General features: G+C 72.4%; 57 protein-coding genes and 2 tRNA genes (1 of these 59 only partly in view). 45 read left to right on the forward strand and 14 right to left on the reverse strand.

Translation table 11 applies throughout. From position 1 onward, the window contains the following. Positions 1–375, forward strand: a 375-nt coding sequence (locus ABD285_RS10025; RefSeq protein ID WP_344202354.1) for a DsbA family oxidoreductase, incomplete at its 5' end; no start/stop codon positions are given. 87 nt (positions 376–462) lie between these two features. Here ABD285_RS10025 and ABD285_RS10030 read toward each other — a convergent pair. Further along, positions 463–939, reverse strand: coding sequence for an aminoacyl-tRNA deacylase (locus tag ABD285_RS10030; protein ID WP_284252452.1), 477 nt, complete (start codon positions 937–939; stop codon positions 463–465). After that, positions 936–1,970, reverse strand: a complete 1,035-nt coding sequence (locus ABD285_RS10035) for a hypothetical protein (protein WP_284252450.1) — start codon at positions 1,968–1,970, stop codon at positions 936–938. Before ABD285_RS10035 ends, ABD285_RS10030 begins: the two co-directional genes overlap by 4 nt. 91 nt (positions 1,971–2,061) lie before the next feature. On the opposite strand from ABD285_RS10035, the gene dusB reads away from it, so the two are divergent. The 13 genes from dusB to ABD285_RS10100 all read left to right on the forward strand — a co-directional run bounded on the left by dusB (position 2,062) and on the right by ABD285_RS10100 (position 18,013). Beyond that, positions 2,062–3,231 carry a tRNA dihydrouridine synthase DusB gene (gene dusB, locus ABD285_RS10040; RefSeq protein ID WP_344202357.1) on the forward strand — a complete coding sequence of 390 codons (1,170 nt, stop codon included), beginning with the start codon at positions 2,062–2,064 and terminating at the stop codon, positions 3,229–3,231. A 4-nt stretch (positions 3,232–3,235) separates the two neighbouring features. Beyond that, complete coding sequence (locus ABD285_RS10045; RefSeq protein WP_284252448.1) at positions 3,236–4,486, forward strand: deoxyguanosinetriphosphate triphosphohydrolase; 1,251 nt, start codon at positions 3,236–3,238, stop codon at positions 4,484–4,486. Between the two features lie 94 nt (positions 4,487–4,580). Further along, positions 4,581–5,000, forward strand: a complete 420-nt coding sequence (locus ABD285_RS10050) for a YciI family protein (RefSeq protein WP_344202359.1) — start codon at positions 4,581–4,583, stop codon at positions 4,998–5,000. Then, positions 5,000–6,295, forward strand: coding sequence for an RNA polymerase sigma factor (locus ABD285_RS10055; protein ID WP_284252446.1), 1,296 nt, complete (start codon positions 5,000–5,002; stop codon positions 6,293–6,295). The genes ABD285_RS10050 and ABD285_RS10055 overlap by 1 nt, the downstream gene beginning before the upstream one ends. 3 nt (positions 6,296–6,298) lie before the next feature. Then, positions 6,299–8,182 carry a DNA primase gene (gene dnaG, locus ABD285_RS10060; protein WP_344202361.1) on the forward strand — a complete coding sequence of 628 codons (1,884 nt, stop codon included), beginning with the start codon at positions 6,299–6,301 and terminating at the stop codon, positions 8,180–8,182. 59 nt (positions 8,183–8,241) lie between these two features. After that, complete coding sequence (locus tag ABD285_RS10065) at positions 8,242–9,840, forward strand: ABC transporter substrate-binding protein (RefSeq protein WP_344202363.1); 1,599 nt, start codon at positions 8,242–8,244, stop codon at positions 9,838–9,840. Between the two features lie 9 nt (positions 9,841–9,849). Next, positions 9,850–10,674, forward strand: a complete 825-nt coding sequence (locus ABD285_RS10070) for an ATP-binding cassette domain-containing protein (RefSeq protein ID WP_344202365.1) — start codon at positions 9,850–9,852, stop codon at positions 10,672–10,674. A gap of 115 nt (positions 10,675–10,789) precedes the next feature. Next, on the forward strand, positions 10,790–12,418 hold the full coding sequence (locus ABD285_RS10075; protein ID WP_284255571.1) for an ABC transporter substrate-binding protein: 1,629 nt from the start codon (positions 10,790–10,792) through the stop codon (positions 12,416–12,418). A 60-nt stretch (positions 12,419–12,478) separates the two neighbouring features. Continuing rightward, complete coding sequence (locus tag ABD285_RS10080) at positions 12,479–13,567, forward strand: ABC transporter permease (RefSeq protein WP_344202367.1); 1,089 nt, start codon at positions 12,479–12,481, stop codon at positions 13,565–13,567. Beyond that, entirely contained in the window at positions 13,567–14,586 is a 1,020-nt protein-coding gene (locus ABD285_RS10085) for an ABC transporter permease (RefSeq protein WP_344202369.1), read from the forward strand. Before ABD285_RS10080 ends, ABD285_RS10085 begins: the two co-directional genes overlap by 1 nt. Continuing rightward, a complete protein-coding gene (locus ABD285_RS10090; protein WP_344202371.1) occupies positions 14,586–16,262 on the forward strand; it encodes an ABC transporter ATP-binding protein in 1,677 nt (558 codons plus the stop codon). The genes ABD285_RS10085 and ABD285_RS10090 overlap by 1 nt, the downstream gene beginning before the upstream one ends. Positions 16,263–16,344: 82 nt before the next feature. Continuing rightward, positions 16,345–16,420, forward strand: a tRNA-Asn gene (locus ABD285_RS10095). 60 nt (positions 16,421–16,480) lie between these two features. After that, on the forward strand, positions 16,481–18,013 hold the full coding sequence (locus tag ABD285_RS10100) for a stealth family protein (protein WP_284252444.1): 1,533 nt from the start codon (positions 16,481–16,483) through the stop codon (positions 18,011–18,013). Here ABD285_RS10100 and ABD285_RS10105 read toward each other — a convergent pair. The 4 genes from ABD285_RS10105 to ABD285_RS10120 all read right to left on the reverse strand — a co-directional run bounded on the left by ABD285_RS10105 (position 18,010) and on the right by ABD285_RS10120 (position 21,873). After that, positions 18,010–18,963, reverse strand: coding sequence for a phosphodiesterase (locus ABD285_RS10105; RefSeq protein ID WP_284252441.1), 954 nt, complete (start codon positions 18,961–18,963; stop codon positions 18,010–18,012). The genes ABD285_RS10100 and ABD285_RS10105 overlap by 4 nt on opposite strands. A gap of 92 nt (positions 18,964–19,055) precedes the next feature. After that, positions 19,056–19,484 carry a hypothetical protein gene (locus ABD285_RS10110; RefSeq protein ID WP_284252439.1) on the reverse strand — a complete coding sequence of 143 codons (429 nt, stop codon included), beginning with the start codon at positions 19,482–19,484 and terminating at the stop codon, positions 19,056–19,058. 89 nt (positions 19,485–19,573) lie between these two features. Beyond that, complete coding sequence (locus tag ABD285_RS10115) at positions 19,574–21,592, reverse strand: alpha/beta hydrolase (protein ID WP_344202374.1); 2,019 nt, start codon at positions 21,590–21,592, stop codon at positions 19,574–19,576. Further along, positions 21,589–21,873, reverse strand: coding sequence for a hypothetical protein (locus ABD285_RS10120; protein WP_284252434.1), 285 nt, complete (start codon positions 21,871–21,873; stop codon positions 21,589–21,591). The genes ABD285_RS10115 and ABD285_RS10120 overlap by 4 nt, the downstream gene beginning before the upstream one ends. A 128-nt stretch (positions 21,874–22,001) precedes the next feature. Here ABD285_RS10120 and ABD285_RS10125 point away from each other — a divergent pair, with 128 nt between their 5' ends. The 7 genes from ABD285_RS10125 (at position 22,002) to ABD285_RS10155 (ending at position 26,848) form a co-directional block, all read left to right on the forward strand. Beyond that, positions 22,002–23,294: a sensor histidine kinase gene (locus ABD285_RS10125; protein ID WP_344202376.1), complete on the forward strand. Its 1,293-nt coding sequence runs from the start codon at positions 22,002–22,004 to the stop codon at positions 23,292–23,294. Then, positions 23,294–23,956 (forward strand): response regulator, encoded by a 663-nt coding sequence (locus tag ABD285_RS10130; RefSeq protein ID WP_284252428.1) that lies wholly within the window; start codon positions 23,294–23,296, stop codon positions 23,954–23,956. Before ABD285_RS10125 ends, ABD285_RS10130 begins: the two co-directional genes overlap by 1 nt. A gap of 127 nt (positions 23,957–24,083) precedes the next feature. Continuing rightward, positions 24,084–24,431, forward strand: coding sequence for an SHOCT domain-containing protein (locus ABD285_RS10135; RefSeq protein ID WP_284252426.1), 348 nt, complete (start codon positions 24,084–24,086; stop codon positions 24,429–24,431). Between the two features lie 63 nt (positions 24,432–24,494). Next, positions 24,495–25,382 (forward strand): sensor histidine kinase, encoded by an 888-nt coding sequence (locus ABD285_RS10140; protein WP_284252424.1) that lies wholly within the window; start codon positions 24,495–24,497, stop codon positions 25,380–25,382. Positions 25,383–25,393: 11 nt separating this feature from the next. Beyond that, positions 25,394–25,801 carry a response regulator gene (locus tag ABD285_RS10145; RefSeq protein ID WP_284252422.1) on the forward strand — a complete coding sequence of 136 codons (408 nt, stop codon included), beginning with the start codon at positions 25,394–25,396 and terminating at the stop codon, positions 25,799–25,801. After that, complete coding sequence (locus ABD285_RS10150) at positions 25,788–26,531, forward strand: AzlC family ABC transporter permease (RefSeq protein WP_284252421.1); 744 nt, start codon at positions 25,788–25,790, stop codon at positions 26,529–26,531. Before ABD285_RS10145 ends, ABD285_RS10150 begins: the two co-directional genes overlap by 14 nt. Continuing rightward, a complete protein-coding gene (locus ABD285_RS10155) occupies positions 26,528–26,848 on the forward strand; it encodes an AzlD domain-containing protein (RefSeq protein ID WP_284252418.1) in 321 nt (106 codons plus the stop codon). The genes ABD285_RS10150 and ABD285_RS10155 overlap by 4 nt, the downstream gene beginning before the upstream one ends. A gap of 28 nt (positions 26,849–26,876) precedes the next feature. Here the strand turns inward: ABD285_RS10155 and def are convergent, their stop codons facing one another. Then, positions 26,877–27,443: a peptide deformylase gene (def, locus tag ABD285_RS10160; RefSeq protein ID WP_344202381.1), complete on the reverse strand. Its 567-nt coding sequence runs from the start codon at positions 27,441–27,443 to the stop codon at positions 26,877–26,879. A 40-nt stretch (positions 27,444–27,483) separates the two neighbouring features. Between def and ABD285_RS10165 the strand changes: the two genes are divergently transcribed. From ABD285_RS10165 to ABD285_RS10185, 5 genes are all read left to right on the forward strand, one after another. Continuing rightward, positions 27,484–28,437: a DMT family protein gene (locus tag ABD285_RS10165; protein WP_344202383.1), complete on the forward strand. Its 954-nt coding sequence runs from the start codon at positions 27,484–27,486 to the stop codon at positions 28,435–28,437. Between the two features lie 47 nt (positions 28,438–28,484). After that, positions 28,485–29,690, forward strand: a complete 1,206-nt coding sequence (locus ABD285_RS10170) for a glycosyltransferase (RefSeq protein WP_344202385.1) — start codon at positions 28,485–28,487, stop codon at positions 29,688–29,690. 13 nt (positions 29,691–29,703) lie between these two features. After that, positions 29,704–29,777: transfer RNA gene (locus tag ABD285_RS10175), tRNA-Ile, on the forward strand. Positions 29,778–29,881: 104 nt separating this feature from the next. Next, a complete protein-coding gene (gene dapA, locus ABD285_RS10180) occupies positions 29,882–30,862 on the forward strand; it encodes a 4-hydroxy-tetrahydrodipicolinate synthase (RefSeq protein ID WP_284252411.1) in 981 nt (326 codons plus the stop codon). After that, a complete protein-coding gene (locus ABD285_RS10185) occupies positions 30,859–32,541 on the forward strand; it encodes a ribonuclease J (RefSeq protein ID WP_344202387.1) in 1,683 nt (560 codons plus the stop codon). Before dapA ends, ABD285_RS10185 begins: the two co-directional genes overlap by 4 nt. Here ABD285_RS10185 and ABD285_RS10190 read toward each other — a convergent pair. Both ABD285_RS10190 and ABD285_RS10195 read right to left on the reverse strand, forming a co-directional pair. Then, positions 32,516–33,637 carry a glycosyltransferase gene (locus tag ABD285_RS10190; RefSeq protein WP_344202389.1) on the reverse strand — a complete coding sequence of 374 codons (1,122 nt, stop codon included), beginning with the start codon at positions 33,635–33,637 and terminating at the stop codon, positions 32,516–32,518. The genes ABD285_RS10185 and ABD285_RS10190 overlap by 26 nt on opposite strands. Beyond that, positions 33,634–34,221 (reverse strand): TetR/AcrR family transcriptional regulator, encoded by a 588-nt coding sequence (locus ABD285_RS10195; protein WP_344202391.1) that lies wholly within the window; start codon positions 34,219–34,221, stop codon positions 33,634–33,636. The genes ABD285_RS10190 and ABD285_RS10195 overlap by 4 nt, the downstream gene beginning before the upstream one ends. A gap of 125 nt (positions 34,222–34,346) precedes the next feature. On the opposite strand from ABD285_RS10195, the gene ABD285_RS10200 reads away from it, so the two are divergent. The 10 genes from ABD285_RS10200 to dapF all read left to right on the forward strand — a co-directional run bounded on the left by ABD285_RS10200 (position 34,347) and on the right by dapF (position 44,301). After that, positions 34,347–37,043: an FtsK/SpoIIIE family DNA translocase gene (locus ABD285_RS10200; protein WP_344202393.1), complete on the forward strand. Its 2,697-nt coding sequence runs from the start codon at positions 34,347–34,349 to the stop codon at positions 37,041–37,043. A gap of 72 nt (positions 37,044–37,115) precedes the next feature. Then, positions 37,116–37,712: a CDP-diacylglycerol--glycerol-3-phosphate 3-phosphatidyltransferase gene (gene pgsA / locus ABD285_RS10205; RefSeq protein ID WP_284255570.1), complete on the forward strand. Its 597-nt coding sequence runs from the start codon at positions 37,116–37,118 to the stop codon at positions 37,710–37,712. A 10-nt stretch (positions 37,713–37,722) separates the two neighbouring features. Beyond that, entirely contained in the window at positions 37,723–38,217 is a 495-nt protein-coding gene (locus ABD285_RS10210) for a CinA family protein (protein ID WP_344202395.1), read from the forward strand. Between the two features lie 126 nt (positions 38,218–38,343). Next, positions 38,344–38,652 (forward strand): helix-turn-helix domain-containing protein, encoded by a 309-nt coding sequence (locus ABD285_RS10215; RefSeq protein WP_284252406.1) that lies wholly within the window; start codon positions 38,344–38,346, stop codon positions 38,650–38,652. A 70-nt stretch (positions 38,653–38,722) separates the two neighbouring features. Beyond that, the gene (locus ABD285_RS10220; RefSeq protein WP_284252404.1) at positions 38,723–38,947 is read left to right on the forward strand and encodes a DUF3046 domain-containing protein; all 225 of its coding nucleotides are present in this window, start codon (positions 38,723–38,725) and stop codon (positions 38,945–38,947) included. 246 nt (positions 38,948–39,193) lie between these two features. Beyond that, entirely contained in the window at positions 39,194–40,270 is a 1,077-nt protein-coding gene (gene recA / locus ABD285_RS10225; protein WP_284252402.1) for a recombinase RecA, read from the forward strand. Positions 40,271–40,272: 2 nt separating this feature from the next. Next, positions 40,273–40,917: a regulatory protein RecX gene (locus tag ABD285_RS10230; RefSeq protein ID WP_344202397.1), complete on the forward strand. Its 645-nt coding sequence runs from the start codon at positions 40,273–40,275 to the stop codon at positions 40,915–40,917. Between the two features lie 40 nt (positions 40,918–40,957). Next, positions 40,958–42,475, forward strand: a complete 1,518-nt coding sequence (gene miaB, locus ABD285_RS10235; protein ID WP_284252398.1) for a tRNA (N6-isopentenyl adenosine(37)-C2)-methylthiotransferase MiaB — start codon at positions 40,958–40,960, stop codon at positions 42,473–42,475. Positions 42,476–42,494: 19 nt separating this feature from the next. Beyond that, positions 42,495–43,433 (forward strand): tRNA (adenosine(37)-N6)-dimethylallyltransferase MiaA, encoded by a 939-nt coding sequence (miaA, locus tag ABD285_RS10240; protein ID WP_284252396.1) that lies wholly within the window; start codon positions 42,495–42,497, stop codon positions 43,431–43,433. A gap of 4 nt (positions 43,434–43,437) precedes the next feature. Beyond that, positions 43,438–44,301, forward strand: a complete 864-nt coding sequence (dapF, locus tag ABD285_RS10245; RefSeq protein ID WP_284252394.1) for a diaminopimelate epimerase — start codon at positions 43,438–43,440, stop codon at positions 44,299–44,301. A 41-nt stretch (positions 44,302–44,342) separates the two neighbouring features. Here the strand turns inward: dapF and ABD285_RS10250 are convergent, their stop codons facing one another. Together ABD285_RS10250 and ABD285_RS10255 are read right to left on the reverse strand one after the other, a co-directional pair. Further along, positions 44,343–45,248: a phosphotransferase gene (locus ABD285_RS10250; protein ID WP_284252392.1), complete on the reverse strand. Its 906-nt coding sequence runs from the start codon at positions 45,246–45,248 to the stop codon at positions 44,343–44,345. 7 nt (positions 45,249–45,255) lie between these two features. Then, entirely contained in the window at positions 45,256–45,903 is a 648-nt protein-coding gene (locus tag ABD285_RS10255; protein ID WP_344202400.1) for a class I SAM-dependent methyltransferase, read from the reverse strand. A gap of 37 nt (positions 45,904–45,940) precedes the next feature. Here ABD285_RS10255 and hflX point away from each other — a divergent pair, with 37 nt between their 5' ends. After that, positions 45,941–47,455: a GTPase HflX gene (gene hflX / locus ABD285_RS10260; RefSeq protein WP_344202402.1), complete on the forward strand. Its 1,515-nt coding sequence runs from the start codon at positions 45,941–45,943 to the stop codon at positions 47,453–47,455. Positions 47,456–47,471: 16 nt separating this feature from the next. Here the strand turns inward: hflX and ABD285_RS10265 are convergent, their stop codons facing one another. Then, entirely contained in the window at positions 47,472–48,521 is a 1,050-nt protein-coding gene (locus tag ABD285_RS10265; protein ID WP_344202404.1) for a hypothetical protein, read from the reverse strand. A gap of 235 nt (positions 48,522–48,756) precedes the next feature. Between ABD285_RS10265 and ABD285_RS10270 the strand changes: the two genes are divergently transcribed. After that, complete coding sequence (locus tag ABD285_RS10270; protein WP_284252385.1) at positions 48,757–49,497, forward strand: alpha/beta fold hydrolase; 741 nt, start codon at positions 48,757–48,759, stop codon at positions 49,495–49,497. Here ABD285_RS10270 and lexA read toward each other — a convergent pair. Continuing rightward, positions 49,494–50,162 carry a transcriptional repressor LexA gene (lexA, locus tag ABD285_RS10275; RefSeq protein ID WP_344202406.1) on the reverse strand — a complete coding sequence of 223 codons (669 nt, stop codon included), beginning with the start codon at positions 50,160–50,162 and terminating at the stop codon, positions 49,494–49,496. The two genes, ABD285_RS10270 and lexA, sit on opposite strands and share 4 nt — an antisense overlap. Positions 50,163–50,355: 193 nt before the next feature. Here lexA and ABD285_RS10280 point away from each other — a divergent pair, with 193 nt between their 5' ends. From ABD285_RS10280 to ABD285_RS10305, 6 genes are read left to right on the forward strand one after another with little or no spacing between them, the layout of a single operon-like run. Then, positions 50,356–50,721, forward strand: a complete 366-nt coding sequence (locus ABD285_RS10280) for a LysM peptidoglycan-binding domain-containing protein (RefSeq protein ID WP_284252383.1) — start codon at positions 50,356–50,358, stop codon at positions 50,719–50,721. A gap of 47 nt (positions 50,722–50,768) precedes the next feature. Then, positions 50,769–51,857, forward strand: a complete 1,089-nt coding sequence (locus ABD285_RS10285; protein WP_284252381.1) for a histidinol-phosphate transaminase — start codon at positions 50,769–50,771, stop codon at positions 51,855–51,857. A 10-nt stretch (positions 51,858–51,867) separates the two neighbouring features. After that, on the forward strand, positions 51,868–52,491 hold the full coding sequence (gene hisB, locus ABD285_RS10290) for an imidazoleglycerol-phosphate dehydratase HisB (protein WP_284252379.1): 624 nt from the start codon (positions 51,868–51,870) through the stop codon (positions 52,489–52,491). Next, a complete protein-coding gene (gene hisH, locus ABD285_RS10295; RefSeq protein ID WP_284252377.1) occupies positions 52,488–53,126 on the forward strand; it encodes an imidazole glycerol phosphate synthase subunit HisH in 639 nt (212 codons plus the stop codon). The genes hisB and hisH overlap by 4 nt, the downstream gene beginning before the upstream one ends. 10 nt (positions 53,127–53,136) lie before the next feature. After that, positions 53,137–53,883 (forward strand): bifunctional 1-(5-phosphoribosyl)-5-((5-phosphoribosylamino)methylideneamino)imidazole-4-carboxamide isomerase/phosphoribosylanthranilate isomerase PriA, encoded by a 747-nt coding sequence (gene priA / locus ABD285_RS10300; RefSeq protein ID WP_284252375.1) that lies wholly within the window; start codon positions 53,137–53,139, stop codon positions 53,881–53,883. 16 nt (positions 53,884–53,899) lie between these two features. After that, complete coding sequence (locus ABD285_RS10305) at positions 53,900–54,715, forward strand: SseB family protein (protein ID WP_284252373.1); 816 nt, start codon at positions 53,900–53,902, stop codon at positions 54,713–54,715. 6 nt (positions 54,716–54,721) lie between these two features. Here ABD285_RS10305 and ABD285_RS10310 read toward each other — a convergent pair whose 3' ends face one another. Continuing rightward, complete coding sequence (locus tag ABD285_RS10310) at positions 54,722–55,069, reverse strand: DUF1844 domain-containing protein (RefSeq protein ID WP_284252372.1); 348 nt, start codon at positions 55,067–55,069, stop codon at positions 54,722–54,724. A 273-nt stretch (positions 55,070–55,342) separates the two neighbouring features. Here ABD285_RS10310 and infC point away from each other — a divergent pair, with 273 nt between their 5' ends. After that, a protein-coding gene (infC, locus tag ABD285_RS10315; protein ID WP_425565006.1) for a translation initiation factor IF-3 crosses the window boundary here: on the forward strand, positions 55,343–55,675 show its 5' portion. The gene runs 258 nt beyond the window's last position; 333 of the gene's 591 nt are visible here — the first part of the coding sequence; it begins with the start codon at positions 55,343–55,345; the stop codon falls past the right edge of the window.

Here is a 55,675-nt window from a genome sequence, read left to right on the forward strand (position 1 = left end):
CTGAAGCACACCAACACCGTGAAGGCGCACCAGCTCATCCACTGGGCGAAGGCGCAGGGCCGGCAGCTCGACATGAAGGAGCGGCTGCTGGCCGCCTACTTCGAGGAGGGCCGCCACGTCGGGCGCGACGAGGATCTCGCCGATCTCGCAGCGGAGATCGGGCTCGACCGCGACGAGGCGCTCGCCGCGCTGCGCGACGACCGCCATCTCGACGACGTGCGTGCCGATCAGGCGCTGGCGCAGCAGCTCGGCATCAACGGCGTGCCGTTCTTCGTGTTCGACGGCCAGTACGGCGTCTCCGGCGCGCAGGACCCGGCGACGTTCGCCGACGTCCTGCGCCAGGTGGCCGAGAAGCGCGAGGAGGTCGCCTCATGACCCGGATCAAGCTGGAGCGCATCGTGCCGCTCGAGACGCCCGACGCCGAGGTCTGCGTCGACGGCGTGTGCGAGATCCCGGCTCCCGCTACCGCGGAGGGATCTCCTCGCTGATATCGGCGACCGTGGCTCCGAGGCCCCGGATCAGCGCGTCGGCGTCCACGAACGCGGAGTACCCGTGCTCGCCCGCGCCCATCGACACCCGCCGCCCCGCGACCCGCTCGTCGACGAACACCGGCCACGCCGTGCTCGACCCGAGGGGCGTGATCGTGCCGCGCTCGTAGCCGGTGGCCTCGAGGGCGACCGCCGCCTCGGGCAGCCGCAGCTTGTTCACGCCGACGAGCGCGCGCAGCTTCGCCCACGAGATCTGCCGGTCGCCGGGGATCTCGGCGAACAGGAACGTGCCGTCGTGCCGCTTCACGACGAGCGACTTCACGATGTCGGCCGGGGTGATCCCGAGCAGCTCCGCGGCCTCCTCGAGCGAGCCCGCCGCGGGCCGCTCGATGATCTCGATCGGGATGCCGCGCGCTGCCGCGTCCGCCGCGACCCGTTCGCGACCCGTCATCGCGACGTGCGCCCGCGCCGGGCGCGACCGGCGGAGACGATCGCCAGCAGCACGCCGAGGAGCACGAGCGCGCCGCCGAGAGCCGGAACGACGATGGGCACCGCAGTGCCGGTCCGGGCGAGCTCCGGCGCGATCGTGGTGGTGGCCACGGCGCCCGTGAGCGATGCCGAGATCGGCGCGCTCGCCGCCTGGATCACACGGGAGACGTCGGCATCCACGGGATCCATCACGAGCGGTGCGGCGGCCGGTCCGCTCGCGGTGGCGATGATCGCCGGAGCAGCTCCCGTGGGAGTGACCGCGACGGGCGCCGCCGAGCCGTCGGCGCCCGTCGTGACGGTCGTGGTGGTCGCGCCACCCGCGAACGTGCCGTTCGTCACCGTGAGGGAGACCGTCCGGCTCGGCACGCCGTTCACCCCGGCGAGCACCCGTACGGTCCAGTTCGACGCAGCGCCGATCCGCGCGGCGGCGGGCGCCGTGAGGGTGATCGACCACGGCCCGTGAAGCATGGCCGCCTCCGCCAGCAGACTCGTCACGTCGTCCTGCGCGCCGCTCGGCAGCTTGGCGAGGTGGAAGGCCGTGTCGTAGGCGATGTGGCGGAAGTCGTTCGCCGGGTCGAGCTGGCCGGGGTTCTGCGGCGCTGCCGTCCAGGTGTGCACGATGTGCGCGAGGGCTGCCGCCTGGACGGAGGTCGGCGTGCTGCCGTGCACGAAGAGCAGATAGGACATCTCGGAGAGGGTCTCCGGATCGATCGCTGTGCCCCACTTCGTGACGAGGGCCCCGCCCGGTTGCATCGGCTCGGCCTCATCCGGGGCCGTGAATCCGAACTCGGTCATCCAGCTGGGCACGCCGTCGACCAGGTAGTCGCCGATCCAGTCGGCGGTCGCCGGGTTGCCCGCGAAGGGCTGCGGCGGCAATGTCGTCACACCGGCGCTCGTGGCGACGGCCGCCGAGGCCATCGACGCGGGGACGATCACCCCGAGCACGGCCGCGGTCGCAACGACGAGCGGGGCGAGGATGCGTCGGGGAATCACGGAGGGAGCCTATCGGCGGCCCTTCATCCGAGCCAGAGTGCTGCGACGGCGGGGCCGGTCCCCGTGAGGCCCGTCTGCGACACTGGAGGGGATGTCTCTCCTCGCCACCGCCGCCCCCCTGCGCATCGGGCCGCTGACGCTCGACGTGCCCGTCGTGCTCGCGCCCATGGCGGGCATCACGAACACGGCGTTCCGCCGGCTGTGCCGCGAATACGGCGCGGGCCTGTACGTGAGCGAGATGATCACCTCGCGCGCGCTGGTCGAGCGGACCCCCGAATCGATGCGCCTCATCCGGCACCACGAGTCGGAGACGCCGCGCAGCATCCAGCTCTACGGGGTCGACCCGGCCACGATCCGGCGGGCGATCACGATGCTCGTCGCCGAGGACCGCGCCGACCACATCGACCTCAACTTCGGCTGCCCGGTGCCCAAGGTCACCCGCAAGGGCGGGGGAGCGGCGCTGCCGTGGAAGCTCGACCTGTTCCGCGAGATCGTCGAGGCCGCGGTGGATGCCGCGGGCCCGCTGCCGCTGACCGTCAAGATGCGCAAGGGCATCGACGCCGATCACCTGACCTACCTCGAGGCGGGACGTATCGCCGAGGGCGCCGGCGTGGCGTCGATCGCGCTGCACGCGCGCACGGCGAGCGAGTTCTACTCCGGGCACGCCGACTGGTCCGCGATCGCGAAGCTCAAGGAGACCGTCACGAGCGTGCCGGTGCTCGGCAACGGCGACATCTGGAGCGCGGAGGACGCGCTGCGCATGGTGGACGAGACGGGTGCCGACGGCGTCGTCGTCGGGCGTGGGTGCCTCGGCAAGCCGTGGCTGTTCGGCGACCTCGCCGCGGCGTTCACCGACGGGGTGGCGCGCAGTTCAGATGGCACTGTGGCCGAGCCGACCCTCGGCGAGGTCGCGGCCGCGTTCCGCCGGCACGCGGAGCTGCTGGTCGAGTTCTTCGAGTCCGAGGAGCGCGCCTGCCGCGACATCCGCAAGCACGTCGCCTGGTACTTCAAGGGCTACACCGTCGGCGGCGAGCTGCGCGCGGCCCTCGCGATGAGCTCGAGCCTCGGCGAGATCGACGAGCTGCTCGCGACCCTCGATGGCGACCAGCCGTACCCGGGGGAGCCGGCGGAGGGCCAGCGGGGGCGCGCCGGGACCCCGAAGACGCCCTCGCTGCCCGACCGCTGGCTCGAGTCCCGCGAGCTCGGCGCCGCGCACCGGGCCGACGTCGCCGCCGCCGAGCTGCACCACAGCGGCGGCTGACCCGTTGGCCGACCTGACCGCCGGCTACGGGGAGCCCGACGCCGAGCGCCGCCTGCCCGAGCAGCACCACAACGCCCGCGGCGACTTCGTGCGCGACCGCGGGCGGGTCATCCACTCGAGCGCGCTGCGCCGCCTGTCGCAGAAGACCCAGGTGCTGAGCCCGACCGCGGGTCTCGACTTCGCCCGCAACCGGCTCACCCACTCGCTGGAGGTCGCGCAGATCGGCCGGGAGCTCGCGCTCGACCTGGGGCTGGATCCGGATGTCGTCGACACCGCGTGCCTGGCCCACGACCTCGGCCACCCGCCCTTCGGTCACAACGGCGAGCGCGCCCTCAACTCGTGGGCCGCGCCGATCGGCGGCTTCGAGGGCAACGCGCAGACGCTCCGGCTGCTGACGCGGCTCGAGCCGAAGGTGTTCGATGCCGAGGGCCGGGGCTACGGCCTCAACCTCACCCGCGCGAGCCTCGACGCGAGCTGCAAGTACCCGTGGCCGCAGGAGCAGGGGCAGCCGGATCCGTCGGGCCGCAGCAAGTTCGGGTTCTACGCCGACGACGCGGGGACGTTCGGGTGGCTGCGCGACGGCGCGCCCGAGGGCCGCCGCTGCATCGAGGCGCAGGTCATGGATCTCTCCGACGACATCGCCTACTCGGTGCACGACTTCGAGGACGCGATCGTCAACGGCTTCATCGACGTGCGCGCCCTGAGCGCGCGGGTCGACCACGAGGAGCTCGTCGCGAGCATGGTCGCGTGGATCGGCGACGAGGTTCCGCAGGACGGCCTCATCGCCGCGTTCGACCGGCTCGATTCGCTCGGCTCATGGCTCGAGACCTGGGACGGCGGCAGGCGCGACCTCGCCCGGCTCAAGAACCTGACGAGTCAGCTCATCGGGCGGTTCGCGGGCCGGGCGACCGAGGCGACCCGGGCCGCGCACCCGGGCGGATCCCTGGCCCGGTTCGGCGCCGACGTGGTCGTGCCGCCGGAGACGCGCGCCGAGATCGCGGTGCTGAAGGGCATCGTCGCGGCCAACGTGATGTCGACCAATGCGCGCCGCCCGATCTACTCGCGCCAGCGCGGCATCCTCACCGAGCTCGCCGACACGCTCTGGGCGACCGGCGAACAGCATCTCGACGCCGCGCTGCAGGGCGACTGGACCGACGCCGCCGACGACACCGCGCGCCGCCGCGTCGTCGTCGACCAGGTGGCGTCGCTGACGGATGTCTCGGCGATCGCCTGGCACGAGCGTCTCGTCGGCTAGAACAAGTTCTGCGGCGGTGTCGATCCGCAGGGTCGTCGTTCGACGCAACGGTGAGGGCGCATCACGGCGCCCCGCGAAGCAAGGAGCAGACCAGATGCCGAAGTTCATGTTCATCATGCGGGCCGACGACTCGGCTCACGAGGCGTTCGCCGACGTCGACTTCTCCGAGGTCCTGGATCTCATGGGCCGGTACAACGACTCGTTGATCGATGCGGGCGTGCTCGTCGCGGCCGAGGGGCTCGCGCCGGCGACCGAGGGCGCCGTCGTCGACTTCGCCTCGACGCCGCCGATCGTCACCGACGGCCCCTACGGCGAGACGCACGAGCTGTTCGACGGCTACTGGATCGTCGACGTGGCCGACCAGGCGACCGCGATCGAGTGGGCCAAGCGCGCGCCGTGCGGTCCTGGCGTCAAGCTCGAGGTGCGGCGCGTGCCGTCGATCGACGAGTTCCCGCAGGACAACGAGTACGTCCGGCGTGAGCGGGCCTGGCGCGAGCACACCGGCAATCTCTGATGGACGCCCGGGCGAGCGTCGCGGCGAGCGGTGCCGTCGCCGCGGTCTGGCGGATCGAGTCCGCCCGCATCGTCGCGACGCTCGCCCGCGTCACGGGCGACTTCGCCCTCGCCGAGGATCTCGCGCAGGATGCGCTCGCCGAGGCGCTGCAGACGTGGCCGCGCGACGGCGTGCCCGACAACCCCGGCGCGTGGCTGACCGCGGTGGCCAAGCGCCGGGCGATCGACGGCTGGCGCCGTCGGGCGCGCCTCGAGGAGCGCCACGCGACGCTCGCCCGCGACCTGACCGAGCGCGCCGACCAGTGGGAGCAGGCGCCGTGGCAGCCGATCCCGGATGACGTGCTGCGCCTGATCTTCACGGCCTGCCATCCGGTGCTCGCCCCCGAGGCGCAGGTGGCCCTCACCCTCCGCGTCGTCGGGGGCCTCGGCAGCGACGAGATCGCGGCCGCGTTCCTCGTGAGCGTGCCGACGATCCAGGCCCGGATCACCCGCGCCAAGAAGACCCTGTCGGCCGCGCAGGTGCCGTTCGAGGTGCCGGACCCGTCCGAGTGGGCCGAGCGGCTCGGCGGCGTGCTCGCGGTGCTCTACTCGGTCTTCACCGAGGGGTACGCCGCGACCTCCGGCGAGGGGTGGGTGCGCGACGACCTCGCGCGCGAGGCGATCCGGCTGACCCGCGTGCTCGTGCAGCTCGTGCCGCGGGAGCCGGAGGCGCTCGGTCTGCTGGCCCTCATGGAGCTGCAGTCCTCACGCTTCGGGGCACGCACGGATGCGGCCGGTGAGCCGATCCTGCTGCCGGATCAGGACCGCCGGCGCTGGGACCGTTCGGCCATCGCGCGCGGTCGCGGCGCGCTCCGCACCCTGGACGCGACGGGCCGCGGCCGCGGCGCCTACGGCCTCCAGGCCGCGATCGCCGCGGTGCACGCGGCGGCCGCCCGCTACGAGGAGACCGACTGGGAGCGCATCGTGCTGCTGTACGAGGCCCTCGGGCGGATCGCGCCGGGCCCCGTGGTCGCGCTGAATCACGCCGTCGCCGTCTCGATGGCATCCGGTCCGGCGGCTGCCCTGCCGATGCTCGAGGACCTCGCGGCCGGCGGCATGCTGCGCGACTCGCACCTGCTGCCCGCGGTGCGCGGCGAGGTGCTGGCGCGGCTCGGCCGCACCGACGAGGCGCGAGCGGAGCTGTTGCGCGCCGCCGACCTCGCCGGCAACGCCACCCGCCGCCGCAGCCTGCTCGCGAAGGCGCTCGCGCTGGGGCAGCGGCCCGGCGGGGCGTCCGGCGCCGACCCTAAACTCTGAGCCATGCCCGGCCGGATCTCGCGAAGCGACATCGACGAGGTCAAGGCCCGGGTGAACATCGCCGACGTGGTGGGCGACTACGTCACGCTCAAGAGCGCCGGCGTGGGCGCGCTCAAGGGTCTGTGCCCGTTCCACGAGGAGCGCAGCCCGAGCTTCCAGGTGCGACCCGGGCACGGCCGATACCACTGCTTCGGCTGCGGCGAGGACGGCGACGCGTTCGAGTTCCTCGTCAAGATGGATCACGTCACGTTCCAGGAGGCGGTCGAGCGCCTCGCGGCGCGGGTCGGTCTCGAGCTGCACTACGAAGACGGGGGCGCCGCCGCGGAGCACGGCAATCGCGCCCGCCTGCTCGCGGCCAACGCGGCGGCCGAGGAGTTCTTCCGCGCCCAGCTCGCGACGCCCGAGGCGAAGCTCGCCCGCGATTTCCTCGGGGGGCGCGGGTTCGACAAGGCGGCCGCCGATCGCTTCGGCGTGGGCTTCGCACCGAAGTCGTACAACGCGCTCGGCGATCATCTGAAGGCGAAGGGCTTCACGCTCGAGGAGCTGAAGGAGGCGGGCCTGCTCTCGACCAACGACCGGGGCAACGCCTACGACCGGTTCCGCGGTCGCGCGATCTGGCCGATCCGCGATGTCACGGGCCAGACCGTGGGCTTCGGCGCGCGCAAGCTCCTGCCCGACGACGAGGACAAGGGCCCGAAGTACCTCAACACCCCCGAGACGCCGATCTACCGCAAGAGCTCGGTCCTCTACGGCCTCGACCTCGCTCGCCGTGCGATCGCGACCGGCAAGCAGGTCGTGATCGTCGAGGGCTACACGGATGTCATGGCCTGCCACCTCGCGGGCGTGACGACCGCGATCGCCACCTGCGGCACCGCGCTCACGGTCGACCACATCAAGGTCATCCGCCGGGTGCTCGGCGACTCCGCCGACGCCGACACCGGTGACCGGGGCGAGGTCGTCTTCACGTTCGACCCCGACGAGGCCGGCCAGCGCGCCGCGAGCCGGGCGTTCGCCGAGGAGCAGCGCTTCGCCGCCCAGACGTTCGTCGCCGTCGCGCCCGACGGTCTCGACCCGTGCGACCTCCGGCTGCACCGCGGCGACGACGCCGTGCGCTCGCTCATCCGCACGAGGCGGCCGATGTTCGAGTTCATGATCCGGCGCCGCCTCGCCGGCCACGACCTCGAGACCGTGGAGGGACGCACGGCGGCGCTGCGGGCGTCCGCGCCGATCGTCGCCGGCATCCGGGATCGCTCCCTCTCCGGCGGCTACGTGCGCAGCCTCGCCATGTGGCTGGGCCTGGATCCCGCGGAGGTGAGCCGCGCGGTGACGGCCGCCTCGCGGGCGACCCCGCGCGTCGAGGAGCGCCGGCCGCAGGGCGATGCCTCGCGCAGCAGCGCGTCCTCCGAGCCCGTCGCGCCGCGCACCGGCCTCGTCGACCTGCCCACCGACCCCGCGACCCGGGGCGAGCGCGACGCGCTCATGGCGATGCTGCAGTATCCCGACTCCGTGGGCGAGGAACTGCTGCGTCGCGCCGCCGAGGTGCGCTTCGGCAACGAGAGCCTGCGGGTCGTGCGCGACGCCGTGGTCGCGAGCCTGCCGGCCGACGCGACCTGGGTCGACCGCGTGGTCGAGCAGGTGCCCGAGGGTTTCGTGCCGCTCGCGCGGGACCTGGCGGCCGCACCGATTCCGACCCAGCCGGACCGGCTCGCGGCCTACTGCGAATCCGTGGTCTCCGACCTCGTGGTGCGCGACCTGCTGCGCCGGCGCGGTGAGCTGGTGGGCGCCATGCAGCGCGCGCAGGCCGAGGGCGACCAGGCGCGCTGGGCGGCGCTGTCGCGGCAGTCGGCCGAGCTCGAGACGGAGCGCCGGCGGCTGCGCCGTGAATAGCCCGTAAGACTAGACCGGGTTGTCCACCACCCGTTCGGGGGTATGCGAGAGTTGTTCTCATGGGTCGGGGGCGCGTTCGCGCGACCCTCGCCGCCGCGGCCGCGACCGCTCTCCTCTTGACCGGATGCGCCGCCGGAGGCTCCCTCGGCGATGCCGGCATCGTGGTGGGCACCGCGCTGCCCGTGACCTCGCTCGACCCCGCCGCGGACGCGGGCGCCGGGGGGCGTCTCGTCGCCGAGCAGATCTACCCGCACCTGCTGACCATCCGGCCGGGCACGAGCCGGCTCGTGCCCGACATCGCCGCGACTGCTGGATTCCGTGCCGACGGCGCGTACGCGGTGCGCCTCAAGCCGGACCTGCGCTTCGCCAACGGCGACCGGCTGGAGGCCTCGGACGTCGTGCGCAGCTTCACCCGGCAGCGCGCGATCAAGGCGCCCGGCGGCCCGTGGCCCCTGCTGGCCGGTGTCACGAGCGTCCGGGCCACAGGAGACCGGACGGTCGTGTTCCGGCTGGCGACGCCCGGCGATCAGCGCTTTCCCGACATCCTGGCCAGCCAGGCCGGGGCGATCGTCGACGAGGAGGTCTTCCCGGCGCATGCCCTGGCCGCGGCGCAGGACATCGTGGCCACGCAGCCCTTCGCCGGTCCGTACACGGTGCAGAGTTTCAACCCCGGCGACCTGATCACCTTCCACGTCGCACCGCACTACCGCGGCGCGCTCGGCTCCCCGCACGCGCCCGACGTCACCTTGAAGCTCTACGGATCGCCGTCGACGCTCGTGGCCGACGTCACCGACCGGGCGATCGACCTCGGGTACGGAGGCATCGGCCCTTCCCAGCTGCAGCAGCTCGACGACCACGGCGCCGACGTCGTGGCGACGGCGGGCGGCGCGGCGCGCTATCTCGTGTTCGACCTCGACGGGATGCCGTACGGCGCGAAGCAGAGGGATGCCGCGCCGCAGCGGGCGCAGGCGGTGCGTCATGCGGTGGCGGACCTCGTCGATCGTCGCGCGCTCGCCCTCACGATCGATCACGGGGCGACCGCGCCGCTGTACGGGTTCATCCCGGACGGGCTGCCGGGCGCCGATCCGGTGCTGCGCTCCATCACCGGCGATGGTCACGGCCAACCCGACATCACGGCCGCGGAGGCCGAGCTCGATCAGGCGGACGTCGCCAGGCCGCTCACGCTCACGCTCACCCTCGTCCCGGAACTCAACCCGCCCGGCACGCTCGCCGAGTACCGGGCGCTCGCCGCGCAGCTCGAGCTCGGCGGCCTGTTCCAGGTCGACATCGACGAGGTGGATGCGGCGGACTTCGCCGCGAAGCGCCCGAAGGCCGCCTTCCAGGCCTACCCCGGCTCCTGGTCGCCGGACGGCACGGACCCGGCGACCTATCGGATGCCGTACCAGCTGGGTGACGCGCAGCTGGGCTCGCATTACGCGACGCCGTCCGCGCTCGAGCTGCTCGCCGCGCCCATCACCCGGGCCGACCCTGCGAAGCGGTCGGCCGACGTGCGGATGATCCAGCGCCGGCTCGCCGACGACATGCCCGTGGTGCCGCTCGTGCAGTCCGCGCAGCTCGCCGTGACCGCGGACGGCGTGACCGGCGTGCGGTTCGACGGGTCGTTCACGCTGCGATTCGGCTCGCTGCGCATGCCTTAGGGTCGAGCCGTGGCATCCGGGCGTGCGGCCGATCGCGGGATCGCGGTGCGCGCCGACGACCTCACGCTCGCCTACGGGGCGGACGACGTGGCCGTCTCGGGCGCGACGTTCGAGATCGCCGTGGGCGGCATCCTGGGCGTCGTCGGCGAGGCCGGGTCGGGCAAGAGCACGCTCGCCCGCGCGGTCGCCGCGCAGTCGGCGTTCGGCGAGGGCGAGACCCCGCACATCCAGGGCGGGACGCTCGAGGTGCTCGGCCACGACATCGTCCGATCGTCCGCGCGGCGCCAGACCGGGCTCGCGCTCCGCGTCGGCTACCTCCCGCAGGACGGCGGCTCGACGCTCGTGCCGCACCTCACCATCGGCGAGAACGTCGCGGCCCCGATCTACCAGCGCGACCGCAGGTTCAACCGGCTCGACGCCGGCGCCGCGGTCGCCTCGCTCGTCGACGCGGTACGCCTGCCGCTGTCGGTCATGTCGAGGTTCCCGCACGAGCTGAGCCGCGGGCAGAGGCAGCGCATCGCCCTCGCGCGGGCGCTGATCCTCGAGCCGGAGCTGCTCGTGGCCGACGATCCGACCATGGGCGTCGACGTGCTCGTGCGCGGCCGCATTCTCACCGTGATCGCGGACCTGCAGCGCGACCGGCGGTTCTCGGCTCTCGTCGTGGGGCACGACATCCGGGAGCTGCGCACCATGACCGAGCAGATCGCGATCATGCACGGGGGGCTGTTCGTCGGCTACGGCCAGGTCGACGACGTGCTCGCGCACCCGCTGCACCCCTATGTCGCCCGGCTCGCCGAGGTCACGCGGGCCCCGGCGCGCGCCTCGAACGGGTGATCGCTTCACAGGCGGCGGGGGCACGGCGCACTCCGCTGTGTTAGAAAGACGTTCACGATGGGGCGGCGTCGCGTGCGACGAGACCCCTGCAATCACGGGAAAGAGGAGGATGGACATGCCATCCAGAACCAGCAAGGGACTCCGCATCGCGGCGGTCGCATCGGCGGCGGCGGCGTCGCTCGTGCTCGCGGCATGCGCGGGCGGCGGAGGCAACGGGGGATCGGGCGGCGGCAGCGGCAGCCTCATCGTCGGCACGACGGACGTCGTCACGTTCCTCGATCCGGCCGGCAGCTACGACAACGGCTCGTTCGCCGTGATGAACCAGATCTACCCCTTCCTGTTCAACGAGCCCAAGGGCAGTCCGGACGTCAAGCCGGACATCGCCAAGTCCGGCGAGTTCACCAGCCCCAACGACTTCACCGTCAAGCTCAAGCCCGGCCTCACGTGGGCCAACGGCCACGCGCTGACCTCGTCGGATGTCAAGTTCACCTTCGAGCGCCAGCTCAAGATCAACGACCCGAACGGTCCCGCGAGCCTGCTCTCCAACCTCGCGAGCGTGGACGCCCCGGATGCGACCACGGTCGTGTTCCACCTCAAGAACCCGAACGACCAGACCTTCGAGCAGGTGCTCTCCAGCCCGGTCGGGCCGATCGTCGACGAGCAGTCGTTCTCGGCCGACAAGGTCACGCCCGACGCGACGATCGTGAAGGACAAGGCGTTCGCCGGTCAGTACACGATCACGAAGTACGACAAGAACAACCTCGTGCAGTTCAAGGCGTACGCCGGCTACCAAGGCCTGCTGGGCAAGGCCGCCACGTCGAACGTGACGCTGAAGTACTACACGAACCCGTCGAACATGAAGCTCGACATCCAGAAGGGCAACATCGACGTCGCGTACCGCGCCCTCTCGGCGACCGACGTGGCCGACCTGAAGAAGAACAAGAACGTCAAGGTCATCACGGGTCCCGGCGGCGAGGAGCGCTACATCGTCTTCAACTTCAACACGATGCCGTTCGGTCTGAAGACGCCGACTCCGGATGCCGCGAAGGCGCTCGCGGTGCGGCAGGCGGTGGCCGATCTCATCGACCGGCAGGCCATCGCCACCCAGGTCTACAAGGGCACCTACACCCCGCTGTACTCCTTCGTGCCCGACGGGCTGACCGGCGCCACGACCGTGCTGAAGGACCTGTACGGCGACGGCCAGGGCGGCCCCAGCCTCGACAAGGCGAAGCAGACCCTGCAGAAGGCGGGCGTCACGACGCCGGTCAAGCTGCAGCTGCAGTACGTCTCGGACGGCCACTACGGCCCGTCGTCGGGCGACGAGTACGCGCTCCTCAAGAGCCAGCTCGAGAACGGCGGCGTGTTCACGGTCGACCTGCAGTCCACGGAGTACGCGACCTACACGAAGCAGCGCGTGCTGGACGCCTACCCGGCCTACCAGCTGGGCTGGTTCCCGGACTACTCCGACGCCGACAACTACCTGACGCCCTTCTTCGTGAAGGACAACTTCCTCGGCAACCACTACGACAACCCGACGGTGCAGAACCTGATCGCCAAGGAGCAGACCGACACCGACGCGGCGACCCGCAAGGCCGACATCGAGAAGATCCAGGCGCTCGTGGGCGCCGACCTCTCGACGCTGCCGATGCTCCAGGGTGCGCAGGTCGCGGTGGTCGGACCGGACGTGAAGGGCACCACGCTCGACCCGTCCTTCAAGTTCCGTTTCGCCTTCATCAGCAAGTAGCACCACCGGCCATCCGGGGCGGGGCGTCGTGCGCCCCGCCCCGGATGCACGAGGACCCACATGACGAACACCACCCTGAGCCACGCGCCCGCCCCGGCGCCCCCGACCCTCTCGGCCCGACGATCCGGCGGCACCCTGTGGCGCTACCTGGTGGTGCGGTTCGTCCTGATCCTGCCGACCATCTTCATCCTGGTCTCGATGGTGTTCTTCCTGATGCGGCTGACCGGTGACCCGATCACCGCCGCCCAGGGCGGACGCCTCCCCGCGGACGAGCTGGCCAAGCGCGTCCACGACGCCGGCTACGACCGTCCGCTCATCGTCCAGTACGTCGAGTACCTGGGTCAGGTCTTCACCGGCAACTTCGGCACCGCGGTCACCGACGGGCGGCCGATCAGCGACATCCTGCTCACCTTCGGCGGCGCGACCCTCGAGCTCGCGGTCTACGCCCTCATCGTCGCGCTCGTGGTCGGCATCCCGCTCGGCATGGTGGCCGCCTACTTCCGCGATCGGTGGCCGGATGCCGCCCTGCGGATCGCGGCGATCCTCTGGTACGCGACCCCGGTCTTCTTCGTCGGACTGCTGCTCAAGCTCGTCTTCGCCGTCTGGCTCGACGTGCTCCCGGTCGCCGGTCGCGCGTCCACCCGAACCGAGATCGACCTCTCCGCGCTCGACCATCCCACCGGCATCTACCTCATCGACGCGATCCGGCTGGGCAACCTCGACGACATCGGCGACGTGCTGCAGCACGCGATCCTGCCGGCGCTCGCGCTCGGGTTCCTCACCGCCGGCATCTTTCTGCGCCTCGTGCGCACCAACACGATCGCGACCCTCTCGCGCGACTACGTCGACGCGGCGCGCTCGCGGGGGGTGCGGGAGCTGCGGCTCGTGCGCTCGCACGCGTTCAAGCCGGCGCTCATCCCGATCATCACCGTGATCGGCCTGCAGATCGCGCTCCTGCTCGGCGGCGCGATCCTCACCGAGACCACCTTCGAGTGGAAGGGGCTGGGCTACGAGCTCGGCCAGTACCTCGCGAACCGCGACTTCGTGGCGGTGCAGGGCATCGTCGCCCTGCTCGCGGTGATCGTCGCGGTCACCAACTTCATCGTCGACGTCATCGCGGCGATCATCGACCCCCGGGTGAGGTACTGATGTCCCTGACCGACGAGCGACCGGTGGTGAAGCCGCGCTGGTACGCGCGCCTGCCCGTCGTGCGGCAGCTGCGGCAGAGCGTGGGTCTGCAGCGCGGGATGCTGGTGGCCGGCCTCGTGATCACGGGCTTCTTCATCCTCGTGGCGATCCTCGCCCCGTTCATCGCGCCCTACGGATTCAGCCAGCTGCGCGATGCGCACGGCAACTTCGGCGCGCAGGACCCGCCGAGCGCGGCGCACTGGCTCGGCACCACGGTGGGCGGCTACGACGTGCTCGCGCGCGTGATCTGGGGGGCGCAGACGGCGCTGTTCGTGATCGTCGTCGCGATCGTGCTCTCGGTCTTCGCCGGCGTGGCGCTCGGCCTGATCTCCGGCTACCTCGGCGGCTGGCTCGACCGCATCCTCATCGTGATCGCGGACGCGGTCTACGCGTTCCCGACCCTGCTGCTCGCGATCGTCGCGGCGATCGTCATCAGCGGCGGGCAGTCGAGCCTCGTGGGCGGCGTGTTCGCGGCCGCGATCTCGATCACGGTCGTGTTCATCCCGCAGTACTTCCGCGTCATCCGGGCGGAGGTCGTGCGGATCAAGTCGGAGCCGTTCGTCGAGGCGGCGCGGGTCATCGGCGCGAGCACCGGCCGCGTCATGTTCCGGCACGTGCTGCGCAACTCCACCCGCACGCTGCCGCTCATCCTCACGCTCAACAGCTCGGAGGCGATCCTGACCCTCGCCGGCCTCGGCTTCCTCGGGTTCGGCATCGAGCCGACCGCCGCGGCCGAGTGGGGGTTCGACCTGAACAAGTCGATCTCCGACGTCACGAGCGGCATCTGGTGGACCTCGATCTTCCCGGGCCTTGCGATCGTGCTGGTGGTGATGGGCGTCACGCTCATCGGCGAGAGCCTCAACGACCTGGCCGACCCGCGGCTGCGCGCCCGGCGCCGGGCCGTGGCGGGCGCGCCGCCGGCCGATGCCGTGGCCGCGAGCGAGCCCATGGCGCGCGAGGAGCAGGGAGAGGTCGCCTGATGGCCACGGAGCCCCGCAAGCCCGCGGACCCGACGGCCGACGCCGCGGTCACGATCACCGACCTCGACGTCATCTTCGCCACGGACGCCGGCACCGTGCACGCCGTCGCCGGCGTCTCGCTCGACGTGCGGCCGGGCGAGGTGCTCGCGATCGTGGGCGAGTCGGGGTCCGGCAAGACGGTCACCGCCCGCACGATCCTCGGCCTGCTGCCGGAGACCGCGATCGCCCGCGGCGCGGTCGTGCTGGCCGGCGAGAACGTCATCGGCCTGGACCGCCGGCGCCTGCAGAAGCTGCGCGGCGCCGCGGCCGCGATGATCTTCCAGGAGCCCTCGGGGGTGCTCAACCCGGTGTACACGATCGGGTGGCAGCTCGCCGAGGGCCTGCGAGCGCACGGCGGGTACACGAAGGCCGCCGCGCACGAGCGCGCGGTCGAGATGCTGCGGCTCGTCGGCATCCCCGACCCGGAGCGCCGGGTGCGCGACTATCCGCACCAGTTCTCGGGTGGCCAGAAGCAGCGCATCGTCATCGCCATGGCGCTCGCCCTCGATCCCGCGGTGATCATCGCCGACGAGCCCACGACGGCGCTCGACGTCACCGTGCAGGCCGAGATCCTCGATCTGCTGCGGCGGCTGCGCGACGAGTTCGGCACCGCGATCGTGCTCATCACCCACAACATGGGCGTCGTCGCCGACCTCGCCGACCGTGTCGCGGTGATGTACCGGGGCGAGCTGGTCGAGACGGCCCCCGTGCGCGAGCTGTTCTCGCACCCGAGGGAGGACTACACGCGCGAGCTGCTGGCCGCGGTGCCGCGCCTCGAGATCGTCGAGCGGGATGCGGTGGCGCCCGCGCCCGAGGGCCCGGTCGTCGAGGCGAAGGGCCTCGTGATCGAGTACCCGGGTCGCTTCGGCGGGGGCGGCTTCCGGGCCGTCGACGGCGTGGACTTCTCGATCCAGCCGGGAGAGGTGCTGGGCCTGGTGGGGGAGTCCGGCTCGGGCAAGACCACCATCGGCCGGGCCATCGGCGGTCTGACCCGCGTCTCCGGAGGCTCGCTGCGCGTTCTCGGTGTCGAGCTGAACGGGATGCGCGAGCGGCAGTTCCGCCCGCAGCGCGGCCGGCTCGGCTTCGTCTTCCAGGATCCGGCCACGAGTTTCAATCCGCTGCTCACGATCGCGCAGTGCATCGGCGAGCCGCTCGTCGTGCACGGCCGGGCGAGCTCGGCGGAGGCCGCGCGCGACCGGATCGACGAACTGCTCGAGGCGGTCCAGCTGCCGGCCTCCTACGGCGACCGCTATCCGCACGAGCTCTCCGGCGGCCAGCGCCAGCGCGCCTCGCTCGCGCGCGCTCTTGCCCTCGACCCCGAGCTGCTCATCGCCGACGAGCCCACGAGCGCGCTCGACGTGTCGGTGCAGGCGAAGGTGCTCGAGCTGTTCGGCGAGCTGCAGGAGCGGTTCGGCTTCGCCGCGCTGTTCATCACGCACGATCTCGCGGTCGTCGACCTGCTCGCGCACCGGATCGCCGTGCTGCATCAGGGCGAGATCGCCGAGCAGGGGCCGACGGCGTCGGTTCTCGGATCGCCGTCCGACGACTACACGAGGCGCCTGCTCGCCTCGCTGCCGGTGCCGGATCCCGTCGAGCAGGCCGCTCGGCGCGAACAGCGCGCCGCGAGCGCCGGGTGAGCGGCGCCGGGCTGCTCGTCCGGCCCGTCGGGTCTCGCAACCCCCGCCGCGCTTGCTAAGCTAGCCCGGCTGTTCACAGCATTCCTCCATAGCTCAATTGGCAGAGCAATCGGCTGTTAACCGATAGGTTCTTGGTTCGAGTCCAAGTGGGGGAGCCACCCACCTCCCGGTCCGCGTTCTCACTCCCGCCGCTCGGGCAGAAAGGCCCGTGATCCGTCGTGCCTCCCCCTCGCCGAACCACCGCGGACATCCTCGCGGAGCGTCCCGACGTCGTGCGCGACGGCACCCGGCTGGTGCTGACCGGCCCGCCGCTCACCCGCGAGGAGGCGACGATCGCCGATCTGCGCCTCGTGCGCGATGCGCTCGACGCGGCCGGGATCGACTACCTGCTGATCCGCGGCGATCGCGACACGGCGGTGCTCAGCGTCGATCGGGCGCGGCGGGCGAGGGTCGAGCAGGCGTTCGCGACGGCGTTCGCGGGCGAGCCGATGTACGCGAGGGTGCTCGGATCGGGCAGGCGCTCGGAGCGCCTCCTCGCGCGCGGACGGCTCCCCGGTGACGACGAGGATCTCTTCCTGATCTACCGTCCGCGGACCCGCGCGGTGCGCGGGGTCTGGCGCGCCGCCGACGCCGCCATCCGGCTCGAGTTCTGGCGCTTCGACGACACCGAGATCGTCGCGCCCCGGCCCAACGCGCTGACCCGGCAGCGCATCCGCCGCGAGGACGCCGTCGTCAGCTCGGTGGAGCGGTACGGCGATCGCTGGCCGACGCTGGCGGGCATGTTCGACGAGCAGGTCGACGACATCGACTTCGACATCGACCTCGTCTTCTCCTGGGTGGACGGATCCGAGCCCGGATACCTGGCGTTGCGCGAGAGCTACCTCGACGACCGCAGCGCCCGCGCGCCCGACGGCGGTGCCGCCCGGTACCGCCAGATCGACGAGCTGCGCTACGCGATGCGCAGCGCCCGGGCCTACGCGCCGTGGATCCGCCGCATCCACCTCGTGACCGACTCGACGCCCCCGGCGTGGCTCGACGTCGACCATCCGGACGTGCGCGTCGTGCGCAGCGCGGACTTCTTCGAGAAGACCGAGGTGCTGCCCACCTTCAACTCGCACGCCATCGAGGCGCAACTGCACCGGATCCCGGGGCTCTCCGAGCACTTCCTGTACTCGAACGACGACATGTTCTTCGGACGCCCCGTGGCACCGAGCCTGTTCTTCTCGCCGGGCGGTGTCTCCCGCTTCGTCGAGGCGACCCTGCGGATCGGGCTCGGGGCCGCGCATCCCGACCGCACCGGGCACGACAACGCCATGCGGGTGAACCGGGCGCTGCTGCAGCAGCGCTTCGGGCGCACGATGACCCGCCATCTCGAGCACTGCGCCGCCCCGCTGCGGCGCAGCGTGCTCGCCGAGCTCGAGGCCGAGTTCCCGGAGGACTTCGCGCGCACCGCGGCGTCCCGGTTCCGCTCGGGCGACGACATCTCGGTGACCAACTCGCTGTACCACTACTACGCGCTGCTGACCGGGCGCGCGGTGGTGCAGACCGATGCGCACGTCCGGTACGTCGAGACGACGCTGGCCACGACGGCCGACTCGCTGCGCGATATCGAGCGGCGCCGGCGGTACGACATGTTCTGTCTCAACGACGGCAGTGCACCGGAGATCTCCGACGCCCAGCGGGTCGCGCTCGTGACGGCGTTCCTCGAGCGCTACTTCCCCGTGCCCGGACCCTGGGAGCGGACGAACTAGCTCGGCGCGCCCACGAGATCGATCGGGCGGGTCCAGGAGTCGTCATCCTGCGTCGAGGGCTCCGGTATGCGGGACGACCCGGGGATGCGCAGCCCCAGCGCGGCGAGCCGACGCGTGCTCTCGGCGGCGCCGACGTGCGACAGGGCCTCGGTCCGCTGGAGCGGGACGACGGCGTGCAGCACCGTGTCCGGATAGATCTGCACCAGGTTGAACGACCGGGCGCCGTCCCGCCCCTGCGTGCCGCCCTCGTCGACGAGCAGATCCTGGGTGTAACAGCTCGCCGAGGCCACCGACACCGGGATGCCCGCGAACGTCGCGCTGGACGAGTAGTGCAGGTGCCCGCCGAGGATCGCGCGCACGTCGGTGCCGCGCAGCACCCGCGCGAGCCGCGGCTGGTCGCGCAGCTCCACCGAGACGGCGAGGTCGAGCACGCTCGGGATGGGCGGGTGGTGCAGCGCGAGGATGGTCCCGTCCGGTGCGGGCGCGGCGAGCTGCTCCCGCAGCCAGTCGAGCTGCGCGGGGGCGAGCTCCCCGTGGTGGGCCCCGGGGACGGACGTGTCGAGCGTGATGATCCGCAGCCCGCGGAGGTCGATCACCTGATCCACCGGCGCGTCGCCGGAGCCGTCGAGCAGCCCGGCCCGGAACGCCTCCCGGTCGTCGTGGTTGCCCATCGCCCACACGATGCGCGAGCCGAGGCGCGCGGCGACCGGTTCCACCACGCCCCGCAGCCGTGCGTAGGCCTCGGGTTCGCCGAGGTCGGCGAGGTCGCCGGTGAACACCAGGGCGTCCGGCCGACGCCCGGTGGCTTCGAGCCGGGCCATCAGGTCGCGCAGGTGCGCCTCGGCATCCACCCGGTCGTAGAGCCGGCCGGCACCCGCCAGCAGGTGGGTGTCGCTGATGTGGATGAGCGTGTGGTCGGGTCTCGGGTACTCGGCGTCACGGACGAGCATGCTCCCATCGAACCAGACCGCGGCGGCCAGGCCGTGCACACCGCCCGGCCGGTCGCATTGTGGCCCGCGGCGCCCCGAGCAGGCGCGGGGGCTCAGGGCGTCGTGTCGCGGTGCGGATGCCGGGCGTTGTAGGCGTCGGGGTCACCGGGAACGCAGCGGCTCTGCGCGTCGATGGTCGTGCCCTTCGCGCTCGCGACGAGGCTCAGATACAGGCCGTCCGCGGCATACCCGCCTCCGGGCGGGAACCGCACCTCGGTCAGCGCGACACCGCTCTGGGTCGAATGCGTGACGGAGGCGTCGTGACCCGCGTCCTTCCAGAGGGCGAGGACCTGCGGGATGCGCTCGCCGAGCTCCGGTGTCGTCGAGCCCGGTCCGATCCGCCCGAAGGCGAAGATCAGTCCGGGATGTCCGTCCGGGCATGGCTCGGCGTTCGTGTCGATCGAGGACCAGGCGCCGTCGAAGATCCGCTGCGTGCGGCCGATCAGGCCGTCGAGCTCGTCGTGCGCTGCCGTCGCACTCATGGTGCTCTCCTTCCGCGTCGGAGCGGGCCGGGGCGTGCACCCCGCGAGGGCGATCAGGACGACCGCGACGACGATCACAGCGCGGCGGATCACGTCGGCGGCCCCCACGGCAGCCCGTAATTGGCCGGCAGCAGGGGCGGCGCGGCGCCGTCCGACAGGTCGCGCAGGGCCGCCGGGCTGACCGGAACAGGGGTGGTGTTCCGCGCGGTCGCCACGTCGGTCAGGCCCAGGCTGGTCTCCGCCGTGTTCCGCAGCGAGATCGTGCCCCGGTCGAGGTAGCCGTAGTCGTATCCCGTCGTGTGGTCGAGTGCGTGTTCGATCTGGGGGGAGACGTCGTGGCCGTCCGAGCCGGGGTACGGCGTGCCGTCCCAGACGACATCCTCCGAGGTGAAGACCCGGGCCCCGAACGCCGGATCGGCCGGATTCACCGGATGGGCCGTCGGCGTCACGGGCAGCCACAGGTGCCGTCCACCCAGATCGACGGGCACGGACTCGCCGCGCCCGATCGGCGCGACCAGGTCGAGGGAGGACTGGGTCGCCCAGACGTGCCCGGGGTCGACGCGGAGGTCGCTCGCGCTCGTGATGCCGGGGTCGAGTCCGGCCGACGCGAGCATGGTGTAATTCTCGACCGGAGTGTGCTCGAGCGCGATGGCGGCGGTCGTCGTGCCGTACGAATGGGCGACGACGGAGAGGTTGCGGCCGGCCGCCCAGTCATGGCTGGCGGTGACCCCCTGAAGGAACGAGGCGAGGTGCGTCGCTCCCACCTCCGCCTTCGCGGAACTCAGCACCTCGACGCTCGGCGGCATGTCCGGTGCGTCGTAGCCGATCCAGGCCACGACGGCGACGTCCTGGGTCGGCGCGAGCCCGTGCGCCTGGAGGTAGCGCTGCTGGCTGTACAGGTTGCCGGCGTCCGCCGTCCAGCTGCGCATCGTGTCGGCGACGGTCGAGCCCATGCCGGGCACGTCGACGGTGACGCGGGCGGCTCGGTCGAGGTCGCCGACCGACACGGCCGCCAGTGGCGGCTGCGAGGGATCGGCGGGCAGCGTCAGGGTGACGAGCTGCGTCGTCACACCCGGCTGGCGCAGAGCGGCGCGTGTCGCCTGGAGGGAGCCGAGGCGCGTCGTGAGATCCGACAGCCCGCGGAATCCGTGCGCCGAGAGGAAGCGCCGGAGGTCGGCCTCCCTCTGCGCCCGGCCCGGCTCGTCCCGGATGCGCTCGGCTTGCGCCGCCAGCGATTCCAGGCGGTGCAGCTCCGCGGAGAGCGTCGCGCGGTTCGCGGCATCGCGCGCCCAGCAGGCCACGCCGTCCAGGTTGCCGATCGCCGTCGGCGCGAGCGCGACGAGCGCCGCCTGCAGCCCGCTCGGCGCGGTCGGATCGCTCGAGGCCAGGGAGCGCCACCAGCTCGCGATCGCCTGCGGGTCGTGCAGGTCCGCGATCCGGTTCGCGAGCGCGTGGTCGCGGCGCAGCAGCTCGGCGAGCTGGAGGGGGGTGAGGCCCGCGAGAGCCGTGAGCACCTGCGCGTCCGTGAGGGATCCGAGCTGCGCCGTGTTCAGGGTCCCGATCGGCGGCGCCGGCGGGGGACGCAGTGCTGCGGCGCAGGTCGCGTCGGCCCGACGTCGTTCGTCGGCGAGCTCGTCCCAGCGAGCGTCGAGCGAGGCGAGCGAGTGCCGAGAGCCGGCGAGGTCGCTCGTGAGCTGGACGGCGCGGATCCGATCCGCTTCCGCGGGATCGTCCGCCGCCCGCAGCGTTCGCAGCCTCGAGGCATCCCGCGAGATCGCGCTCCGCAGGCCGGCGAGCTGCGTCCGCAGCGCGGCGGCCTCGTCGGCGATCCGGTCGATCGCCGCAGCGTATCGGCGCAGCGCATCCGCCTCGTCGCGGGCGCGCTCGATGAGGCCGCTCACGAGGCCCGGCAGCTGCCCGGCCTGTTCCGAGAAGGCCGTCGCCGCCGCGCCGGTCCAGCGCGAATCGGATGCGTCGCCGATCACGTCGCGCAGACGCGTCAGGGAATGCTCGCCGAGCTCGTCGGCCCAGGACTCGCGCCGGGCGGCCACGCGCCGGATGCCCGCCGGGTCGCCCGCATCCGGCGTCGTGCGCTGCCATCGGGTCATCGGCGGGGGCCCGCTCCGGTCGCGAGCGCCGCATCGGTCGCCCGCAGTTCCCCGGCTGCGCGGTCGGCCGCCGTGGCCAGTCCGGCGATGAGGGCGTGCACGGCGTTCGCCTGCCGTTCGAGCTGGTGCGCCGAGGCTCGGAGCTCGTCCGCGACCGGCGAGGCGAACTCCTCGTCGTCGACGGCGCCGAGGGATGCATCGGGCTCGACGTGGGCCGCCGCCGAGCGCAGCCCGCTCGTGAGCGTGCCGACGTGTGCCGCGTCGATCGAGAGGTCCCCCATCCCGGCTCATGGTAGTTGAGTGTCCGTCGCGTCGGTCCGGCCGATCCACCGTTCATTACTCCCGGGGGAGTAGCGGCGGCATCCCGGGGGGCGACGATGCCGGCAGGGCGCCCGCGTAGCATCGGGGCATGTCCGGGCCCGACGTATCCGGGCCCCCCGCGTCCCGGCCCCAGCCGCCGCACGGGCCGCGCTGGCACGGGGGTGCGCCGCCCTGGGCGGGAGCGCACCCGGGGCCCGGGTTCCGGATGCCGCGCGGGCTGCTCCTCTGGGGCCCCGTCGTCATCGCCTTCCTCGTGCAGGTGCCCGCGACCCTGTGGATCGCCGCGGGCAGCCCGCGACCCTGGCAGGGTCACGTCGCACAGTTGCCCCCCGCGCAGGCGGTGATGCTCGTCGGCCTCGCCCTCGTCGGTCCGCTCGTGCTCGTCGCGGCGCGCCGCTGGCCGGGCCCGGTCGTCGCGATCACCGCGGTCGCCGCCGCGGCCGACGTCATCGTCAACGACAGTGGCGGGCCGCCCTACATCGCCTTCGGGTTCGGGATCATCGGCGCGATCGTCCGGGGCGCCCGGGTGTGGGCCTGGATCAGCATCCTCGTCGCGTGGACCGTGACCGTCGCCGTCGCGATCGTGTTCCCGCAGACGGGCTTCGAGGGCCCTCGGGCGGTCGGCACGACCCTCGGCATCCTGCTCGCCGTGGCGATCGGGGAGGCGCTGCGCACCCGCCGGGAGCGGTATGCCGCGTTCCGCCGGCGCGCGACCGAGGCCCGGCAGAGCGAGCTGCAGGCCGAACGGGTGCGCATCGCACGTGAGCTGCACGACGTGCTCGCCCACTCGCTGAGCCAGATCAACGTGCAGGCCGGCGTCGGGCTGCACCTGCTGCAGCGCCAGCCGGACAGCCCTGCGGCGGCCGAGCAGGCGGGGCAGGCACTGGCCTCCATCAAGGACACCTCGAAGACCGCGCTCGAGGAGGTGCGCTCCGTGCTCGGTGTGCTGCGCGCCGAGAACGGCGCCGACCCCTCCGCGCCGCTCGTGCCGGAGCCCGGTCTCGACCGCCTCGGCGATCTGACCGTGCCGGGGGTGCGGGTCGAGCTCGACGATCGGCTCCGGCACGAGGAGGTGCCGCAGCCGCTGCAGCTGGCGATCTTCCGGATCGTGCAGGAGTCGCTCACGAACGTCGGCCGGCACGCGTCCGGCGCCACGGTCGCGCGGGTGCTGCTGGACCGCGACGACACCGGATACCGCATCACCGTCCGCGACGACGGCTCGGGCGCCGCGTCGGTCGACGACGTCGGCAGCGGCGGACGGGGCGTGCTCGGCATGAGCGAGCGCGCCGAACTGCTCGGCGGCAGCCTCACGGCCGGCCCCGCCGCACGCGGCGGCTTCGAGGTCGTCGCCGAGCTGCCCACCCGGATCGGAGCCGCCTGATGACCATCCGCATCGCCCTCGCCGACGACCAGCAGCTCATCCGGGCGGGCTTCCGCAGCCTGCTCGAGGCCGAGGCGGACCTCGAGGTCGTCGGCGACGCTGCGACGGGGCGCGAGGCGGTCGCCCTCGTCGCGCGCGAGAAGCCCGACGTGGTGCTCATGGACATCCGGATGCCCGATGGCGACGGCCTGTGGGCCACCGAACGGATCGCCGCCGACCCGGCGCTGCAGCACACGCACGTGATCGTCGTCACGACGTTCGAGCTCGACGAGTACGTGGCGCAGGCGATCCGCGCGGGGGCGAGCGGGTTCCTCGTGAAGGACACCGAGCCGGTGGAACTCATCCGCGCGGTGCACGTCGTCGCGGACGGCGACGCCCTGCTGAGCCCGCGGGTCACGAAGCGCCTCCTCGAGCGGGTCGCCGGGTCGCTCGCCTCCCCGCCCGACGACTCGGTGATCGCCGCGCTCACCGAGCGCGAGCGCGAGGTGCTGACCCTCGTCGGGCAGGGGCTCACCAACGACGAGATCGGCGCGCGGCTGTTCCTCAGCCCGCTGACGGCGAAGACGCACGTCTCGCGGATCATGTCGAAGCTGCTCGCCCGCGACCGGGTGCAGCTCGTGGTGATCGCCTACGAGACGGGCCTGGTCGCCCCCGGGCGGTAGAGGGGGTCGCTTCGGTACTGCGAGGGGAGTAGACGGATCGCTCCCCGGGGCAGATTCCGCGCCGGCCGCATCCGGGAAGAGTCGGGTCATCGGGTTCCGAACGGAGCCCCCGACGAAAGGAACCACCGTGCTCACCGCACTGTCGACATCCGCACTGGCCGCCGCCGCCCATCCCGGGATGTGGCACGCGGCGTTCTTCCCGTTCCTCTTCCTGATCCCGATCTTCTGGATCGTCGTCATCGTCCTCGTGATCGTCTTCGTCGCCCGCGGTCGCCGGCACGCCTGGGCGCGCGGCGGGTACGGCCCATGGGGCGCGGGCGGCCCCGGCGCCTGGGGGCACGGCGGCGGCTGGGGCGCCCGCAGCGCCGAGTCGACGCTGGCGCAGCGCTTCGCCAACGGCGACATCGACGAGAAGGAGTACCGCGCCCGCCTCGAGGTGCTCCGGGCGAGCGGACCGACGCCGCCGCAGGCCTGATCGCAAGCCGGATAGTCTCTCCTCCGGGCCCCTCACGGGGTTCGGAGGAGAGGCGTTCCCGGCGTGAACCAGTGGCTGCGTGAGAACTCGGCGCTCGTGCTCGTGACGCTCTGCGTCGCGATCGCGGTGCTGCTGCTCGCCTCCGTCGTGTTCATGATCCTCTGGATCGTCGCGCGCCACGGGCGCCGCCGAGCCCTCGTCGAGCGGGTCGAGGCCGACCGCGACCGGCTCGACTTCGAGCTCCTCGCGGCGGAGCAGACCAGCCGCCTGCGCATCATCCGCGAGCTGCACGAGCTCGTCATCCACTCGATCACGGTGATCGTCAGTCAGGCCGACGGCGCCCGCTACGCCGCCGCCCAGGACCCGGCGGTCGCGGCGCGCACCGCCGCGACGATCGCCGAGACGGCGCGAACGACCCTCGCCGACCTGCGTCGCATCGTCGACGTCGGCCGCGACGGCGAGGCCGAGGCCGGCCCGCAGCCCGGGCTCGCCAGCCTGCGCGAGCTGTTCGCCGTCATGCGCGACGCCGGTCTGCGCGTGACCTTCGAGGAGCTGGGGGAGCGGCTCGAGCTCAAGCAGGGCGCCGAGCTCGCCGTGTACCGGATCCTGCAGGAGGCGCTCGCCAACTCGCTCGCCCACGGAGGTCAGGGCACCGAGGCCCGGGTGACCTTCCGGTGGACCGCGGACGGCCTCGAGGTGCTCGTCGACGACGACGGCGCCCGGGTGGCCGCCGCCCGCGGCGAGGGTCCCGACCGCGGCTACGGCCAGGACGACGACCTCGCCGCCCTCACCGCCGAGCCGGTCGGCCGTGGCATCACCGAGATGCGCGAGCGCACCGAGATCTACGGCGGCGTGTTCCGGGCGTTCACCATGCCGGGCGTCGGCTTCTCCGTCTCTGCGATCTTCCCCGCTCTCGCCTATCACAACGGCGTGCACGGCGTGCGTCTCTGAACGGGAGCACGGTGATCCGGGTCCTGCTCGTCGACGACTCCCGCGCGCAGCGCGAGGGCTGGCGCCTCGTGCTCGGCACGCAGCCGGATGTCGAGGTCGTGGGCGAGGCCGGCGACGGTGCGCAGGCCCTCGGCATCCTGCGCCGCACCCCGGTCGACGTCGTGCTCATGGACATCCAGATGCCGCGCGTCGACGGCATCACGGCGACCGAGCGGATCCTCGGCGACGATGTCGTGCGCGCGGCGGGCGCGCCCCGCATCCTGCTGCTCGCGACGGTCGACCTCGAGCAGCACGTGCCCGCCGCCGCGATGGCCGGCGCCCATGCGGTGCTCTGGAAGGACTCCGAGCCGGAGGCCATGCTCGCGACCATCCGCCAGGCGGCGGCCCGGCCCGCGGGGGAGCTGCGTGACGAGCTCTGACCCCGAGCGCTCGGCGGCGCTCCGGGCGGCGCTGGCCGTCGGCCTCGCCGTCGCCGCGTACGGGCTCTCGTTCGGGGCGCTGGCCACGGCATCCGGACTCGACGTCTGGCAGACCTGCGTGCTGAGCCTGTTCATGTTCTCCGGCGGATCGCAGTTCGCCGTCATCGGGGTGCTCGCCTCGGGTGGCCTCGCCGCCGCGCCCGCCGCGATCGTCGGGTCGACGCTGCTCGGCGCGCGCAACGCCCTCTACGCGATGCGCATGGGGCCGATCATCGGCGGGCCGTGGTGGCGCCGGCTGCTCGCGGCGCAGTGGACGATCGACGAGTCGACCGCGGTGGGAACGGCCCAGCCGACCCTGCGCGGGCAGCGGATCGGGTTCTGGGCCACCGGCGCGATCATCTACGTCGGCTGGAACCTCACGACGCTGGTCGGCGCGCTCGTCGGCGACCTGCTCGGCGACGTCCGCGCGTACGGGCTGGACGCGGCCGCCGCCGCGGCGTTCCTCGGTCTGCTCTGGCCGCGGCTGCGGTCGCGGCAGCCGATCGCCGTGGCCGCGGGCGCCGCGGTCGTCGCCGCGCTCACCCTGCCGTTCCTGCCGGCCGGCGTGCCGGTGCTGCTCGCGGCCGTGGTCGCCGTCGTCATCGGCGTGACCAACTGGCTCGGCCCGAAGACGCCCGCCGGCGCCGCGCGGTCCGGCGCCGCCGCCCTCGACCGGGATGCCGGCCTGTGACCACCTGGAACGTCGTGCTGCTGGCGGCGGTGCTGGTGCTCGCGCTCAAGATCGCCGGCTACCTCGTGCCGGCGCGCGTGCTCGAGCGGCCGACGCCGTCGCGCGTCGCGACGCTCCTGACCGTGGCGCTGCTGGCAGCGCTCGTTGTGACCCAGACGGTCCAGGGCGACGGCCGGCACCCGCTCTCGATCGACGCGCGGCTGCCGGCGCTGGGCGCCTCGGCCGTGCTGCTGGCGCTGCGCGCGCCGTTCATCGTCGTGGTCGTCGCGGCGGCCGTGGTCGCGGCGCTGCTGCGGCTGGCCGGATGGATGGCCTAGCCGGGGCGGATGGCGCGGCCGGCGGCGCTCAGCCCTCCGGCCGGTCGACCCCGGGCATCCACGTCTGCCCGGGTGTGCCCCAGCCGTGCTTGCGGATCGCCTTGGCGGCACCCCGCGCCTCGGCGGGAGCCAGCCGGTCGGCGTACAGCACGCCGTCGAGGTGGTCGAACTCGTGCTGGAAGATCCGCGCGAGCCACCCCTCCGCGTGCACCTCGTACGGCTGCGCGTCGACGTCGAGCGCCTCGAGGATGGCGGCGGGGGAGCGACGCAGGGCGAAGCGCTCGCCGGGGAGCGAGAGGCACCCCTCCGACTCCTCCTCGTCGTCGAGCTCGCCGAGCGGCGTCGGCGCGAGCCAGAGCCGCGGGTTGATCGCGGTGCCGGCGTGGCGCGTGCCGTCGTCGTCGGTCCAGCCGTAGACGAACACACGCAGCCCGACGCCGACCTGCGGCGCGGCCAGTCCCACCCCGGGGGCGGCCGCCATCGTCTCGTTCAGATCGTCGATCAGCCGGCGCAGCCCGTCGTCGAACACCTCGACCGGACGGGCGGGCGCGTGCAGCACCGGGTCGCCGGTGATCCTGATCGGCAACACGGGCATCGGATCAGGATATCCGGGACCCACCGGGTAGATTGCTCGGGTGCAGCCGGTCCTCGACGCGTTCAGCGCGTTGAGTCTCCCCGGTCGTAATCCGCTCGCCGGGATCGCGATCGCCATCATCGGCGGGCTCTTCCTCGCCCTCGGCGCGCAGTTCCAGCATCGGGGCGTCCAGCGTGCCGAGGCCCGGCACGCGGCCCGCCTGCACGAAGGGGAGGGGGAGGCTCCGGCGACGACCAAGGGCCTCGGCGCGATCGTCGCGGGAACGCTCCGCCTCGTCGGCAGCCCGTGGTGGCTGCTCGGCACCGCGCTGTACGGGATCGCGATCCTGTGCCAGCTCACGAGCCTCGGCTTCGCGCCCATCACCGTGGTGCAGCCGATCGGGGTCGTCGCGCTCGTCATCACCTCGATCGTCAACTCGCGGATGTCGCACATCGAGCTCACGGCGCCGACGATCCGCGCGATCGTGCTGTGCGTCGTCGGGGTCGGCATCTTCGTCGGCTTCGCGGCGGTCTTCGCCGAGGACCCGGGGATCTCCGACGAGGCGATGATCATCGTCCTGTCGATCCTCGTGATCGTCGTGTTCCTGCTCGGGCTCGCCTATCTGCTGTTCCGCACGCACTTCCGCGCGATCTTCTACGTCATTGCGGCGGGCATCTGCTTCGGCTTCGTCGCGACGATCGCCAAGGTCACCATCAACCGCTTCCTCGACGGCAACGTCGACGGGCTGGCCCTCCTGGCGCTGGCGGGCATCCTGGCCTCGGGCGGGCTGGGCGCGTACTTCGTGCAGAACGCGTACTCGATCGGCGCCCCGGACCTCGTGATCGCCGGTCTCACCGTCGTCGACCCGATGGTGGCCGTGGTCATCGGCCTGACGGTGCTGGGGGAGGCGGCGCAGACGCCCGTCTGGGTGCTGTTCGTGTGGCTCGGCAGCGCCGCGCTCGCCGTCTACGGGGTGTTCCAGCTGGCGCGGCATCACCCCCAGACCGTGCATTGACGGTGGACGCGTCGGCACGCCGCGTGCCCTGAGGTAGTGTCGCTGCGATGCGCATTCTCCTCGGCTGCGACACGTTCGCCCCCGATCTGAACGGAGCGGCCAGCTTCGCCAAGCGCCTCGGGGCCGGAATGGTCCAGCGCGGTCACGAGGTGCACGTCCTGGCGCCCGCGTCGCGCGCTCACGGTGCCGGGGTGTTCCAGGAGGAGCACGAGGGCCAGACGCTCACGGTGCACCGCATCCCGAGCTACTCCTGGCCGACCCACCCGTGGTTCCGGATCATGCTGCCCTTCCGGGCCAAGCACCACGCGCGCCGGGTGATCCGCCAGGCGAAGCCGGACGTCGTGCATGCGCAGTCGCACATCGTCGCCGGCCGCGGCCTGATGCCGCTCGCCAAGAAGGCGGGCATCCGGCTGGCGGGCACCAGTCACTCGATGCCGGAGAACATCGTGCAGCACGCGCCGCCGCACACCCCGCAGTGGTTCGTCGACCGGGTGGTCGCCGGCCAGTGGAAGTCGGCCCGGCGCCTGTTCGGCATGGCGGACGTGGTGACGAGCCCCACCCGCAGCTCCGCCGAGTACTTCGAGAAGATGACCGGCCTGACCGGCGTGCTCCCGATCTCGAACGGGATCGACACCTCCTACTACACGCCCGATTTCGGGCCGGGCGAGGGCAATCGCATCGTCTTCGTGGGGCGGCTCGACGACGAGAAGCACATCGACGAGCTGGTCGAGGCCGCCGCCCGGCTCGACCCCGCGCTCGACGCGCAGGTCGACATCATCGGTGCCGGCGAGGCCCGGGAGAAGCTGCAGGCGCAGGCCCGGGAGCTCGGGATCTCGGATCGCATCCACTTCCTCGGCAAGGTCTCCGACGAGGATCTGCGCAAGACCCTCACCCGGTCGACCGTCTTCGCGATGCCGTCGCGCGCCGAGCTGCAGTGCATCGCGGCGATGGAGGCGATGGCCTCGGCGCTGCCGATCGTCGCCGCGAACGCGATGGCGCTGCCCCACCTGGTGCGCGAGGGCCAGAACGGCCACCTCTACGAGCCGGGCGACATCGATGGCTTCGTCGCCGGGCTGAACGACGTGCTGACCGCGTCGCGGGAGCGGCGGGATGCCATGAAGCGCGCATCGCTCGCCATCGTCGCCGAGCACTCGATGTCGCACACGCTCGACGTCTTCGAGGCGATCTACGAGGACCGCCCGATCCCCGCGCCGCCCGCCATCGCCCCCGCGCCGAGCGACGTCGACCGGTAGCCTGGCCCGGCACGGGGCGGTAGCTCAGCCGGTTAGAGCAGAGGACTCATAATCCTTCGGTCGCGGGTTCAAGTCCCGCCCGCCCTACGAACCGGGCTGTCTGCGCGAGCGCCCACGTGGGCGTTCGACGCCGCACGCGCGCCCGGGCTCGCACGACATCGGCGGTCCGCGACCCCGATACCCTGGGGACCGTGACCACGACTGAGAACCCGTTCGGACAGGTGCTCGTCGCGCTCGTGACCCCCTTCACGGCCGACGGCGAGGTCGACTGGGCCGACGTCGAGAAGCACATCGACTCCGTCATCCGGCAGGGGGCGGACGGCATCGTCGTCACCGGCACGACGGGGGAGACGTCGACCCTGACCGACCCGGAGAAGGTGCGGCTGGTCGAGGTCGCGAAGGACGTGGCGGCGGGCCGGGCCAAGGTCATCACGGGCGGCGGCAGCAACGAGACCGCGCACGCGATCGAGCTCTACCGGCACTCCGAGAAGGCCGGCGCCGACGGCGTCATGATCGTGACGCCGTACTACAACAAGCCCACGCAGGCGGGCGTGCTGACGCACTTCCGCATGATCGCCGATGCGACCGATCTGCCCGTGATCCTGTACGACATCCCGGGGCGCACCGGCATCCCGATCAAGTACGAGACCCTGCTGCGGGCATCGAAGCACCCCAACATCCGGGCGGTCAAGGACGCGAAGGGCGACCTCAGCGAGGTCAGCCGCGTCATGAACCAGACCGACCTCATGTACTTCTCCGGCGACGACGCCAACGCGCTGCCGATCCTCTCGATCGGCGGTGTCGGGCTCATCGGCGTCACGAACAACATCACGGCCGCGCCGTACCGCCGGATGGTCGACGCGGTCAACGCGAACGACCTCGCCACCGCTACCGCCGCCCACCAGGCGCTCGAGCCGCTCGTGCGGGCCACCATGACGCACGTGCCCGGCACGGTCGCGACCAAGTACATCCTGCACGGGCTGGGCCGCATCTCGAGCCCGCGCGTGCGGCTGCCGCTCGTCGGCCCCGAGGAGTCGGAGGCCGCCCTCATCGAGGACGAGATCGCCCTCGTCGGCCCGGATGCCGGCGTCGACTTCTCCAATTTCCGACCCGACCGCAACGCTGCCGCCGGCGGCGCGCTGCCCAAGATCGCAGGGACGACCCGCGCATGAACAGCACCAACCCCGTCATCGAGCCCCCGGCCCTGAAGCCCGGCACGCTCCGGATCCTCCCCCTCGGCGGCCTCGGCGAGATCGGCCGCAACATGACGGTCTACGAGTTCGACGGCCAGCTGCTGGTCGTCGATGCGGGCGTGCTGTTCCCCGAGGAGCACCAGCCTGGCGTCGACCTGATCCTGCCGGACTTCGCGCCGATCCGGGGCCGGCTCGACGACATCGTGGCCGTGGTGCTCACGCACGGGCACGAGGACCACATCGGCTCCGTGCCGTACCTGCTCAAGCTGCGGCGCGACATCCCGCTCATCGGATCGCAGCTCACGCTCGCGTTCGTCGAGGCGAAGCTCAAGGAGCACCGCATCCAGCCGTACTCGATGGCGGTCAGGGAGGGCCAGCGCGAGAAGCTCGGCCCCTTCGACCTCGAGTTCATCGCGGTCAACCACTCGATCCCGGATGCCCTGGCCGTCGCGATCCGCACGCCCGCGGGCACGGCGCTGCACACCGGCGACTTCAAGATGGACCAGCTGCCGCTGGACGGCCGGATCACCGACCTGCGCGCCTTCGCGCGGCTGGGCGAGGAGGGTGTGGACATCTTCCTTCCCGACTCGACGAACGCCGACGTGCCCGGCTTCACGGCGCTCGAGCGCGACATCGGCCCGGTGCTGGAGAACGTCATCGCGAAGGCGAAGCGCCGCGTCATCGTCGCGAGCTTCTCGAGCCACGTGCACCGGGTGCAGCAGGTTCTGGACGCGGCCGCCGCCAACGGGCGCCGGGTCGCGCTCGTCGGCCGTTCGATGCTGCGCAACATGACGATCGCCGCCGACCTCGGCTACCTGCGGGTGCCGGAGGGCGTGCTCGTCGATCTCAAGCGCGCGCTCGACCTGCCCGACGACCGGGTGGTCTACATGTCGACCGGGTCGCAGGGCGAGCCGATGGCGGTGCTCGCACGCATGGCGAGCCAGGATCACCAGATCGAGGTCGGCGACGGCGACACCGTCATCCTGGCCTCGAGCCTCATCCCGGGCAACGAGAACGCCGTCTACCGGGTCATCAACGGCCTGACCAAGCTCGGCGCGACCGTGGTGCACCGCGGCAACGCGCGCGTGCACGTCTCGGGCCACGCGGCCGCGGGCGAGCTGCTCTACTGCTACAACATCGTCAAGCCCCGCAACGTGCTCCCGGTGCACGGTGAGGCACGCCACCTCGTCGCGAGCGCCGCGCTCGCGATCGACACGGGCGTCGCCCCGGAGCAGGCCCTGATCGGCGAGAACGGCACGGTCGTCGACCTCGTCGACGGCGTCGCGAAGATCGTCGGCCAGCTCGACCTCGGCTACGTCTACGTCGACGGCTCCACCGTCGGCGAGATCACGGATGCCGACCTCAAGGACCGCCGCATCCTCGCCGAGGAGGGCTTCATCTCGATCTTCGTCGCGATCGACACCCAGACCGGGCGGGTCATCGTCGGGCCGGAGATCCAGGCGCGCGGCTTCGCCGAGGACGAGTCGGTCTTCGACGACGTGCGCCCGCAGATCGTGGCCGCGATCGCGGAGGCCGCGCAGAACGGCACCCGCGATCAGCGCGGCTTCAGCCAGGTCGTGCGCCGCACCGTCGGCCGGTGGGTGAACACCCAGCACCGCCGTCGGCCGATGATCATTCCGGTCGTGATCGAGGCGTAGCCGGCACCCCCATCGCCTCGAGCGCGCGGTCGAGAGCGGCGCCGGGGTCGTTGGAGCGCATCCGCTCGCCGAGAGCACGGGCGGATGCGCGCTCCGGACCGTCGCCGAGGATCGCCTCGGCCGCGGCGCGGATCCGCGCGGCGCTCGCGCGACCCGGGAGTCGCCGGCCGACCCCCGTCCGCTCGACGGCCTGGGCGATCCAGGGCTGGTCGATCAGGGGGTTCATCGGCAGCACCAGCACGGGCACGCCGTGGGCCAGCGCACGAGCCGTGGTGCCGTGACCGCCGTGCCCGACGACGAGGGAGGCGCGGCGCAGCACCTCGTCGTGCGGAAGCGATCGCTCCACCCGGGCATTGGCCGGCACGCGCAGGGAACCCGGATCGATGGCCGGCCCGGTCGTCGCGACGACGTCGACCGGCAGCGGGGCCAGTGCGTCGAGGATGCGCTGCATGGCGCCCGCCTGCCCGGGCAGGTAGGTCGTGCTGAGGCTCACCAGCACGACGGGGCGCTCCTCCACGGGGACGGCGGCACGCGCATCGCGGGCCTCGAGCGCCCCGAGCCGGTGCACGCCGTCACCCGCCGTGCCGCGTTCGAATTCGGGCATCGCGGTCACGAGCTTGACCGCCGGCGCGTGCAGCGCCGCACCGGCATCGACCCCTCGCGCGCGCAGCAGGAGGCCGAACGGCCCGCGCACGGTCGCCTCGAAGAAGCTCCACATGGTGTGCACGAGGGAGACGACCGGCAGCCCCGTGGCGACGGCATCCCGGACGGCGGCCACCATGAGGCAGTCGATCACCACCAGATCGGTCGGCACGCGCGAGGCCTCCGCGATCACGTCGGCGGCGGCGCCCCGATCCGCGAAGGCGGCGACCTGGCGCCACGCGATCGCCGGCAGCCCTCCGGTGCGCCGCGAGTCGACGGGGGCGGCCGAGGAGTAGGTGCGGACGGGATGACCGGCCCGGTGGATGGCATCGTGCTGGGCCGGCGAGCTCAGGAACCGCACGTGGTCGCCGCGCTCCCCGAGCAGCCGCGCGAGAGCCAGGGCGGGCGGAAGGTTGCCGCCGGCGTCGAGCGTCGCGATGAGCACCTCGCTCATGCGCGCACCGCCCCGGCGAGCACGCGGTCCGCGAGCGTCCGCATGCGCTGCTCGACGGCATCGCGCTCGAGCCCGCGATCGCGCCGCAGCAGCGCCCAGGTCTGCAGATCGGTGGCGACCACCAGCAGGTCGACCAGCTCGTCGCGGCGCTCGGGTTCGGAACCCTCGAGGGCGTCGGCGAAGACGTCCTCCACCCAGCGGCGGTGCAGCAGGCGGCCCGGCACGGTGAACGCCGCGATGCGCGGATCGCGGTCCTCCTGGGCGAGCATCCGGCGCATGAAGTCGCCGCGCAGCTCGTAGTGGTCGATGATCGTGCCGAACGCATCCCCGTCGCCGGCGACGCGGCGCTCGGATTCGACGGCGGCCACCGTGACGCGCACGGCCTCGTCCAGGAGCCTGTCGCGGGTGCCGAAGTGCCGCAGCACGGTCCGGACGGAGACGCCGGCGATCCTCGCCACGTCGTCGAGGGTGATCTCGAGCGTCAGGCGCTCGTGAGCGAGCGCGACGATCGCGTCGATGATGGCGCGACGCGTCGCCTCGGTCGCGCCGGCGCGTGCGGCCTGCGTGTAGGTGCGGGGGGTCATGAACGCCACGGTAAGGCGTCGTAGGTTTTCGTGTCAACTGATGGTGACGCGAAAATGCGCGCACGTCTCCGGACACCCCGCGCCGCCTGCCGGGCGACGCCGGATGCCGCGGGTACCGTCGCACCATGGCCACGAGCACCCGGTCGTCGAGTTCGCGCGCCCGCGCGCGCCCCTCGTCGAGCCGCGGCGGCGCCAAGTCCGCGAGCACCACGGCGCAGAACACGAAGTCCGCCCCGACCAAGCGCTACCCGAAGGGCAAGCAGCCGGTCTTCGTCGACGACCGCCCCGGCCTGCTGAGCGGCGCCTGGCTCGGCCTGGCCCACATCGTCGGGGGAGGGGCGCGGGTCTTCGGCCGCGAGACGCTCGCCAAGGAGGAGCGCCGCGACGGCTTCCCGATGTTCCTCGTCGTGCTCGCGATCGCCGGCGCCGTCGTGGAGTGGTTCAACCCGGCCTCCGACATCGCGCAGGCGCTCGACGCCTACACCTTCGGGGGACTGCTCGGCCGGGTCGCCTTCGGACTGCCGGTCATCATGCTGATCTTCGCCGTGTGGCTGTTCCGGCATCCGTCGAGCGTCCATGACAACACCCGCATCGGGATCGGGCTCGGCATCCTGATCGCGTGCGTCAGCGCCTTCTGCCACGTCTTCAGCGACCACCCGCAGCCGTCGGCCGGCATGCCGGCCCTCGCCCACGCGGGGGGCGTCGTCGGGTGGGTGTTCGGCCAGCCCTTCGTCGCGCTCGGCGCGGCCTGGCTCGCGGTGCCCATCGTCGGCGCGTTCGGCGTGCTCTCGCTCTTCATCATCACCAAGACCCCGCCGAACCGCACCGGCGACCGGCTGCGGGAGGCCTACGCGTACCTGTTCGGCGCCCAGCTCCCCGAGCGCGCGCCGACGACTCCGGATGCCGGCACGACCGGCGAGCAGGAGTTCGGCTCCCTCACCGACCTGGGTCTCGAACTCGACGACCCCGCCTCGATGCCGTGGTGGCGTCGCGGCAAGAAGCCCGCCGAGCCCGCCTTCGACTCCGCGCTCGAGCACGCCACCGAGATCACCGAGGTGGTCGCGCACCGCCCGCACGATGACGCCGACCTCCTGGCCGAGCTGACCAAGGCCGAGGACGCCGTGCGCCGCTTCACCGGCGAGTCGCCGGTCGTGCCGCCGACCGGCCTGCGCGACGACGGGCCGGTGGCGCTCTTCGACGCCGGGGGCGAGGTCCCGGTCTCCCAGGCCGCGACTCCCACGGCACCGACGAAGCGCCCCTACCGGCTGCCCGCCGCGTCGATCCTCGAGGCCGGCACCCCGCCGAAGGCGCGCACGCCCGCGAACGACGAGGCGATCGCGTCGATCACGAGCGTGCTCACGCAGTTCGGTGTGGATGCGAAGGTCACCGGGTTCTCGCGCGGCCCGTCGGTCACGCGGTACGAGATCGAGCTCGGGCACGGCGTCAAGGTGGAGCGGGTCACGGCCCTCGCCAAGAATCTCGCGTACGCGGTCGCGTCGAACGAGGTGCAGATCCTCTCGCCGATCCCGGGCAAGAGCGCGATCGGCATCGAGATCCCCAACAAGGACCGCGAGATCGTGTCGCTCGGCGACGTGCTGCGCTCGCCCGCGGCGTCGCGCAGCACGCATCCGCTCACGATCGGGCTCGGCAAGGACGTCGAAGGCGGCTTCGTCGTCGCGAACATGGCGAAGATGCCGCACCTGCTGGTCGCGGGCGCCACCGGCTCCGGCAAGTCGAGCTTCATCAACTCGATGATCACGAGCGTTCTGATGCGCGCGAAGCCCGCCGAGGTGCGCATGGTGCTCGTCGACCCCAAGCGCGTCGAGCTGGCCGCCTACCAGGGCGTGCCGCACCTCATCACGCCCATCATCACGAACCCCAAGAAGGCCGCCGAAGCGCTGCAGTGGGTCGTGAAGGAGATGGACATGCGGTACGACGACCTCGCGTCGTTCGGCTTCCGCCACATCGACGACTTCAACCGCGCGGTGCTCGCGAACGAGATCGTGCTGCCGCAGGGCTCCGAGCGCAGGCTGGCGCCCTACCCCTATCTGCTGGTCGTCGTCGACGAGCTCGCCGACCTCATGATGGTCGCCCCGCGCGACGTCGAGGACTCGATCGTGCGCATCACGCAGCTGGCGCGTGCCTCCGGCATCCACCTGGTGCTGGCCACCCAGCGGCCGTCGGTGGATGTGGTGACCGGCCTCATCAAGGCCAACGTGCCGTCGCGGCTGGCCTTCGCCGTGTCGAGCATGACCGACAGCCGCGTGATCCTCGACCAGGCGGGCGCCGAGAAGCTCATCGGGCAGGGCGACGGGCTCTTCCTGCCGATGGGCGCCTCGAAGTCGATCCGCGTGCAGGGCGCGTGGGTCACCGAGGACGAGATCCACGCGGTCGTCAAGCACGTCACCGCGCAGGCGCGGCCCGAGTACCGCAACGACGTCGAGGCCGTGGCCGAGAAGCGCGACATCGACGCCGACATCGGCGACGACCTCGAGCTGCTGCTGCAGGCCGCCGAGCTCGTGGTCAACACGCAGTTCGGCTCGACCTCGATGCTGCAGCGCAAGCTGCGCGTCGGCTTCGCCAAGGCGGGCCGCCTCATGGACCTGCTCGAGTCGCGCGAGATCGTCGGCCCGTCGGAGGGCTCGAAGGCGCGCGACGTGCTGGTGGCACCGGAGCAGCTGCCCGCGGTGCTCGGCGCGCTGCGGGGCGACGTTCCCACGGCGACGGCGCCCGGCGACCCCGTGGAGGCCCAGTTCGACGGTTATCCTGTGGAGGAGGGGCCCTCGGACGAGGATGCCTGGGGGCTGACCGGCAGGGAGTAGGGCATGGCGTTGTCGCCGGAACCGGACCCCGGCTCCGACCCCGACCCGGCGCGCGGCCCCCGGCCGAACCCCATGCGGGGACGCGTCACGTCGCGCGGCGAGAGCCCCGCGAGCTGGGGCAACATCGCGAACATCATCACGGTGATCCGCATCCTGCTCGCCCCCGTCTTCATCTGGCTGCTGCTCGCGGACGCCGCCCACGACGGCTGGCTGCGCTGGGTGGCGGCCGCGCTGTTCATCGTGGCGATCCTCACCGACTCGGTCGACGGCATCCTGGCCCGCGACCGCAACCTCGTAACCGACGCCGGCAAGATCCTCGACCCGATCGCCGACAAGGTGCTCGTGGGCGGCGCGCTCGTCGCCCTCTCGATCCTCGGCGAGGTCTGGTGGTGGGTCACGATCGTGATCCTCGTGCGGGAGGTCGGGATCACCGTCTTCCGCTTCGTCGTGATCCGCGACATGGTCATCCCGGCCGGCATCCTCGGCAAGATCAAGACCTGGGTGCAGTCGATCGCCATCGCGCTCGCGCTCGTGCCGTTGGATCGCCTCGTCGGCGTCGGATACCTGTGGCTGGTGTGGATCCTGCTCGGTGCGGCGCTCGTGCTGACCGTCGTGAGCGGCGCGGAGTACCTGTGGCAGTACGCGCGCGTCGTGCGCGCCCGTCGGTGACGTGACGCCGGTGAGCGTCGCCCGCGAGGTCGTCGAGCTGCTCGCCGGGCGTGGGCAGAGCATCGCCGTCGCGGAGTCGCTGACCGGGGGGCTGCTCGTGGCCGAGCTGGTGTCGGTGCCGGGCGCCTCGGCGGTCGTGCGCGGAGGCGTCGTCGCCTACGCGACGCCGCTCAAGCACGCGCTGCTGGGTGTCGACGCCGCGCTGCTCGCCGAGCGCGGGGCGGTGGATGCCGGGGTCGCCCGCCAGATGGCCGCGGGGGTGCGGGAGCGGCTCGCGATCGACGGTGCGGCGGCGGACGTGGGCCTCGCGACGACGGGCGTCGCCGGACCGGATCCGCAGGACGGGCATCCGGTCGGCGAGGTCTGGCTGGGTCTCGCGCTCGGCACGGAGGTGCACGCCCGGCGGCTGCATCTCACCGGCGATCGGGCGGTCATCCGGACCGCCACCGTCGCGGCGTCGCTGTCGTGGCTGCTCGATACCCTGCGGTCCGGGCGCGCGGAATAGCGCCGATGTCGATCTCGTTACAGATCGTGTCGTCACAGGGGCTCCGCAGGCCGCACGACTTAGAGTTCGTGTACCGGATGGCGTAAGGTGGCCAACCCGGTCGAAGCGACAGAAGGAGGGCACACCATGGTTCTGGTCCGACAGGAGATCGGCGACGTCCTCCGTGATTTCCGACTGCAGAAGGCCATGACCTTGCGTCAGGTGGCCGGCAGGGCGAGCGTCGCGCTCGGGTATCTGAGCGAGGTCGAGCGCGGTCAGAAGGAGGCCAGCTCCGAGATCCTCGCATCGGTGGCCGATGCGCTCGACACCCCGATCTCGGTCATCATGCGCGAGGTGGGCGACCGTCTCGCCGTGGTTGAAGGCGTCAGCACCGTCCCGGACGTGCTGCCCGACGAGCTCATGGCCGAGTTCGACGCGGATCTCGCGGTCCGCTAGGTCTTTCGAAGCATCCGAGTGCCCCGGCCCGCGCGGCCGGGGCACTCGTGTGTGCATGAGGATGGGTGCGATGAAGCTCACCGAGTTCCGCCGAGCGGTCGACGACGAGTTCGGCCGGATGGCCCCCGTGCTGCTGCGCGACACGGTCGTGGTCGCCCTCGGCAACCGGACCGCGGACGAGGCGCTGGCCGCGGGCGTGCCGGCACGCGACGTGTGGCTCGCGCTGTGCCGCGCCGAGGGCGTGCCGCCGGCGCGATGGTACGGGGCCGGGCGACCGGATCCGCGGGACGCCTGAGACACGGGCGGCGACACGCCGGATCGCCGACCTCTCGAAGATCTGTTCGACTCGGCGTAGTCTCCTTCACAGCGTTCTTCGAACGCGAGTTGTGAGCCGTTCCGCCTGTCGATTCGACGCGATGTCGGACCCCGGGCGTAGCGTCCACGACGAAAGCCCTGCCGGGAGAGCTCGGACCCTGCTTCATCGGTCCGGTCAGGAACGGCAGCCGATGGGCCGCAGCACACGACGCAGAAGGAGACCGCAATGCCCTCACCCCAGGATCGCGAGAAGGCCCTCGAGACCGCCCTCGCCCAGATCGACCGTCAGTTCGGCAAGGGCACGGTGATGCGCCTGGGCTCCGACGAGCGGGCGCCGGTCGCCATCATCCCCACCGGCTCCATCGCCCTGGATGTCGCCCTCGGCATCGGCGGCCTGCCCCGCGGCCGCATCGTGGAGATCTACGGCCCGGAGTCGTCGGGCAAGACGACGCTCACGCTGCACGCCATCGCCAACGCGCAGAAGGGCGGCGGCATCGCGGCCTTCATCGACGCGGAGCACGCGCTCGACCCGGAGTACGCCAAGAAGCTCGGCGTCGACATCGACGCGCTTCTCGTGTCGCAGCCCGACACGGGGGAGCAGGCGCTCGAGATCGCCGACATGCTGGTGCGCTCCGGCTCGATCGACCTCATCGTCGTCGACTCGGTCGCGGCACTCGTGCCGAAGGCCGAGATCGAGGGCGAGATGGGCGACAGCCACGTCGGCCTCCAGGCCCGTCTCATGTCGCAGGCGCTGCGCAAGCTCACCGGCGGCCTCAACCAGACGCAGACCACGATGATCTTCATCAACCAGCTGCGCGAGAAGATCGGCGTGTTCTTCGGCAGCCCCGAGACGACCTCGGGCGGCAAGGCGCTCAAGTTCTACGCATCGGTGCGCCTCGACATCCGCCGGATCGAGACCCTCAAGGACGGCACGGACGCGGTCGGGAACCGCACGCGCGTGAAGGTCGTCAAGAACAAGATGGCGCCGCCGTTCAAGCAGGCCGAGTTCGACATCCTGTACGGCATCGGCATCTCGCGGGAGGGCAGCCTCATCGACTACGGCGTCGAGCACGAGATCGTGCGCAAGTCGGGCGCCTGGTACACCTACGACGGCGATCAGCTCGGGCAGGGCAAGGAGAACGCGCGCACGTTCCTCCTCGAGAACCCGGATGTCGCGGCCGAGATCGAGCGGAAGATCCTGGTCAAGCTCGGCATCGGCGCGGCGGGCGCGGCCGCGGAGGGCCCCTCGAACGTCGAGTCGCTCGAGGAGAAGCTCGCGGCCCGCAAGGCCGTCGGCGAGTAGTCATGGAGCGCTCCGGCGACGGGATCGCGCCCGTCACATATCTGCCCGGCGTGCAGCCGCCGCCGGAGCGCACCACCCGAGCCGCCGCGCCGGTCCGGCCGGCCCCGGTGCCGGCGCGGCTCGCCCTGCACGACGAGCCCGCCCCCGACGTCGCGGCGGCCGTGGATGCGACCCGCGCGCACAACGTGTCGCTGCACGCGCTGGCCAGGCGCGGCATGTCGAAGCGCGAGATCGAGCGCACCCTCCGCTCGCGCGAGCTGAGCGAGGAGAGCATCACCGCCGAGATCGAGCGGCTCGAGGCGTCGGGGCTCATCGACGACATGGCGCTCGCGCAGAACCTCGTCGGCATCCTCCAGGAGCGCAAGGGCTATGGCCGGTCGGCCGTCGCGGCGGAGCTCACCCGTCGGCTGCTCGCCCCGGCGGCGATCGAGTACGCCCTCGAGCTGATCGAGACGGGCGACGAGCTGGCCCGGGCCCGGGAGATCGCGGTGAAGCGCGCGGGGCAGCTGCGCGGCTACGACCGCGAGACCGCCGTCCGCCGGCTGAGCGGCTATCTCATGCGCCGCGGCTACAGCGGCAGCACCCTGCGCGCCGCGGTCGACGCGGCGCTGCCGAGCACCCCCGCGTCGCGCGTGCGGTTCCAGTAGCACGAGACCGGGAGGTGCGAGAACGTAGACTTCTCGCACCATGAGCGACGTCACCGCGCAGCCGCGCACCTACGAGGTGCGCACCTTCGGGTGCCAGATGAACGTGCACGACTCCGAGCGGCTCTCGGGCTCGCTGGAGGCGGCCGGGTACGTGCGCGCCGTGGGTGCACCCGCCGACATCGTCGTGATCAACACCTGCGCCGTACGTGAGAACGCCGACAACAAGCTCTACGGCACGCTGGGCCACCTCGCCTCGACCAAGCGCGAGCATGAGGGCATGCAGATCGCCGTCGGCGGCTGCCTCGCCCAGAAGGACAAGGGCGTCATCCTCCAGAAGGCGCCCTGGGTCGACGTCGTCTTCGGCACGCATAACATGGGGTCCCTTCCGACCCTGCTGGAGCGCGCACGGCACAACGAGGAGGCGCAGCTCGAGATCCTCGAGGCCCTCGAGGTCTTCCCCTCGACGCTGCCGACCCGGCGGGAGTCCGTGGCGAGCGGCTGGGTGTCGATCTCGGTCGGCTGCAACAACACCTGCACCTTCTGCATCGTCCCGTCGCTGCGGGGCAAGGAGCGCGACCGTCGGCCGGGCGACATCCTGTCGGAGATCCGGATGCTGGTCGACGACGGCGCGATCGAGGTCACGCTGCTGGGCCAGAACGTGAACTCCTACGGCGTCGAGTTCGGAGACCGCCTCGCGTTCGGCAAGCTGCTGCGGGCGACGGGCGAGATCGAAGGGCTCGAGCGCGTCCGGTTCACAAGCCCGCACCCGGCGGCGTTCACCGACGACGTCATCGAGGCGATGGCCGAGACGCCCAACGTCATGCCGCAGCTGCACATGCCGCTGCAGTCCGGCTCCGACCGGATCCTGCGTGCGATGCGCCGCTCGTACCGCTCGGAACGGTTCCTGCGCATCCTCGACGGAGTGCGTGAGCGCATCCCGCACGCGGCGATCTCGACCGACATCATCGTCGGATTCCCCGGTGAGACCGAGGAGGACTTCGACGAGACGCTTCGCGTCGTCGAGCAGGCCCGTTTCGCCTCCGCCTTCACCTTCCAGTACTCGATCCGTCCGGGAACGCCGGCCGCGACCATGGACGACCAGGTGCCGAAGGAGGTCGTGCAGGAGCGCTACGAGCGCCTCACGGCGTTGCAGGAGCGCATCTCGGGCGACGAGGCGCAGCAGCTGGTCGGCACCGCGATCGAGGTGCTCGTCGCTCCGAACGAGGGTCGACGCGACGGCGTCACCGCTCGCATCTCGGGCCGCGCGGAGGACAACCGCCTCGTCCACGTCGACCTCCCGGCCGGCAACGAGCAGCCGCGTCCGGGCGATGTGGTGAGCGCGGTCGTCACACGAGCGGCCCCGCACTTCCTCATCGCCGGCCCCGCCGGCGACCGCCTCCCCGTTCGCCGCACATGCGCGGGCGATGCGTGGGATCGTGCGCAGGCGCTCGCGCTCGATCCGCACGCCGGGTCCGACCACGGTCACGGTCACGGCGCACCGGCCGGCCCCGTGTCGATCGGGCTGCCCGCCCTGCGGGTCGGCGCACCCCAGCCGTGAGCCCACGCCGCTCTCGGCCGTGAACCTGATCGCCATCGTCGGCGCGACCGGCACCGGCAAGTCGGCGCTGTCGCTCGACCTCGCCGAGCGCCTGAGGGTGGAGGGCACGCCGGCCGAGATCGTCAACGGCGACGCCATGCAGCTGTACCGCGGCATGGACATCGGCACGGCGAAGGTTCCGCCGGGCGAGCGACGCGGCATCCCGCACCACCTGCTCGACGTGCTGGACCCCGTCGAGGAGGCGAGCGTCGCCGACTATCAGCCGCGGGCGCGCGCGGCCATCGAGCGGATCGTCGCCGGCGGCGCGGTGCCGATCCTGGTCGGCGGCAGCGGCCTGTACCTCTCGAGCGTGGTCTACGACTTCCGCTTCCCCGGGACCGACGCCGTGCTGCGCGGGAGGCTCGAGGCGGAGCTCGCCGAGCGCGGTCCGGGGGCCCTGCACGAGCGGTTGCGGGATGCCGACGCGGCCGCCGCCGCCGCGATCGGCCCGCACAACGGGCGCCGGCTCGTGCGCGCGCTCGAGGTGATCGAGCTCACGGGAGCCCCCTTCGGCTCCGGCCTGCCCGGGGAGGCCGCCCTCTGGCGCCCCACCGTCACCATCGGGCTGCGCACGGAACGGGCGACGCTCGTCGAGCGGCTCGACCGTCGCGTGGAGGGCATGTGGCGCGACGGCCTGCTCGACGAGGTCGCTCGCCTGCGGCCCGCGGGCCTCGGCACCACGGCGAGCCGGGCAATCGGCTATGCGCAGGCGCTCGAGCAGCTCGACGGCGCCCTCACCGAACGGGACGCCGTGGCGCAGACCGCCGCCCTGACCCGCCGCTACGCCCGGCGCCAGGTCTCCTGGTTCGGCCGCTACGCCGGCACGGTCTGGCTCGACGCCGACGATCCGGGGCGCGTCGACGCGGCGCTGGCCGCGGTGCGGTCCGCGTCGGCCGGCCCGCGCCGCCCGCTAGCCTGAGTCCATGACCGTGCTGCCGTTCGTCAAGGGCCACGGGACCGGCAACGACTTCGTGCTGTTCTCGGATCCCGACGGCAGCATCGAGCTCGACGCCGACCGCATCGCCGACATGGCGGACCGGCACTTCGGGATCGGCGCCGACGGCCTCATCCGCGCCGTCCGGTCCGCGAACCTTCCCGAGGGTGCCGAGGCGCTGCGGGAGGACCCGGACGCGGAGTGGTTCATGGATTACCACAACGCCGACGGCAGCCCCGCGGAGATGTGCGGAAACGGCATCCGGGTCTACGTGACCTTCCTCATCGACCAGAAGCTGCTCGAGCTGCCGGTCGGCGAGACCGTGAAGATCGGCACGCGAGGCGGCGTTCATGCCGTGACGCGGCACTCGGAGGCGTACACCGTCGACCTCGGGCCGTTCGTCGTGCTCGACTCCGAGGCCACCGTCTCGGCGCGCGACCTCGACGTGCCGCGCCCCGGCCTGCCGGTCGGCGTCGGCAACCCGCACGTCGTGGTCGCCGTCGCCGACGACGACGAGCTCGACGGGATCGACCTCGCCGAGGCGCCGAAGGTGCAGCCGGAACCGCCGGACGGCGCGAACGTCGAGTTCGTCGTGCCGGGAGACCCGCTCGTGGTCGGCGGGGTCGGCCGCATCCGGATGCGCGTGCATGAGCGCGGCGTCGGCGAGACGCTGTCGTGCGGTACCGGTGTCGCAGCGTCGGCCATCGCGGTGCGGCACTGGGCGGGCGAGAACGCGCCGGATCGCTGGACGGTCGAGGTGCCGGGCGGCGACCTCGGCGTCGAGATCGCCGACGGGCACGTGCTGCTGACGGGGCCGGCGGCGCTGACCTACCGCGGCACCTACGAGATCTAGACGGTCGAGATCTAGACGGTCGAGATCTAGACGGTCGAGATCTACACGGCGGCGACGTCGGGGTCGGTCATGATCCGCGCGAGCGTCGTGCGTCCCAGGTCGGCCATCACCGGATTGGTCTGGCGGTAGTACCAGACGAGGCCCATCGCCTGCTGGAACGCCCAGGCTGCCCCGCGCGCCCACTCCGGCTCGCTGGAGGCCAGGGTGCGGCGCACCCGACCCCGGGCCGGACGGTCGAGCATGTGCCACACCACGACGAGATCCAGCGCCGGGTCGGCGGCGCCGAACGCGCCCGCGTCGAGCACGCCCGACAGTCGCTCTTTCTCGACCAGCAGATTGCCCGGGTGCAGGTCGCCGTGCGCCATGACATCCGCGCCGGCGGCGGGCAGCACGCGCAGCGCGCTCCAGCGCGTGCGCAGCGCGGGCACGTCGAACAACCCCTCGCTCTCGCGGAAGCATCGTCGCATCCACTCGTCGTGATCGGGCAGCGAGCCGCCCCGCCCGCCGCCCGAGAAGGTCCGTCCGCGCGTCGGCGCGGCGCGCAGGGCGAGCAGGAGCGCCGCGAGGTCGTCGGCGAAGGCCCCCGATCCGGCGAGGGCGGTGGGCGTCGTCGTCGAGCCCGGCAGCCACTCGTGGATCGCCCAGGGCAGCGGAAACCGGTCGCCGGGTCGCCCGATCGCGACGGGCCGCGGCACCGGCACCGGGACGATCCCCGCGAGCTCCTCGAGGGCCGCGGCCTCGCGCGCCAGCTCGGCACGCACGGCGTCGGGGTTGCCCGCGCGCAGCCGCAGCCGGGCGGCGAACCGGTCGCCGAGGCGGAAGATCGCGTTGACGGTGGCACCGCTGTCGACCGGCGTGATCGGCAGGCCGGCCCACTGCGGGAACTGCTCGGCGATCAGCCGTCGCACGAGCTCCGCGTCGACCGGGAGCTGGTCGTCGTGCATCATGCGGGTCTCACTTCGGGACGACGGTGATCGCCTCGGTGAAGCCGGTGCGGCGCCGGCAGCGCAGCACGCGGTAGCCCTTGCTGGTCGCGGCGCGCAGGAACGAGTAGTCGGCCGGGAACTCCGCCTGCATCCAGCGCTGCAGCGAGTCCGATCCGAGGTTGCGCTGCACGACCAGCCAGGCATCGGCTCCCACGTCGAGCCGCGGGAGCCAGTGCAGCAGCATCGCGTGCAGTTCGTTCTTGCCGACCCGGATGGGGGGATTCGACCAGATGGTCATGAACCGGACGTCGGCCGGGACCTCGTCGGGCAGGCAGGCCGTGACGTTGTCCAGACCGAGGGATGCCGCGTTGCGGCGCACGAGGTCCAGCGCGCGCTCGTTGACATCCACCGCCCACACGCGCGAGTGCGGCGATTCCATCGCGAGCGTCAGGGTGACCGGGCCCCAGCCGCAGCCGAGGTCGAGCAGGTCGCCGCCGGGCGGCGGTGCCGGCACGCTGCCGAGCAGCACCTGCGTGCCGGTGTCGACGCGCTCCGGGCTGAAGACGCCGTTGGCCGTCGTGACGATCACCTCGCGACCGGCCAGTCGGACCGGGAGCGGACGGAATCCGGGGGCGCCGGCGGGCGTCGCGGAGAAGTAGTGCTCCGCGGGGACCATGCCAGACAACGTACCGAGAACTAGGCTGAACGACCATATGACCGACGACGACCGCATCCTCGACCGCGTGCTGGCCACGGAGGGTTCACGGGCAGCCGTGCGCCGCTTCGAGGGCCGCGCCGCCGCCCTCCAGGAGGAGGACGGCTCCTTCGCGCTGCCCGACGCCGACGGCGAGCAGCTCGACCGGGAGGAGCGCGCCGCGCTGCGTCGGGTCGGCGGTCTCGGGACGGAGCTCCAGGACGTCACCGAGGTCGAGTACCGGCAGCTCCGTCTCGAGAACGTCGTGCTCATCGGCGTCTATGCCGGCTCGTCGCTCGAGGAGGCCGAGAACTCCCTGCGCGAGCTCGCCGCCCTCGCCGAGACGGCGGGCGCCGTCGTGCTCGACGGCCTGCTGCAGCGCCGACCGCACCCGGACCCCTCGACCTACCTCGGCCGCGGCAAGGTCGAGGAACTCGCCGGCATCGTCGCGGCGCTCGGGGCGGACACCGTCGTGGCCGACACCGAACTGGCCCCGAGCCAGCGGCGCGCGCTCGAAGACGCTGTGAAGGTCAAGGTCATCGACCGCACGGCCGTGATCCTCGACATCTTCAGCCAGCACGCCAAGAGCCGCGAGGGCAAGGCCCAGGTCGAGCTCGCGCAGCTCGAGTACCTGCTGCCGCGACTGCGCGGCTGGGGCGAGTCGATGTCGCGCCAGGCGGGCGGCCAGGCGGCGGGCGGGCAGGGCATGGGCTCCCGCGGCCCCGGTGAGACGAAGATCGAGCTGGACCGGCGCCGCATCCACACCCGGATGGCGAGGCTGCGTCGGCAGATCAAGGGCTTCGCGCCCGCGCGCGAGGCCAAGCGCGCCACCCGCGACCGCAACGAGGTGCCCTCGGTCGCGATCGCGGGCTACACCAACGCCGGCAAGTCGAGCCTGCTGAACCGCCTGACCCGCGCCGGCGTGCTCGTCGAGAACGCGCTGTTCGCGACCCTCGACCCCACCGTGCGTCGTGCCCGCACCCCCGACGGCCGCGAGTTCACGATCGCCGACACGGTCGGGTTCGTGCGCAACCTCCCGCATCAGCTCGTCGAGGCGTTCCGGTCGACGCTGGAGGAGGTCGGCGACTCGGACGTGATCGTGCACGTCGTCGACGGCGCCCATCCCGATCCGGGGGCGCAGCTGGCGACGGTGCGCGACGTCATCGGTGACGTCGGGGCGCGCGACCTGCCCGAGATCGTCGTCTTCAACAAGGCGGACCTCGTCGACGCCGACACCCGGCTGCTGCTGCGCGGGCTCGAGCCCGACGCGCTCTTCGTGAGCGCCCGCACGGGGGAGGGCGTCGACGAGCTCGTCGCCCGGATCGCCGACCTGCTGCCCCAGCCGGATGTCGCCCTCGACATCGTCGTGCCCTACGACCGCGGCGACCTCGTCGCGCTGGCCCACCGCACCACGCGGGTGCTCGACACGAGCTACGACGAGGGCGGCACCCGCCTGCAGCTGCTCGCCACCCGCCGGGCGGCGGAGCAGCTGCAGAGCGCGCTCGAGACCCCGCTTCCTGAGCGGGTCGAGTAGCCGCCGCCCCGCTCCCTCACCACTCCTGGGCGACGCGGTGGGTCTCGAGGATGCCGGGCACCGATCCGTCGGGCGCGCGGCCGATCCCGCACTCGGTGCCCACGCCGAAGTCGCTCACGAACGCGGAAGCGGCCGCCGCGCGGCGCTGCGCCCCCTCCGCGCCGTCCTCCCGGTGCACGAGCCCGAGATAGAGCTCGGTGCCGGGCTCCGTCTGCAGCCCCGCGAGCGGCGCGAAGTACGCCTCGTCGTCGCGCTCGATCGGGACCGGGAGGTGGATCCACGTGATGGGCCGCGGCGACACCTCACGCAGCAGGTTCGCGTATCGCACGAGGTTCGCGGTGTCCTTCGGCTCCACGAAGTGCTTCTCGCCGGCGTCCCCGTAACACAGGTGGAAGCCGAGCTCCACGTCCTCCGGCACCGCCGACGCCTGTCGGCGCGCGCGCTCCGCAAGGCCCTCCCAGAGGTCCTCGAAGGGCGCGCGGAAGGTCGCGCCGTAGTCGGTCCCGTAGTCGGCCGACTCGATCAGCCCGAACTCCACTGCGGTGTCCCACTGGATCGCCAGATCCTCGTGCGGGATGGAGCTCAGGATCTCGTCGAGCTCGGCGTACAGCGCACGCTCGTAGAGGGGCTCGAACGCGGCCCGGTCCTCCTCCCGCACGAGTGCGACCACGACGGCGAGCGGCGTCGGCAGCGACACCTGGAAGCGGATGCCGGCCGGGATGACGCCCTGCTCCCGCAGCGCCGCGAACGTGCCGTAGGACTCGAGAGCCGCGCGCGCGTAGTCGAGCTTCGGCAGCACGACGCGCGCCGGGTCCACCCCGTCGGCGAAACGCAGCGGGCGCAGGTCGAGGTTGCGCAGCAGCACGGGCTCGTCGCCGACGCGTTCGATGCCGTCGGCGCCACCGATCAGGTCGGCCTGGAAGACGATCCAGTGGAATCGGTCTCCGGTCTCGCCGTCGGGCACCCGCCGCAGGCGGCGGCCGAGGGTGTCGGCGGCGGCACGGAAGGTGCTCTCGGTGTCGGGAAGGTTGACGCTGCCGACGAGCAGTGCACCCTGCACGGTCATGAGGTTCTCGCTCTCCGGGAGCCGCGGGGGCGACTCCCCATCATCGATGGTGGAATCGCAGGCGGTGCTCCGTCGCCGGATGGCGGTGAACCGGAGCGCGAGGCCTCGCATGTGCGCTGCGAACGGCTCCACTGTACGAAGGCCGTCCGGGGGCGCCAAGCGGATGACGCCCCGTGACGCGGCTGGAGAGCCCGGTGCCGAGTGGTCGCCCAGCCACCGCGCGTAGCCTGCGACGATGCGGCTGGCGGTGCACGAGAGCGGGGCCGGATCGCGCACGGCGCTGCTCATCCACGGGCTGATGTCGGATCATCGCGCCTGGCACCGCGTGAGCGCGGACCTCGAGGGGCGCGGCTTCCACATCATCGCGGTCGACCTCGCCGGCCACGGCGGCAGCCCGCGCGCCCGCCGTTACACGCTCGCCGCCTGGGCGGCCGACGTGCTGGAGACGGTGGCGCCCCTGCTGAACGGGGCGCCCGACCTCGTCATGGGGCATTCGCTCGGCGGACTGGTCGCGAGCCGGGTCGCCGAGACCCTCCGCCCGCGGGCCGCCGTGTACGTCGATCCCGCCTTCGGATTCCCGGGAGGAGCCCGCGGTGTGCTCCTCAAACTGCTGTTCGCGCTCTCGCCGCGACCGCGGCGCCCCTCGCTCGTGCGGATGAACCCGAAATGGGACGCGGTCGACGTCGAGATCGAACTGGCGACGCTCGCCGATTGGGACAAGCGCACGATCCTGGGCCTCGCGGACACCCGCGCTCTCACGCCGCCGGCCCTCGTGACCGGGCCGAGCCTCGTGGTGCTGGCGGAGAAGAGCTGGCTCGTCTCGGACGCCGTGGCCGAACTCCTGCACACGCGCGGGATGACCGTGCGCAGGATCGCCGGCACCGGTCACACGGTGTTCCGCGACGAGCACCGGCGCTTCATGGCGCTCGTGCAGGCCTGGCTCGACCGCGTCGCGCCCGCCGGAGCGCGCGGTTAGACGGAGCGCAGAACCGCCACGACCTTGCCGAGCACCTGCGCCTCATCGCCCAGGATCGGCTCGAATGCGCTGTTGCGCGGCAGCAGCCAGGTGTGCCCGTCGCGCTGACGGAACACCTTGACCGTGGCTTCGCCCTCGAGCATCGCCGCGACGATCTCGCCGTTCTCGGCGTCGCCCTGTTCGCGCACCACGACCCAGTCCCCGTCGCAGATCGCGGCGTCGATCATCGACTCGCCCACGACCTTCAGCATGAACAGCTCGCCCTTGCCCACGAGCTGCCGGGGGAGGGGGAAGACCTCCTCGACCTGCTGGTCGGCGGTGATCGGCACACCGGCGGCGATCCGGCCGACGAGCGGCACCATCGCGGCGTCGGCGACGGAGGGCGACGACTCGTTGCCGTCGCTCGACGGGAGGTCGATGAGCACCTCCAGGGCGCGCGGCCGGTTGGGGTCGCGGCGCAGGTACCCGCTCAGCTCGAGCTGGGTCAGCTGGTGCGCCACGCTCGACAGCGATGAGAGCCCGACGGCGTCGCCGATCTCGCGCATGCTCGGCGGATAGCCGCGGGTCACCTTGGACCGCTGGATGGCATCCAGGATCGCCAGCTGCTTCTCGCTCAGGCTCGTGCGCCGGCGTGTGCCGCCTGCGCGCTCCTCGGTGTCGCTCACCCGGGCCTCCCGATGTCGGTGGTCGCTGATCTGATCGTGCCAGCGATCGAAACTGTATCCGCCTCAGGCCCTCTCGACAAACATCCGTTCGAGTGTGTCGGCGGATTCGGACGGAAATCCGCTGGGGAGGGTTGAACACATGTTCGATCGAAGGTATGTTCGGAATACGACTTCGAGACCGGAGGAGCACACCATGAGCGCGATCACCTGGAACAGCATCCCCGCGGCACCCGCCGGGTCGCGGGGCCGGCTGCACATCACCCGCCGCGGCCGTGCCGTGCTCACCGCGGCCGTCGCCCTTCCGCTCGCCGCCGCCGCGGTCTTCGGCGGCATCGGGGCGGTCGGTGCGACCGCGACCGACACGCAGGCCTCCGCGACCTTCAGCTACGTGACCGTGGCACCGGGGGAGTCGCTCTGGCAGCTCGCGCAGCAGATCGCGCCGAACGCCGACCCGCGCGACGTCGTCGAGGCGATCACGAATCTGAACGCCCTCTCGTCCGGGGTCGTCCAGCCCGGACAGCGGCTCGCGATCCCGGCCCAGTACGCCCCCGCGCGGTAGCCGGCGGAGGGGGCCGGGGCGTCCGGAGCCCCGCCTAAACTGGCGCCGTGGCCTCGCTCTCCGATCTTCCGATCCGCGACGACCTGCGGGGGCAGTCGCCCTACGGCGCTCCGCAGAAGCACGTGCGGGTGCAGCTGAACGTCAACGAGAACAGCCATCCGATCCCCGAGGCGGTCGCTCGCGACATCGTCGAGAGCCTCGCCGCGGCGGTCCTCACCCTGAACCGCTACCCCGACCGCGAGTTCACGGTGCTGCGCGAGGGCCTCGCGGCCTACCTCGGTCACGGCATCGGGACGGAGCAGGTCTGGGCGGCGAACGGCTCGAACGAGATCATCCAGCAGCTCCTGCAGGCGTTCGGCGGACCGGGACGCCGCGTGCTCGCCTTCCCGCCCACCTACTCGATGCACGGGATCATCACCCGCGGCACCGGCACGACCTGGCTGACGGCGGAACGCGACCCCGGATACGAGCTGTCGGCCGAGACCGTGGTCGCGGCGATCGAGGCGCACCGCCCCGATCTCGTCTTCCTCTGCGCGCCGAACAACCCCACGGGCACGCCGGTCGCGCTCGACGTGATCGAGGCCGCCTACGAGGCGAGCGACGGCATGGTGTTCGTCGATGAGGCCTACGCCGAGTTCATGCCGGCGCACGCCCCGAGCGCGATCACGCTGCTGCCCGACCGGCACCGCCTGGTCGTGTCGCGCACCATGAGCAAGGCCTTCGCCTTCGCGGGCGCCCGTGTCGGCTACCTCGCCGCCGACCCGGCGGTCGTCGATGCGCTGCGCCTCGTGCGGCTGCCGTATCACCTGTCCGCGCTGACCCAGGCGGCGGCCATCGCGGCACTGCGGCATGCGCCCGAGATGCTCGCGACGGTCGACGACATCCGCGCCCAGCGCGATCGGCTCGTCTCGGAGTTGCCCGTGCTCGGCTACCGCGCCTACGAGAGCTGGGCGAACTTCGTGCTCTTCGACGGGCTCGACGATCCGCACGCGACCTTCGAGGCGCTGCTGGAGCGGGACATCATCATCCGCGACGTCGGCCTCCCCGGCGCCCTGCGGGTCACCGCCGGCACGGAGCAGGAGACGACGCTGTTCCTGGAGGCCCTCGCCGCGCTGGCCCCGCGCGGTGCCCGCTAACGTTGAGCGCATGAGCGGGCTGGAATCCCCGGGCGGGGCGCGCGTCGCGCAGCTGACCCGCGAGACGAGCGAGTCGAGCATCGACCTCGCCCTGGACCTCGACGGCAGCGGGCGCGCCGACATCCGCACCACCGTCCCCTTCTTCGACCACCTGCTCACCGCGTTCGCCAGGCACGCCGTCGTCGACCTCACCGTGCGCGCCCAGGGCGACACCGAGATCGACGTGCACCACACCGTGGAGGACACCGGCATCGTGCTCGGCACGGCGATCCGCCGGGCGCTCGGCGACAAGATCGGGATCGCGCGGTTCGGCGACGCGCTGGTGCCGCTCGACGAGGCGCTCGCCCAGGCCGTCGTCGACGTGTCGGGCCGCCCCTATCTCGCGCACGGCGGCGAGCCGGCCGGGTTCGAGTTCCACCTGATCGGCGGCCACTTCACCGGCTCGATGGTGCGGCACGTCTTCGAGGCGATCACCATCAACGCCGGGCTCACCGTGCACCTCAGTGTGCTCGCGGGCCGCGACCCGCACCACATCGCGGAGGCGGAGTTCAAGGCGTTCGCGCGCGCGTTCCGGCAGGCCGTGGCGATCGACCCGCGGGTGGACGGCATCCCGTCGACCAAGGGCGCGCTGTGACCACGGCCCGCCCGTCCGTGGTCGTCTTCGACTACGGATTCGGCAACGTGCACTCGGCCGCCAAGGCCCTCGAGGAGGCCGGCGCCGACGTCGAACTGACCGCCGACCGCACCCGCGCCGTGGAGGCCGACGGTCTCGTCGTGCCGGGCGTCGGCGCCTTCGCGGCGGTCGTCGAGGGCTTGCGGCGCGCGCACGGCGACGAGGTCGTCGACCGCCGGCTCGCCGGTGGACGCGCGGTGCTCGGCATCTGCGTGGGCATGCAGGTGCTGTTCTCCGGCGGCGTCGAGGGCGGCACCGAGACCGAGGGGCTCGGCGAGTGGCCCGGCATCGTGGAGCGCCTCGACGCGCCCGTCCTGCCGCACATGGGCTGGAACACGGTCGAGGCGCCGGGCGACTCCGTCCTGTTCGCGGGCGTCGGCGACGAGCGCTTCTACTTCGTGCACTCCTATGCGATGCGGGCGTGGACTCTCGAGCCCTACGGCCGGTTCGCGGCGCCGAAGATCACCTGGGCCGAGCACGGCGAGCGCTTCGTCGCCGCGGCCGAGAACGGACCGCTGTCGGCGACCCAGTTCCACCCCGAGAAGTCCGGCGAGGCCGGCATCCGGCTGCTGCGCAACTGGCTCGGATCCCTGTGAGGAGCAGCCTGTGACCGACCCGACCGCCGACCGCCTCATCCTGTTGCCGGCGGTGGATGTCGCCGACGGCCAGGCCGTGCGCCTCACGCAGGGCGAGGCCGGCAGCGAGACGGGCTACGGCGACCCGCGGGAGGCCGCGGCGGCCTGGACCGAGCAGGGCGCCGAGTGGATCCACCTCGTCGACCTCGACGCCGCGTTCGGTCGCGGCGACAACCGGAGCATCATCCGCGAGGTCATCGCGGGCCTGCCGTCGCACGTGCAGGTGGAGCTGTCGGGCGGCATCCGCGACGACGACTCGCTGCACGCGGCGCTCGCCACCGGCTGCGCCCGCATCAACCTCGGCACGGCCGCCCTCGAGCAGCCCGAGTGGGCCGCGCGGGCCATCGCGAACCACGGCGAGCAGATCGCCGTCGGCCTGGACGTGCGCGGCACGACCCTCGCCGCGCGCGGCTGGACCCGCGAGGGCGGAGACCTCTGGGAGGTGCTCGCCCGGCTCGAGGATGCCGGCTGCGCGCGCTACGTCGTGACCGACGTGACCAAGGACGGCACGCTGCAGGGCCCCAACCTCGAGCTGCTGCGCAGGGTCACGCAGCGCACGACGCGGCCGGTCGTCGCCTCCGGGGGCATCTCGAGCCTCGACGACATCGTGGCGCTGCGCGCGCTCGTGCCGGAGGGCGTCGAGGGCGCGATCGTCGGCAAGGCGCTCTACGCGGGCGCGTTCACGCTCACCGAGGCGCTGGATGCCGCCGGAATCTGATCCGCGCGGTGGAGCTATGAGCGAAGGCCATTTCTGGCCTTCGCCGCGACCCCAGCGCCGAGGCCCGTCCCGGGCGTCGGGTCGTCACGAGGACTCGGCCGGCATCCCGTTCACCGGCCGGCGCTTCCACGACAACGCCGGCGCCGGCGACGACGGCACCGCGCCGCCGCGGGTGCTCGAGGCGATCCGGCGGTTCCGGATGCGTGAGGTCGGCGCCCCGGAGGTCGTCGCGGCCGTGCACAGCGCGCGGCTCCTCGTGCCGCTGGTCGCGGTGCGCGGCGACGAGGGCGTGGGCGCACGGGGCCGGCTCGTCGACAAGACCCAGGAGCTGTCGATCGTCACCGTGGAGGGGCCGGACGGCCGTTCGGTGCTGCCCGGCTTCACCTCGGTCGCGGCGATGCAGGCCTGGGACGCCTCGGCGCGCCCCATCCCGATCGACGCTCCGCGCGTCGCGCTCGCCGCCGCCTCCGAGGGCACGCCGCTCATCGTGATCGATCCCGGCTCCGCGACCGAGTTCGCGGTGCGGCGGCCCGCCCTGCGCCCGCTCGCGACGGGCGAGCCGTGGACGCCGTCGTTCGAGGACCCGGACGTGCTCGCCGCGTTCCAGGCGTCGGCCGCCGGTCGTGACGAGCTCCTCGGGGTCGCCGTCGGCGCGGGCGACCCCGACGCCCGCCTGCTGGGGCCGGAGCTCCTCGTGCTGCTGACGCTGCGCCCGGGCCTCGGCGAGGAGGAGCTCGCGGTGCTCGTGGGCGAGCTGCAGCGGCGCTGGTCCGCCCATCCGGTCATCGCCGAACGGGTCGACTCGATCGGCGTGCGGGTGCAGGCGGGGTGAGGGGCGCTAGCTGACCGGCCCGGTCCACTTCTCGCCGGGACCCTTGCCGATCGGGTCGGGAACCGGGGAGGCCTCGCGGAAGGCGAGCTGCACCGAGCGCAGGCCGTCGCGCAGCGCCCGGGCGTGGTGATCGCCGACGTGCGGGGCCGACGCGGTGACGAGGCCGGCGAGGGCGTCGATGAGCTTGCGCGCCTCGTCGAGGTCGAGCTGGGACGCCGCATCCGGATCGTCGGCGAGCCCGCACTTGACGGCCGCGGCGCTCAGCAGGTGGACGGCGACCGTGTTGATGACCTCGACCGCCGGGACCTCCGCGATGTCGCGGATCTCGGGTTCGACGTCCAACTCTTCGGCCACGGCATCCCTCTGCTATCCTTGTGCGGGCTCCGGCGTGTCCGGAGCTGACGGCTGCACCAGCTGCAGCCATCACAGCGAAAGTGGAGAGATCCCACCCGTCGGCCGCATCACCAGGCTAGCCGGGTCGAAGCACCCTCCGCCGCGTGTCAGAGACGGCACCGGTCGACAGGGGGTGGTGGCGCCAAGGCGCGCCGGATTCGCTCTCCTTTCGCGCGACGAACATCGACGAAAGGACATCGCATCAGCGATCCCAGGACGAACGACCGGATCCGCGTGCCGCAGGTGCGTCTGGTCGGACCCAACGGCGAGCAGGTCGGAGTGGTCCGCATCGAGGACGCGCTCAAGCTGGCCCAGGAGGCCGACATGGACCTGGTCGAGGTTGCCCCGAACTCCGCACCGCCCGTGGTGAAGATCATGGACTACGGCAAGTTCAAGTACGAGCAGGCCCAGAAGACCAAGGAAGCGCGGCGCAACCAGGCGAACACGATCCTCAAGGAGGTTCGGTTCCGCCTCAAGATCGACAAGCACGACTACGAGACGAAGCGCAAGCGCGCCGAGGGCTTCCTCCAGGCAGGCGACAAGGTCAAGGCGATGATCCTGTTCCGC

Origin of the sequence: Pseudolysinimonas kribbensis (genome assembly GCF_039531715.1) — a bacterium.
Taxonomy (GTDB): domain Bacteria; phylum Actinomycetota; class Actinomycetes; order Actinomycetales; family Microbacteriaceae; genus Pseudolysinimonas; species Pseudolysinimonas kribbensis.

Excerpts from the sequence above, each read along its gene's own strand:
- ABD285_RS10030 (WP_284252452.1), bottom strand. The coding sequence starts at position 939 with ATGACGGGTCGCGAACGGGTCGCGGCGGACGCGGCAGCGCGCGGCATC.
- dusB (WP_344202357.1), top strand. The coding sequence starts at position 2,062 with ATGTCTCTCCTCGCCACCGCCGCCCCCCTGCGCATCGGGCCGCTGACG.
- ABD285_RS10050 (WP_344202359.1), top strand. The coding sequence starts at position 4,581 with ATGCCGAAGTTCATGTTCATCATGCGGGCCGACGACTCGGCTCACGAG.
- ABD285_RS10055 (WP_284252446.1), top strand. The coding sequence starts at position 5,000 with ATGGACGCCCGGGCGAGCGTCGCGGCGAGCGGTGCCGTCGCCGCGGTC.
- dnaG (WP_344202361.1), top strand. The coding sequence starts at position 6,299 with ATGCCCGGCCGGATCTCGCGAAGCGACATCGACGAGGTCAAGGCCCGG.
- ABD285_RS10065 (WP_344202363.1), top strand. The coding sequence starts at position 8,242 with ATGGGTCGGGGGCGCGTTCGCGCGACCCTCGCCGCCGCGGCCGCGACC.
- ABD285_RS10075 (WP_284255571.1), top strand. The coding sequence starts at position 10,790 with ATGCCATCCAGAACCAGCAAGGGACTCCGCATCGCGGCGGTCGCATCG.
- ABD285_RS10080 (WP_344202367.1), top strand. The coding sequence starts at position 12,479 with ATGACGAACACCACCCTGAGCCACGCGCCCGCCCCGGCGCCCCCGACC.
- ABD285_RS10085 (WP_344202369.1), top strand. The coding sequence starts at position 13,567 with ATGTCCCTGACCGACGAGCGACCGGTGGTGAAGCCGCGCTGGTACGCG.
- ABD285_RS10090 (WP_344202371.1), top strand. The coding sequence starts at position 14,586 with ATGGCCACGGAGCCCCGCAAGCCCGCGGACCCGACGGCCGACGCCGCG.
- ABD285_RS10105 (WP_284252441.1), bottom strand. The coding sequence starts at position 18,963 with ATGCTCGTCCGTGACGCCGAGTACCCGAGACCCGACCACACGCTCATC.
- ABD285_RS10110 (WP_284252439.1), bottom strand. The coding sequence starts at position 19,484 with ATGAGTGCGACGGCAGCGCACGACGAGCTCGACGGCCTGATCGGCCGC.
- ABD285_RS10115 (WP_344202374.1), bottom strand. The coding sequence starts at position 21,592 with ATGACCCGATGGCAGCGCACGACGCCGGATGCGGGCGACCCGGCGGGC.
- ABD285_RS10120 (WP_284252434.1), bottom strand. The coding sequence starts at position 21,873 with ATGGGGGACCTCTCGATCGACGCGGCACACGTCGGCACGCTCACGAGC.
- ABD285_RS10125 (WP_344202376.1), top strand. The coding sequence starts at position 22,002 with ATGTCCGGGCCCGACGTATCCGGGCCCCCCGCGTCCCGGCCCCAGCCG.
- ABD285_RS10130 (WP_284252428.1), top strand. The coding sequence starts at position 23,294 with ATGACCATCCGCATCGCCCTCGCCGACGACCAGCAGCTCATCCGGGCG.
- def (WP_344202381.1), bottom strand. The coding sequence starts at position 27,443 with ATGCCCGTGTTGCCGATCAGGATCACCGGCGACCCGGTGCTGCACGCG.
- ABD285_RS10170 (WP_344202385.1), top strand. The coding sequence starts at position 28,485 with ATGCGCATTCTCCTCGGCTGCGACACGTTCGCCCCCGATCTGAACGGA.
- ABD285_RS10185 (WP_344202387.1), top strand. The coding sequence starts at position 30,859 with ATGAACAGCACCAACCCCGTCATCGAGCCCCCGGCCCTGAAGCCCGGC.
- ABD285_RS10190 (WP_344202389.1), bottom strand. The coding sequence starts at position 33,637 with ATGAGCGAGGTGCTCATCGCGACGCTCGACGCCGGCGGCAACCTTCCG.
- ABD285_RS10195 (WP_344202391.1), bottom strand. The coding sequence starts at position 34,221 with ATGACCCCCCGCACCTACACGCAGGCCGCACGCGCCGGCGCGACCGAG.
- ABD285_RS10200 (WP_344202393.1), top strand. The coding sequence starts at position 34,347 with ATGGCCACGAGCACCCGGTCGTCGAGTTCGCGCGCCCGCGCGCGCCCC.
- pgsA (WP_284255570.1), top strand. The coding sequence starts at position 37,116 with ATGCGGGGACGCGTCACGTCGCGCGGCGAGAGCCCCGCGAGCTGGGGC.
- ABD285_RS10215 (WP_284252406.1), top strand. The coding sequence starts at position 38,344 with ATGGTTCTGGTCCGACAGGAGATCGGCGACGTCCTCCGTGATTTCCGA.
- ABD285_RS10220 (WP_284252404.1), top strand. The coding sequence starts at position 38,723 with ATGAAGCTCACCGAGTTCCGCCGAGCGGTCGACGACGAGTTCGGCCGG.
- recA (WP_284252402.1), top strand. The coding sequence starts at position 39,194 with ATGCCCTCACCCCAGGATCGCGAGAAGGCCCTCGAGACCGCCCTCGCC.
- ABD285_RS10230 (WP_344202397.1), top strand. The coding sequence starts at position 40,273 with ATGGAGCGCTCCGGCGACGGGATCGCGCCCGTCACATATCTGCCCGGC.
- miaB (WP_284252398.1), top strand. The coding sequence starts at position 40,958 with ATGAGCGACGTCACCGCGCAGCCGCGCACCTACGAGGTGCGCACCTTC.
- dapF (WP_284252394.1), top strand. The coding sequence starts at position 43,438 with ATGACCGTGCTGCCGTTCGTCAAGGGCCACGGGACCGGCAACGACTTC.
- ABD285_RS10250 (WP_284252392.1), bottom strand. The coding sequence starts at position 45,248 with ATGATGCACGACGACCAGCTCCCGGTCGACGCGGAGCTCGTGCGACGG.
- ABD285_RS10255 (WP_344202400.1), bottom strand. The coding sequence starts at position 45,903 with ATGGTCCCCGCGGAGCACTACTTCTCCGCGACGCCCGCCGGCGCCCCC.
- hflX (WP_344202402.1), top strand. The coding sequence starts at position 45,941 with ATGACCGACGACGACCGCATCCTCGACCGCGTGCTGGCCACGGAGGGT.
- ABD285_RS10265 (WP_344202404.1), bottom strand. The coding sequence starts at position 48,521 with ATGACCGTGCAGGGTGCACTGCTCGTCGGCAGCGTCAACCTTCCCGAC.
- ABD285_RS10270 (WP_284252385.1), top strand. The coding sequence starts at position 48,757 with ATGCGGCTGGCGGTGCACGAGAGCGGGGCCGGATCGCGCACGGCGCTG.
- ABD285_RS10280 (WP_284252383.1), top strand. The coding sequence starts at position 50,356 with ATGAGCGCGATCACCTGGAACAGCATCCCCGCGGCACCCGCCGGGTCG.
- hisB (WP_284252379.1), top strand. The coding sequence starts at position 51,868 with ATGAGCGGGCTGGAATCCCCGGGCGGGGCGCGCGTCGCGCAGCTGACC.
- ABD285_RS10305 (WP_284252373.1), top strand. The coding sequence starts at position 53,900 with ATGAGCGAAGGCCATTTCTGGCCTTCGCCGCGACCCCAGCGCCGAGGC.